Source organism: Streptococcus suis (assembly GCF_046032515.1).
GTDB classification, from domain to species: domain Bacteria; phylum Bacillota; class Bacilli; order Lactobacillales; family Streptococcaceae; genus Streptococcus; species Streptococcus suis_AL.
Genome location: NZ_JARQPJ010000007.1, coordinates 1 through 46,290, shown reverse-complemented (window position 1 = coordinate 46,290; position 46,290 = coordinate 1). Strand labels below are relative to the sequence as shown.

Below are 46,290 nucleotides of genomic sequence, written 5' to 3'. Positions count from 1 at the left end.
CTGGGCGTTCGTTTTCTGGAACACCTGGAATTTCTGGAATCCAGTTCGCAACTTTCTTATACACATAAGTGATTTCTTTTGTTTTACCAGCTTCTACTGTACCAGTCGTAGCATCGATACCTGTTGCTTTACCGTTACCAACTACTGTCAAGTTGTTATCATTTGAAACAGTACCAACTTTGTAATCACCTGCTGGAACTAGGCGGTAAAGTTTGCCATCTACTGAGATGCTAGCCAATTTGTTATCAAGAACAGTGTCGTAGTCAGAACCTGGTTTACCATCAGTCACATCTGCAACTGGAGCTTTAAGTGGGTTACCTTCTGTATCGACATAGTTAACGTTAACGCTACCTGCTTTTTCGTAGATGTAAGTTACTTCAGTCGTACCTTCGACAACCTTACCAGTTTCTTTATCACCTGCTTTAACTTCATCTTTTGGCAAGATGTAGTAAACCTCACCTGTTTGGTCATTTGTGATTTTCTCTGGTTTGTTATCTCTAGTATCGTAGTCTGTACCTGTATCTGTGATCGTTTGGTCTGTCACATCATCTGCAATGGTGTTACCTTCTGTGTCCACATAGTGAACAATAACATCACCTTGTACTAACTCGTAAACATATGTGATTTCTGTTGTACCAACAACAACCTTACCATCTTCTTCACCTTGTGTCGCAGCTGGAACAAGTTTGTAAATCTTACCATCATCTGTTGTGATAGTTTTTGGTTTCAAATCTTTTGTGTCGTATGGTGTACCTGTTGAGCTTTCTGGTGTATCAGTTACAGTGCTTGCGGTTTTCTTACCTTCGTCTGTTGTACCTGAGATTGGGTTACCGTCTTGGTCAACATAATGAACAATAACCTTACCAGTTACTTCCTTATAGACAAAGGTAATTTCTTTGGTAATACCAGAGGCGACTGAGCCAGTTGCTTCGTGGACACCTGTTACCTCAGTCACATTGCTTACTGACAAATGATGATCCGCTTCAACAGTACCGACAGTATATTCAGCAGCCGGAGCCAATTCATATGTCTTACCATCAGCAGTGACAATCTTAGCTGGTCTGTTATCAACGATTGTGTCATATCCTGTACCCGCTTTGGCATTGACAAGATCAGCAACTTTTTCAGTAACTACCTTGCCAGTACCGTCTGTACCAGATAGTTTATTACCATCCACATCAACGTAGTTAACATTGACGCTGCCTGCTTTTTCGTAGACATAAGTCAACTCTTTAAGCGTATCTTGCGCAACTGTACCAACTTCTTCGGTAATTTTTTCAATCTTACGTTTTTCAGTGTCTGTGTTGCTTGAAGCTGGGTTAAGACCTGTTGTATCGATTTCTTTGTAGTAGTAAACCGTACCATCTGCTGTTGTGATTGTCGCATCTTTTACAGACTTGGTATCATATGCTGTGTTGGTGTTAGCATGATCATAGATTGACTTAGAATCTTGTAAAACATTACCTTCTGTGTCAACATAATAGACCTTAACGCCACCTTTTTCTGCGTAATAGTAATGCTGATTGTTCTCACTAAGAGTCAACATGTTGTACATAGCGATGATGTTTGTATGTAGATCTGCATCCACTTCTTTTTCAGCACCATCTTGATTAACGGTAATCTTTACACGTACTGGTTTGCCATCGCTGCCTACCTCCGTCTTACTAAGAAGTTTTACACCTTGTGGAGTTGGAGCAGTTGGTGACCAGTCAACCATTGGGTCTGATAAATACGAACTAATCTTAAGTGCGATTGTTGTAGCAACATTACTACCTGCAATGGCTGTATAGTAATTTTTTACGGTGTGATTCCAAGTTGTTAAGCCAGTAACTGCATCTGGTCCGTCATTGGCAGTAAGTGGTTCTGCTTCTGTAGATACAAATGTAAGCAAGAACTTGTTATCATCTGTGTTGATTTCGGAAGCATAATTTGCACGGATTGCCGCCAAACGACTAGCTTGTACATCACTTGCTAAGCTAGTATCTGCATTAACCGCTTCAATTTCAGCTAGGTATTTATTGACAATCGCGATACGATTTGTAAAATCTAAGGCTTCTGCTCCACCATTCGTAACAAAATCTACCGGTGACATGGTATGGTAGTTTTTAAAGTTCTCAAGAAAATCAGGATGATCAGGGTTTAAAACAAAGTTTAGGAAACGTGAAGTACCATCTTCTTTTGTGATATAGATAACCCTTGCAGTCTTAGAAGCAGGGAAGTATTGGATAAGCGGAGTACCAACTGAGTAGTTCGTTGAAATTGGTGTATCTTTAATTACTGGTGCCTCAATCAATTCATAGTTTGCAAACTCTGCTGCATCAGAAATTGTAAAGGAATCCCCTGAAACCATGCCTACGTGAGCGTAACTTGCAAGAAGTTCTTGTGCACGACGTTCAGTTTCTTTGACAAAATAGCTAGTAACCTGAGTTGGCAGATATCCCGGTGCTATACCAGTATAACTGTTATAAGATGTGTTATCATTTGTTAGAAGTGAATAGGCAACCGAACCCTTACCGTTGGCTCCCACGCCAGAGTTGATATTCACATATCTAACGCTTGTTTGTTGACCTGTTGAATCCGTAAATGGCATCGTAGTTAATGACATTCGGTAAGTAAAAGTTCCTAGATCTTTCGGTCCATTTGCAATTGTTTGGAATTGATGACGAGCAGTATTTTCAGGGATTTCAATCTCTTCTATAAAGCCTTTTTGTTTACTTACCAAACGAGCATAGATATTACCAGTTGATTGAACCCGATCCATAGAGAGGGTAATATAGTAATCTGTACCATAACGGTTATTATATGAACCATCCTTCGTACCAGGTGTAACTGTGGCATCAATATCATCAGCTGACAAACTGTAAATCAAGAAAGTGATTCGTCCATCAGTTGGGTCAACTTCATATCCTGCTGGGATATTTTGTTTTTGAGGCTTAGTTGTGGCTGTTGCAGTTGCTGCAGCCTTATTAAGCACTTCTTCATTCTCAGTCCAGTATCCTGGTCTGTTAGTTGAGTCATCCATATCAGTGACAGTAGTCAAAGCAATCTCAATAACATCCGTACCTAAAAACTTACGCAATTCCAAAACAAGTGCCTCTACACTTGTACGAACAGCTGTGATTTGTGCGTTTACTTCTTCAAGTGTTGCAAACGCATTTTGGAAAGTTACAGTCGCTTTTGTGGCAACCAATTTAGTTGCGGTAGCTGCTGTTTTCAACGCTTCATTTGTGCTATCTGCAGCAACCAAACGATTAGTTTCATTTGCCAATACTTCCGCTTCTGAAGTTACTTGCTCAAGAACTTTTTTTGCTTCTTCTACGGTTGTTGATGTCGTAGGTGTAGTTGATGTCGTAGGTGTAGTTGATGTAGCTGCTCTAGTTGTTGAACTAGCAGTTGCTACAGTTGTTGATGTTGTAGTTGGTGAGCTAACAGTTTCTGTAGCTTCTACTTTTTTGACAACTTTTACAGTTACAATATTTTCTCCATTCTCTGTCACTTCTTGAGAAACTGTAGCTGACTGACCTGATGCTAATTCATACCCTTCTGGTACTACTGCTGTGACAGATACCGTTGCTTTTGCAATTGTTTCTGTGGTAGTAACTGAAACTGTTTCTACTGAAGGGTTCCCAAGTATTCCATCTTCAGTAGCGTACTTAACAATATAGCCGATTTCAACTGTACGTTCAGAACTTGATGAAGTCGCTGCTTTTGTTGAAGTTTCTGATATCTTTGATTCTGTAGCACTTGTGGATGGAGCTACGGACGTAGACTCTGGGGTTGTAACTGTCTCTGCTGCTTGAACAACCTGTGTCCCAGCACCAAGTGCAATCGACATCCCAAGTAAGACACTAGCAGCACCAAAGTGGTATTTACGAATTGAGAAGTGCTGTTTCAATCCGTACCAGTCAAAAGACTTTCTTCTAGAATGATGCATTATTATCCTCCTGTATTCTATGCATTGCTAAAAATAAGTTTAGTAACTAAAAATGCTTTCAGATTACATCTCCATCATTTTACTATTAGTTAACTATTTTTAGCTTCAATAAACATTATAACCTACCCCCCCCCCCCGTTTTTCAAGTAAAATCAATCATTTTTTACGTCAAGTAAATTCCCAAATTAAGTTCTAGCCTAACCCAAAAACTGGAAATTAGACTGAGACAAAGAAATGAGGTAGAACTTAATATGGGACAAGTTGGTGATGACAAATTTGAGATAATTAGAAAAGATAGCCTTTACGACAGCCCCCGTAGCCTGACGAAATGAACTTTCTCGCTTGTTTACATCCTAGGTAAATCTTGATAGTATGCAATTAAATCAGGAAAAGAAATTTAAAATAAAAACCCTGTGTAGCACAGAGTTCTCCTTCTATCATTCTCTTATCCACCTTTGTGTTGGCTCCATTAGCTTCGATATCTATTATTCCGTGGGAGTGGGCGGAGCCATCATGGATGACTTTCCCACTCCCACTCTGTTCTACTAGGAGATCTGTTGAAATAACGAAGCGAGATTTCATGCCATCAGAAAAAAACAGCTTAGTTGCCATGTTCATGACCTTCTTCTGTGACAATATCTTTCCGCAACACCCTCACTTGTTCAATAGGCATTTTCAGAACTAGGGAAATATTCTCATCAGACATGCCAACTTGAAAAAGAGAAATCAAAACTTCTTGCGTTTTTTGTTCTGCACCTTTCTCAATTCCTTTCTCATAACCATCCTCAACACCCTCCTCATAGCCTTCTTCAAAGCGTTCCTGCATGGTTTCGTAATAACTAGCGGCGCGGTGCATGTGGAGTATTTCAAGATTATATGCCATGTTCATGACCTTCTTCTGTGACTGTATCCTTCCGCAACACCCTCACTTGCTCAATAGGGATTTTCAGAACTAGGGAAATATTCTCATCAGACATGCCAACTTGAAAAAGAGAAGTCAAAACTTCTTGCGTTTTTTGCTCTGCACCTTTCTCTATACCTTTCTCATAACGTTCCTGCATAGTTTCGTAATAACTAGCGGCATTTCGGTTCCATGTATCAATCATTGTTCTTTCCTCCTGTGTCCAATTATTCACATCCAAAAGATACTCTGCCTTTTGGATTGCACTGGTTTGTTTGAAGCTAAATTCTTTGTTAGAGAAGAATTCCATCCAAAGCTGTTGTTTCCTATCCATTTCTCCCAATGGCAGTTTCTTCAGTTCTACAATGACCATCTCGAAGGGCTTTCTCGCTTGTTCTTGTTTACCAAATGGAAACTCCAAGACCTGACCTGTTTCTGAATCCGTAATAATAAATGAATGGACTGGTCTTTCATCTTTAAAGTAGTTGGTTGCAACTACGGCGATACCATAGACAGGTTGGATTTTATCGTACATCTTATGGGTTTTGGCAACTTTTTGTCGAACATTGGGCAGGTTTGCGACCAGGTGTTGGCAAATATAGGTCCACAATCTTTTCAAAAAGCCTCTTTGGTAGGCGACTTGGATTTCAATCACTACTTGGGTATCATCTTCCAATGAGGCAAGAACATCAACGGTCGTAGTAAAATAGCCATCTTGTTCTTTCTTTAAATCAGCAAGAGTTCCGTTCATAATTTTGACCATTTTAGGTCTGAAACCGAGAAAGGTTTCAATGAAATCAATGGTCACCTCTGGATCGCTAAAAACTTTTTTAGCTGCAATGTCCATCATTGGATTGATGCGATGTCTTTTTTTGCTCATATTTTTCTCCATATTCTATTGATTGAGATATAACCTCGTATTATATATTCGAAAAACAGAGCACGTTACCTAAATATATTATAGCACATTAACTAACATTTTTAAAATTCAATACCAAAAACCTGCTAGTTATTTGAAAACTAACAGGTCAAGTTTACTCATTTTCCTTCTCTCTTGCTAAACGCTCCCTCTCTAATCGCAATTTCCGATTGGGATTGAGTGTATTGAAGAGTTCTTCTAATTTCTCAGCATTCCATACATCGGCTGCTGAGACAAAATTTCCATCCTTATCCTTGAAGGATATTGGTTTATCACCCATATAAACCTCCAAATTTTTAATAATTGTTTTAGCCCAAGCTCAAGAAGACAGATGAAACAGTTCCAAAAATCTCGGCAGGTTGCGACATGAAGCTCAAGCAGTCGAAACTACTGCCTGTACGGAATAGTCCACCATAGCGGCTACCGTACTACATCAAGTCCTTTAGGACTTAGATGTGATTCCAAAGTTACGACACGGAACGCAAATGGTCGATACTACCATTTGGGTGAAGTTAGTAAGGTAGCTAGCCAAGGTCCCCTAGGACTTGGCGTAGTTTGACTAGAGGCTGGGCAAAAAGCCTAGCACCACTCTTCAGAGTTCGTGTCAACATCTCAGCGCAGTGGTTGATTGGCAGATTTGTTCGTGTTTTACACTCCAAATCTGATCTAATCAACTGTGCGGGGGTGGGAAGACGAATTCTTTTTTAACTAGTCGAGTTCTTTCCCACTCCCAGTCAAACTGCTTACCTCGCTTTCGAATTTTCGGGCTCGGGATTCAATGGTCACTTTCTTATTTCTAGGTGACCAGCTGAAAAACTCCACTGGACAAGTTACGACATGGAGTACAGGCAGTCGATACCACTGCCTGTGCGGAATTAGTAAGGTTGGTAGGTAGTCCGCCATAACGGCTACCGTATCACATCAAGTCCTTTAGGACTTAGATGTGATTCCAACGTTAATCCACAAACTCGAATTCGAACTTGCCGATGCGAACTGTATCGCCGTCTTTGGCTCCGCGGGCACGGAGGGCTTCATCGACACCCATACCACGCAACTGGCGAGCAAATTTCATGACAGATTCGTCACGATCAAAGTTAGTCATGGTGAAGAGTTTTTCTAGTTTGTCACCAGATAGAACCCAGCTTGCATCATCTGCACGGCTGATGTCAAATTCTGGCTCATCTGGGTTAAAGCCATAGTAAGCCTCCTCTTCTTGGAAATCTGATTCCTCGTAGAGCAAGAATTCAGGCGTTTTCTCTAGCAACTCAGCTGTGGCATCCAAAAGATTTTCCAAACCTTGGTGAGCAATCCCTGAGATTGGGAAAATCTGTGGCAGTTCGTCAAATTCATCATAGTTGGCTGCCAATTTTTTCTTAAATTCTTCCAGATTTTCTGCCGCTTCTGGCATATCCATTTTGTTGGCAACGATAATCTGAGGACGCTCCATGAGGCGAAGATTGTAGGTTTCCAATTCATTGTTGATGGCTACGTAATCTTCATAAGGATCACGACCTTCACTTGCTGACATGTCCAAAACATGCAAGATAACACGTGTCCGCTCGATGTGACGAAGGAATTGCGTTCCCAATCCAACACCTTGACTAGCACCCTCAATCAAACCTGGTAGATCTGCCACAGCAAATGACTCGCCAGATTTGGTCCGAACCATTCCCAAATTTGGCACAATGGTTGTAAAATGGTAGGCACCAATTTTAGGTTTAGCAGCTGTAATCACGCTGAGCAGGGTTGATTTTCCAACGGAAGGAAAACCGACCAAACCTACGTCAGCTAGGACTTTCAATTCCAACTCCAGATTGCGTTCCTCACCTGGTTCCCCATTTTCCGAAATCTCTGGTGCAGGATTTTTGGGTGTCGCAAAGCGGATATTTCCACGACCACCACGGCCACCATGAGCAATAATGAACTCTTGTCCATTTTCAACCAAGTCGGTGATGACCTTGCCAGTATCCGCATCACGAACAGTTGTCCCCTGTGGTACTCGAACAATCAGGTCTTCCGCACCACGACCATGCATTCCCTTGGTCATCCCTTTTTCACCATCGTCAGCTTTAAAACGACGGTTGTAACGGAAGTCCATGAGAGTACGCAAGCCTTCATCTACAACAAAAACAACGTCTCCGCCACGGCCACCATCACCGCCCCAAGGACCGCCATTAGGTACATACTTTTCACGGCGGAAGGCGACCATCCCGTCGCCACCTTTCCCTGCCTTGACCTTAATCTTGGCAGTATCTAAAAACATACTCATAATTTACCCTATTCTTTCCTAGAAAAAAACGCTTAAAAGCGTTTTAGACCTGTATTCACAAGCGAAGTGCTCATATATAAGAAATCGTTTTTAGCCAATCAAGGTAGTTTTTTCAAAATACTGACTGTATTTTCTAAAAAACTAATGATGAGTGCTTAAAAACTAGCCTTAGTATAGAAGTGCTGAATAGTGAATACAGATTCTTAATTCATCAATGCATTAATGGCTGGTAAAATCAAGCCAGCTAATGTCACGACAACCATCACGACAACAATTACTAAAGTTACTTTTTCAAATGTTGTTTTCTTGTGTTTTTCTTCGCCGAACGCCATTGCTTTCTCCTTAATCAGTCATTGATAATTCATTTTACCATAAATTAGTAGAGCTTTCAAATCTCATCTCTACCTACCAGAAGACAAGATTTACCAGATTATCTTAAAAGGACTGCTTTCCAGCTTCTGACTAGAAAGACAGTCCTCGTGCTTTTCAGAAATTTTAGGCAATTAAACAGATACCAAACATTTTACTTTTAATCCAACTCCAACCAGCATAAGTAAACCACAAATGTAATAAGCAACAGGCAATTCGATTATACGACTCCAGAATTCTTCTCCTAGAGCCAGAATGGGTAAGCAATAAATATACAATGTAACCATAAAAGTCATGACAAAAATAATCAGTTGGATATTTTTATGACCTTGATAATTGATGAAAAAGAATGCTAAAAAGATTAGAATAGAGGACAAGGAAAACAAGTTTTGGCTGAAATACCGCCAACCTGATACAAGGAATACAGAATAATTTTCACTGTCCATAGTATATGCAAATGGAAATAACATAGACAATAGGAGCAAACAACCAATCAGATGAGTAAGATATTTGTTCATAATCATCAACCTCTTTATTGTTTTTACAAATATAAATATTCACTCAAATATATTAACACATACAAAAAAGAATGTAAACTATTTTATTGTATTTTTTTCCATTTACTTCTGCTTCAAACTTTCCTTGACCTTCTCCGCCACCTTGTACGGCACGCCAGCTTCTGCGATTTCCTTCAAACTTGCTGACTGGATATTGCCAATAGACTTGAAATGTTTCATCAGAGCCTGCTTGCGTTTTGGTCCTAGGCCTTCTATGCCGTCCAATTTGGATGAGAAGGAATTTTTTGACCGAACCTGACGATGAAACTCGATAGCAAAGCGGTGCACTTCATCTTGAATCCGATGTAAGAGGAAAAATTCCTGTGAATTACGGGGCAATTCCACCACTTCTAGCGGATTGCCAAAGAGCAATTCGTGGGTCTGGTGCTTGTCATTCTTCTGCAAACCTGCAATGGGAATGGACATACCCAACTCCTGCTCGATAACCTGCTTGGCGACATTGACTTGACCCTGACCACCGTCAATGATAATCAAATCAGGCGGTGTCAAACCATCCCGCAGCACCCGACTGTACCGTCGCTGCAAAACTTCTCGCATGGAAGCATAGTCATCTGGTCCCTCCACCGTCTTAATCTTGTACTTGCGGTATTCCTTTTTATTAGGCACCCCATTTTCAAAGACCACCATAGCCGACACAGGACTAGTCCCCATGATGTTGGAGTTATCAAAAGCCTCAATCCGCACAGGCGTCGGAATCCCCAAAAGCTGACCGATATTCTCCACCGCACCGTAGGTCTTCTCCAGATTTTTCTCCAAGAGATTAAACTTCTGCTCCAGACTAACACGCGCATTCTTGGTCGCGAGATTGATAAGCTGCTTCTTCTCGCCACGCTGGGGCTTAAGCACCTTGGTAGCTACCAGAGCTTCTACGGCTTCTTGGTCAATATCCTGCGGTATCAAGACCTCTGAGGGAATCAAATGTTGCTGGTCCCTGTAAAACTGACCGATGTAGGTCAAAAAATCTTCGTCCGCATCATTATAGTATGGAAAAAGATTGACATTCCGCTCAATCAATTTCCCCTGCCGAACAAAGAAAACCTGCACACACATCCAGCCCTTGTCCACATAGTAGCCAAAGACATCTCGATTTTGCAAGTCATGAGCCATCACACGTTGCTTGGTCCGCAGGGTGGAAATGGATTGTAGGACATCCCGGTATTCCGCTGCTTTTTCAAACTCCAGATTGCCAGCAGCCGTCTTCATCTTTTCCTGCACTTCCTTGACAATCTTATCATCATGACCTGTCAAGAACTGGGCCACTTCCTTACTCATCTTGTCATAGTCAGACAGGCTAGGTAGTTTTTCCCCATGGGCCAAACATTGCCCCAAATGATAGTAAAGACAATACTTGTTCTCAGGCATTTTGCACTTGCGGAAAGGGTACAAGCGTTCCAGTAATTTGAGGGTCTGATTAGCCGCACCCACATCTGGATAGGGACCAAAATACTGACCACCATCCTTTTTTATCTGCCGTGTAATCATCAGCCGTGGGTGACGTTCCTTGGTAATCTTGATAAAGGGATAGGACTTGTCATCCTTGAGCATAATGTTATAGCGAGGCTTGTTTTCCTGAATCAGATTGATTTCCAGCAAGAGGGCCTCGATATTGGAATCCGTCACGATAAATTCAAAATCGGCAATTTCAGATACCAAGGCCTCCGTCTTGGTATCATGGGCACCACGAAAATAAGACCGCACCCGATTGCGCAGGTTTTTGGCCTTGCCCACATAGATAATCTTTCCGTACTTGTTTTTATGGAGATAGCAACCCGGACTATCCGGCAGCAACTCCAATTTATGCTTAATCAAATCGTTCATAGGTCTATTATAGCAGATTTTTCTGCAATCATTAACTTGTGAAATTCCAAACATTTTCTAAAAAACTATTGCTTTTGTACTAATTCAGCAGTATAATAGATGTAATTAATTGTATATATTATTCGAAGAACATTGGAATAATGCTTGGAATACCTAGCAAGCTCCTACTTTTAGTTCACGAATAACAAGGAGGTTACTATGATACAATTTGACCATATCACAAAAGCATACGGCGAAACAATCGCGCTTGATAACCTAAATTTGACAATTGAAAGCGGCGAGATTTTCGGCCTAATTGGACATAACGGGGCAGGAAAAACAACGACAATCAGTCTATTGACTTCGATAATCGAAGCCAGTTATGGAGCTATCTCTGTTGATGGTTTAAACCTAGAGGAGAACCGCGATGAAGTCAAAAAACGGATAGCCTATGTTCCAGATTCGCCAGACATCTTCCTACACTTAACAGCATTTGAATACTGGCACTTTATGGGCAAGGTCTATGGTGTAGAAAAAGATACAGTTGATGACCGTATCGCTAAACTCTCTAGTCTATTTGATATGACAGCGCGCCAACATGAGCCTATTGACAGTTTTTCACACGGTATGCGTCAGAAAACCATTATTATTGGTGCATTGATCCCTAACCCTGATATTTGGATTTTGGATGAACCCCTAACTGGACTGGATCCTCAGGCTTCTTTCGACCTAAAACAAATGATGAAAGAACATGCTCAATCTGGTCACACCGTTCTATTTTCTACACACGTCCTTTCAGTGGCTGAACAACTCTGTGACCGCATTGCTATTCTCCGAAAAGGGCAACTCATTTTCGTAGGAAGTCTTGATGAACTCAAATCACAGTATCCAGATAAAGATTTGGAGACCATCTATTTGGAATTAGCGGGACGCCAACAAGTGAAAGCAGGTGAGGAAGTATGAGTAAATCCATCATTTGGGAACTAGTAAAGATTAATATTCTTTATTCCAATCCTCAACTTCTAGCTTCCGTCAAGAAAAAACAAAGTAAGCGCAAAGACGCCTCCTTTTCAGCCTATAAAAGTGTCCTCTTGCAACAAGTATTTATGGTTTTGAGTTTCGGACTTCTCTATTCTGTCTTTTTCATGGGAGTAGATTATAGTCAGTCTATCGGTTTCTTTTCTCTGCAACTAGCGCTCTTTACCATTATTGCCATTGTCTACGGTTTTACAGGTTTCTTCTCCGTTTTCTACGATAGTAAGGATACAAAGTTGTATTTAGCACTTCCCCTGAAGCCACAAGAAGTCTTCCTCGCTAAAATCCTCTCTGCACAAGGGATGGTCCTACCCTTCCTCATGCCGTGTCTGTCTTTACTTCTGATCACTTACTGGCAAATTGGCGGTCCGTTCCTCGCCTTAGCTTCCATTCCTTCCTTTTTGATTCTCTGGATTTTAGTTAATTTAGTCAATCTGATTATCATGCACTTTGTTGGGGAAGTTCTGACAAAAAGCCCTCGTAAAACATTGATTTCTACAATCCTGATGACAGGTTCTTCCTTGCTGGCTTTTGCTGCGCTCATGTTCCTGCAATCTCAGCAGACCGTTTCACTCGAATCTGGTGGCTTTGTTGATTTTCCTATCATACCCATATTTGCTGGATTCCATTACTTGGTCAGTCACACTATATCACTAGAGACACTCCTTCATTTTGGACTTCCTCTAATTTTGATGTTTGGACTTATTGTGTTTGCGTTTAAAACTGTCATTCCCAACTACTTTAATCAAGTTTTGGCGATTGAAAATGCTTCGACAAAACGGATCAATAATGCTAAGTCTGGCAAGATTCCTAGCAATCTCAATCAGGCTTTAGTGAAACACCACCTATCTACTCTTAAAGATAGCAACCTCATGGTCCAAACCATGATACAACCAATCATCATGGGAGTGGCGCTTTTTCCAAGTTTTAGCCGTTTCACAGAGAATGGTGGTCTAAGTTCAGTTGGATGGGATTTCTTTGGTATTGCTCTATTAGCTGGATTCTTGCTTGGCAGTCTATTTGCTGGTTCTACAACCTTCATCGGAGTGGCCATGTCATTGGAGAAGGAAAATTATCATTTCATTCGAACACTTCCTATAAGTTTCAAAAAATTTATCATCCAAAAATTCTGGGTATTGGCTGCCGTGCAATTCGCACTACCAACTCTACTTTACTTTGCTTTGGCTCTAGGTTTCATGAAAGTCAAACTCATTCTAGCATTCTTCTTTACAGTCGGCATCATCATTTCAGCCCTGCTAACTGGTCAGATTTATTACTGGCGTGACCAACAACTCCTCATGCTCAACTGGCAAAATAGTAACCAGTTATTTGGTCGCGGAGCGGGGCAATGGTTAATCGCTGGATCGATCATAGGAACAATGTTTCTCGGAGCCATCGTTCTAGTTGTCAGCATCATATTAGCTGGCACTATTGGTGCAACTTATGTAAGCTCAGCCTTGATGACCTTACTATTTGTTCTATCTGCTGCTCTTCAACTTTATATCTACAAAGCTTATTGGCAAAAACTAAAATAGATTGGACGTTGTCCAATCTATTTTAGTTTTCTGCGTAATATTCCTGACCGTATCCTTCTACTTCAGCATTGATTTGCCAAGAAATACCAAACTTGTCTGTTACATTACCATAGGCAGGAGACCAAGGAACTGCTTGAAGTTCCATATTGATAGCAGTTGCATCTACGGATAACTTGCTGTATAGTTCCTGCGCTGTCTCAGCATCGTCCGTGATAAGCGCAACTGTAATATTGTCACCTACTGTATAAGGCATTTCTGGGTTGTTGTCTGATAACATAAACCGTTGACCATTCAAACGAAACTGTGCATTCATCACGTAATTTTCTAGTTCAGCAGGGCAGTCTGGTAAGAAATCTTTAAATAGATTTACTTGCTCAACTGTTGCCCCAAGAGCATTTTTATAAAACTCGATGGCTTCTAAACCATTACCATTAGTAACCAAGTATACTTCCATTGCTTTAAGCATGATGGACCTCCAAAATTATGATGGTTTATTATATCACGAGTTAGTTATACGGACAAATTTTTCGACTTATTTCTGACTAAATGTAAAATTAATAATCTCCACCTGGTACACCAAAATATTCTTCCAAGGTCAAGCCTGAATTGTAAATATCTGTCGCTTCTTGACCAATATATCGTACATGCCAGGATTCTGCCATATAGCCTGTGCTAGACTCTTTTCCTGGAAGATAGCGGACAATAAAGCCATATAGATGTGCATTCGTAGCCAACCACTGAGAAGCATTGGGCTCTTCTAATAAATTACCACTTGTATCCAATAAATCAAAGGCTAATCCTGTCTGATGTTCACTATATCCAGCTCTTGCAGAATACCTATCTGCCGCTGCTTGTCCTTCCTGATTTACATAAGACTGGTAGAGACTTGCCTGAGTTTCATAGGAACGAAATCCACTATAGTTATTGGAGACACCAAATCCTAGCGCCTGCATATCTGCTATTAATCGTTGAAAAGCTACTAAGGCTTCAGGATTTTCGCCCGGTGCATAATCAGCTGCAAGCGGATGCTTTTTATTTGCGATAATCACTTCGCCATATTTTCCTTGTACACTATAATAGGAACCGTTAAAATTTACCTGAGTCTCTGTACTTGTTACTTCTTGATTCGTTTCCGCCGATGTAGAGCTGCTTGTTGACTGCTCCGAAGTTATTGAAGCAGACTGACTTGAAGTAGTCGAAACAACTGTTGACGAATTTTTTGCAGTATTGGCCTGATTTGTATTTTGATGACATGCTGCTAGTAACAGTATTGTCGGCAAGCATAATAGAATAGTACGTTTCATTATCATCACCCCGTTCTCTTATAATTATGTCTATTGTAGCACAATCATAAGACCCCGTCTAATAACGGCTTATGATTTTAACTACTATTGATATTTTTAGTGTTCATTGAATTTCTCTCGATTCTTTTCCTTTAAAATATTGGTATCCACGATAACATACATGTCATAAATAGAAACACCAGCCTTTCGACTGGTGGACATATATGATGTTAAATAGTCGTATTCACAAGCAAAGTAATTTATATACAAAATAGTTTTTTAGGAGATACTGACTATATTTTGAAAAATCCGTCTTAGCTAGAGATACTGAACTGTAAGTACAACTAGATACCTCATCAGTAGTTTCTAAACAAACATTATTGTTGATTTTTAGATGACATACCGTTTTTTATGATGTCTTCTACCTTCACATCCGGTTTATTATTTAGCACTCCTAAAAATACAAGAATACTGAGGATGATACAAATCGTCTGCTCGATTCGGTTTTATGATAAAGCAATCGAAATTTGACTGAACAGATTAAATATATCAGCACAATAAAACGGGTGATGATACCGAGTTGATAGAAACGATGTATCATCATCCGTTTGTCAGCTGTAGGGAGAAAGAAATTTTATCCGATTAGCTTGATGTCCTTTCTTCTCATTGTTTACCCTGCAATAAACAATGAGAAGAAACTTGTACCAACCATATCTGCAAGAGCATGCCCTAAGAAATATGGCAATAAATTATCATTTTTCCTTGTGTACATGTAGTAATAGAAAAGACCAAAGGCTACCCCAATAACAAGAGCAGATACCATTCCTTGATAGGTATGGAAAGATATACGGACAATTGTTGAAAAGAGTAAGACCAGCGAACGCTTTTTATTATCTGTACTCAACAATAAGCCTAAGAAAAAGAACTCTTCATAGAAGCCATTAAACAAGGAATAGATAACTGTGCTGTAGTCAACGGCTAGAAAACGGTTGAGCACTGTCATGATATTCCAGTCATAATAAGGTAAGTATCCAAGGTAATTATATCCACCAGACAGACCTGGAATATATGAAAAAGCTGTAAATGCCAAATCACTAATCAGACCAGCACCGATGAAAATCAGTGGTCCCCAGAGCAAAACTGTCCACCCTAATTTTACTTTTAGCTGCTTGAAATCATAATTCCGAATCAATAAATACACCAGGGCAAACAGGAATAATTTTCCTTGATTGGCTAGAGCCCACCAATTATCGGCTGGACTAAACGACAGAACTCCTGTTTCAACGGTTTCTGTTGCGGAAAGTGATGCTATCCATTGCATGGTTGAGGTATAGATAGCATTACCACATAAAATCGTTGTGATAATAATCAAATCTATCCAAGTGAGTTCTTTTAGGGGCTTGGTTGGACGAATACGTCTCAGTAAGCTTTTCACTTTTTCTCCTTATAGTGTATTTTTTATTACAAATACACGAAAAATCTTATAGAATTTTAAAACATTCTATAGTAAGTCCAATAATTCTTGATAGCTACTAATTGTATAGGTTGGAACTGCCTTACTATTATTTATCATATGAGTCGGATTGTACCAAACAGTATCCATGCCAGCATTATTGCCGCCTTGAATATCTGCTGTCAAACTGTCTCCAATCATTAAGGCTTGGTCAAACTGAAAACCTGCAATCTGCTCTGCTATTTTTTCATAAAAATCAACCGCAGGCTTTTGCGTCCCCATCTGCTCAGAAATAAATACTTCTTTAAAATACGATTGAATCGGTGAGTGAAGCAAGCGATTTTCCTGTATATAGGTCACGCCGTTGGTCGCTGCATAAATCTGGTAGCCTCGGTGTGTCAATTCCTGCAAAAGCTTATCTGCACCTGTAAAAATTTGTCCCTGCCGCCCAATAAATTCTTGGTAGCGCAAGGCCATCTCCCTTCCATCAACTTGCCGACCAAAGTGGGCAAAGGTTCTAGAAAATCGCGTATCAATCAACTCTTTTTTAGTAATAAGACCTTTTTCTAAGTCCTTCCACATGCCTTGATTTAGAGGGCGATAGACATCTTTAAAAGCTTGAATATCTTCAACCTCCATAGCTGTCAAAAACTGGGTTAAGGCTACTTCTTCTCCACGATTAAAGTCAAGAAGAGTATGGTCAAGATCAAAGAGTAAGTGTTTGTATTGCAAGATGATAAGTCCTTTCTAAGCAGAAACTACTGAAACGATGTCAGGCAGTATATCTAAAGTATACCACAGTTTCTAAAAAAATAGCTTCGTTTCCTAGGATATAGTCGAGTGAATTAGAAACAGGACACATCTAAGTTTGTCAATTTGAGAAATCTAAAGTTATTTTAGGAGTGGGTTATTAACACTATAACCTAAAACCGTCCTTTTCCTAATTCAAACCACTATACTCTTGATTTTCGAAGAGTATGAATAAAAAAATACAACACATTTAATGCATTGTATTTTAATCACTATCTATATTTCCAGAAAATTAGCCACCGCTTCTTTTTTTCTAGAAATGGGTAACATACGATCACTAAGTCCACTCTGTAACAAGGGCCTATACTTCTTAATGTACTCCTTTTCTTTTTTTCTTCTGATTCCCATCGCTTCTTCAAGCTCTAGAATTTCAAACATTAAGATAAGGTTTTGATCACGAAGGGTTTCAGTGGTCATCCCTAAATACTCTGGGTATTTTCTCAACTGATATAAATGTTGTGCACATCTTATCAACATAGAAAATGACTCACCGATATACAAGACACACCGTTCACCATCAACTTTCTGAAGTGAGATTTGGTATACCCCTCCCTTGATGGCTTTTATAACATCATTTTGAAAAAATTGTACCTGAAGATTCATCCCTACTCTTCCTTACTTATCGGTGCTAAGCTTGCCAAGACTTTTTTGAGTCCCATTTCTGGGAAATTGATTTTGAGTTCTTGGTTGCTGCCTGAACCTGATACTTCAAGGACTGTCCCGCGTCCCCATTTCTTATGGATAGCGATGTCACCAACTGACCAGTTGGTGCCTGAGCCAGACGATTTGTTACTTGATGCGAAAGGCATACTGCCTCCGAGCTTGGCAGATGGTTGTACGGTTGCTTTTCGGCTTTGCATGGCTTGTTGCAAACTCATACCTTGTCCAAACTGTGTCGCTCTGCCATTGACATAAGAAGCCTTAAAGCTAGTATTAGCTGGACGAGCGAGGCCTTGATAATCAAGCAAGTCACTGGAAATTTCTCGGATAAAGCGGCTTGGTTGGTTATAGTTGGTGCGACCGAAAAGGAGTCGAGAATTGGCATTGGTCAGGTAAAGAGTCTGCTCAGCACGGGTGATGCCTACGTAAGCCAAACGACGTTCTTCTTCCAATTCGTCCTCTTCTTCTGCTGCACGACTAAGTGGGAAGACATTTTCCTCCATACCAATCAAGAAGACAACTGGAAATTCCAGACCTTTGGCTGCGTGGAGTGTCATAAGAGTCACTTCTGAAGATTCTGTATCGCCATCATCTGTGTCAGCAATCAGTGCCAAATCAAGTAGGAAACGTGTCAAGCGATCCAGACCTGTCTCTTCTTCCTCAGTATCCTTTTCATCAAAGTTTTTGGTAACAGACAGGAATTCCTGGATGTTTTCAATGCGGGCATTTGCTTCCAGCGTATTTTGTGCTGCAAGGGCATCGATGTAGCCTGTTTGGTTCAATACTGCCTCGACTACTTGGGTCACGGTCAAGTTGTCTAATTGATTACGAAGATTATAGAGGAGATTGGCTAGGTCAAAGACTGCCTGCGCTGCCTTGCCTTTAATCGGCGACAACATAATATCCTGAGAAGCTTCTAGCAAGGACATGCTGTGGCTGGTCGCAAAATCACGGAGTTTGTCAACCGTACCAGGTCCAACGCCACGTTTTGGCTCATTGACAATGCGTTCATAGGAGATATTATCCGATGGATTTGCAATGATATTCAAATAAGATATCACATCTCGAATTTCCTTACGGCTGTAGAACTTGGTGCCTCCAACCATGGTATAAGGGATATTAGATTTGAGCAGGGCTTCTTCAATGGTACGGGATTGGGCATTGGTCCGATAGAGTACAGCAAAGTCCTTATAAGCCTTGCCTTCTCGGTGCAACTGGTCAATCTGCCCTGCGACAAAAATCGCTTCATCATTCTCATCCCGTGCACGATAGTAGGTTATTAAATCCCCTTGGGCATTCTGAGTCCAAAGTTTCTTAGGACGTCGATTGCGGTTGTTTTCGATGACCTCATTGGCAGCCTGCAAGACGTTCTTGGTCGAACGATAGTTTTCCTCCAAAAGCACAACCTTGCTCTCTGGATAGTCCTTTTCAAAGTCCAGGATATTTTGCATATCCGCTCCACGCCAGCCGTAGATAGACTGGTCTGCATCCCCAACCACACAGATATTCTTGAAACGTGATGCCAAGAGCTTGACCAACTGGTACTGGGCATGGTTGGTATCCTGATACTCATCGACATGGATGTACTGGAATTTCTGCTGGTAATAGGTCAGAACCTCTGGATTTTGGTCAAAAAGGCGGAGCGTCAACATGATCAAATCATCAAAGTCAACGGCTTCTGACTGTCTTAGTTCCTTTTGATAAGCCGTGTAGCATTTAGCAACAATCTGCGTGTATAGGTCGCCTGCCTGGGCTTCAAATGCCTTGTCATCAATCAAGTCATTTTTGGCATTGGAAATGGTTCCTAGAATAGAACGCTCACTCCACTTTTTCGGATCTAAATTAAGATTTTTCAAAATCCGTTTCATAAGGCTACGCTGTTCACCTGGATCGACAATGGTAAAATTGCGATTGTAGCCGATATGGTCAGCATCCCGACGCAAAATCCGCACACACATGGAGTGGAAGGTAGCTATCAAACAATCTTGCGTTGCAGGATTGAGAGCATAGGCCCGCTCTTTCATTTCACGCGCAGCCTTGTTTGTAAAAGTAATAGCTAAAATATTCCAAGGATTGACCATTTTCTCATCAATCAAGTAGGCGATGCGGTGAGTTAAGACTCGTGTCTTACCTGATCCAGCCCCTGCCATAATCAAAAGCGGGCCTTCCGTCGTCTGCACCGCTTCTGCCTGTCTGTCATTCATTCCGTTTAATAATGGGTTCATCTTCTCATACTTTCTTAGAACATGTATTACAAGTGGAGTGCTTTTAAATAAGAGATAGTTTTTCGCTAATCAAGGCAGTTTTTTGAAGGAATACCAACTGTATCGTCATTTAGTTTTTCTTTTATTACTTCGACGTACGAGAAAACTTCGTTTCCCTATTTCCAACTTCAAACACTCCACTGGAGTGTTTGAACTCGCCTTGCCTGATTGAAACAGTCTGGGGGATACGAATAGTCCGGTGGACTATTCGTACCTGAGCCTGATAACAAAAAAGCGAAGTACATCAGCTGGTCACCTAGAAACAAGAAAGCATTGAGTTATGCCTGCGGCTGTTGATGCGAACTTTGTTCGCTTTATTTCCAACCTCCAACTATCTACCAGATAGTTGGAGCGAGTACTAAAAGTAAACTAAAAGACTATATTTTGAAAAAACTAACGATGAGTAGCTGAAAAACTAGCCTTAGATAGAAGTACTACACTGTGAATACAGGTTCGTTATAATCATTCTCTCCATTATACCAAAAAATCACTCGATAAGCAGTTGCAATGTGATAGATGACAAGCAAAAAAGCCCAGAGTTATCTCTGAGCTTTTGTATTCAATTGATTATTCAGCACCCAAGGCAGCTACTGTGATGTAGTTGTATGGTTTGTTGAAGTGTGGCAAGAAGAACAAGTCTGTCAATGCCAATTTTTCGATTGTTACACCTTCTTGGATTGCCAATGAGAAGAGGTGGATACCCAATGAGATGTCTTCACGAGCAGCCATTTGCGCACCAAGGATACGACGTGAATCTTTATCGTAAACAATCTTGATAGTAACAGGGAAGTTACCATGCTCCATGAATTCTGGTTTTTGGTTGTCAGTTACTTCAGTAACCGCAGCGTTCAAACCAAGACGAGTAGCTTTTTCAAGTGTCAAACCTGTTGATACAAGGTTAAGACCATAGATAGAGATACCGTTAGAACCTTGTACACCGATACCTTCAAGGTCAGTGCCACAGATGTTGTGAGCTGCTACGATACCAGTACGTACTGCATTTGAAGCCAAAGCGATGTAGCTTGTGTCGCCAGTAGCGTTGTCATAAATAGTTGCACAGTCACCGATAGCGTAAACGCCTGGGATTGAAGTTTCTTGACGTTTGTTTACAAGGAAGGCACCATTACGGAAGCGCTCGATTCCTTCACCTGCAAATGCAGTGTTTGGACGGAAACCAACAGCCAAGATAACCATGTCAACATCGTATTCGTTCTTGTCAGTGATGATTTTCTCAACTTTACCATTACCAGCAACTTCTTTAACAGTTTCGCCAAAGGCAAGTTGAATACCATGCTCTTCCAAGTTTTTAGCCATAAGGTCTGACAAGTCGCGGTCATAGTAACCAGCCAAACATGTATCTACAACGTCGATAAGGATAACTTCTTTACCTTTACGTTGGAATGCTTCTGCAAGTTCAACACCGATGTAACCAGCACCAACAACTGCTACGCGGTTGATGTCTTTGTTTTTCAATTTTTCAATAACATCAGCTGAGTTTTGGTACAATTTTACGAATTGCAAGTTTTCAAGAGTTGCTTCAAATTCAAGAGAACCTTCTTTGATTTCAGCTCCTTTGATTGGTGGCAAGATAGGTTGTGAACCAGTTGCGAAAAGAAGTTTTTCAAATGATTCAACATGTTCTTGACCATTTACAAGTGCAGTAACTGTTTTTGCATCATAGTCGATATTTGTAACAGGTGACTCCATGTAAACTGTTGCTCCCAAGCTTTCCAACTCTTCTTTGTTTGAGTAGAAAAGTCCTTCAGGACCACCAATTTGCTCACCAATCCACAAAGCCATACCACATCCCAAGAATGAAATATTTGAGTTTTGGTCAAATACAACGATTTCGTTTTCTTGACCATAATTTGTCAACATAGTTTTGATTGCGGCCGTACCAGCATGGTTAGCACCGACAACAACGATTTTAGCCATAATGTGAAATCTCACTTTCGAAAATATATTTTTTTACAAAGTCTATTATACACTAAAAATGATACCGATTACAAAACTTTTGCTCAGAATATCACATTTTTTTCAAAAAGTTTTTGAAATGCTATTTTCTTTAAACAATGTAAAGATATACAAAAGCAAAAAGGGAGTGGGAAAGAACTCGACCAAGATAAAAAGAGTTCGTCAACAAGTCTTTATTTCAAGTTGTTGAGCTGAAACAGTCTATCCCCAGACTGTTTCACTCCCACCCCCGCATAGCTCCAAAGGTTCAGGGAACCTTTGGAGATTGGAAATAGAGCGAACTTTGTTCGCAACAGTCGTAATGGCCAGATTTGGAGTGCAAAACACGAACAAATCTGCCAATCAACCACTGCGCTGAGATGTTGACACGAACTCTGAGTAGTGGTCCTGGGCTTTTTGCCCAGCCTCTTCTCTTAACGCACTTGTTCAAAACTCAGATGTACAATAATCTTATCGCCATAGCCGTTACGTTCCAAATCACGTTGCAAGCGATAGGAAATGTAATGCTCAGCAATAGAAATATACCCTGCATCTAAAAGACGGTGTTCAACTTGCGACTGAACCATGCTAATCGTTGGTCGCTCTGTATGAGCTTCTTCCAAGTCAAGCACTACTTTCTTTGTGACCTGAGCAAGATTTTTCCGCCAAGTTTCATCAATGACATAGACTGTCTGTGCAGCTTTAATGATGGCTTGGTAGATTTTATCTGGGTCAAATTCAACAATTTCTCCACTACGTTTAATGACTTGCATAAAAGCTCCTTTCTGGTTTTCAGTAAACCCTTTCATACTTACATTATCTAGGTTTTTATGCATTTTGTCAAGTATTTCTTTTTCATAAATTTTGCCTTGGCTTATTTTCACTGAAAGCCCTTTAGTATGATATAATGGACCTATTAGAATGAAATAAGGAGAAAATCATGACAAACGCAATGCCTAAACGTCAAGAAATTGATGTGCAATTAACTTGGGATACGGACATTTTATTTCCGACCCCTGACAACTACAAAGAAAATTTAGCAGCCTACGCTAAGCAAGTGACAGCTTTCGAATCGAATTACAAAGGGAAGCTAACTGATAAGGATACCATCGTTTCCGCCTTAACAGAATACGAAAAAATCGTTATTCTTGATAGCAGACTTTCCCACTATGCCTTCCTTCCTTTGGAAGTCGATAAGATGAATACTGAATTGGCGAGCCTGGCCAACGAATACGACCTCGTTTCTGCCAAGGCACGTCCTCAACGAGATTTCCTCTATTCAGAACTTGGGCAATTAGATGAAGCCTTTCTATTTGAATTAAAAGAAGAACAACCACAATGGGCTGCTTTCTTTGATGGTATTCTCCGTGACAAGCCTCATCAACTGCACCCACTTCAAGAAGAACTTTTATCAAATTTTGCACCAACATTTGGTCAGCCCTATAATAATTACGGTGTGACCAAGTTTGAAGATATGACATTTGAAAACTTCGAGGCAAATGGCGAAACGCTCGGCAATAGCTATGTGCTCTTTGAAAATGATTATGAGCTCAGCCATGATACCGAAATCCGTCGTAATTCAGCTGTTGGTTTCTATTCAACCTTGAAAAAATACAAGAATACTACTGCAGCGACTTATTTATCTCATATCAAGAATGAGCAAATCGAAGCTCGCTTGCGTGGATTTGAAAATACCATTGACTTCCTCTTGCATAGTCAAAATGTCTCTCGTGATCTCTTCGACCGTCAGATTGATGTCATTATGAAAGAATTGGCTCCTCACATGCGCCGTTATGTGAAATTGGTTGCCAAGGCTCATGGTTTGGATAAAATCACTCATGCTGACTTGAAAATCAGCTTGCCATCGGAATACAACCAACGCATCACACCTGAAGAATCCAAACAATTCTTGATTGACTGCTTGGGTATTCTTGGTGAGGACTACGTGAAAATGATTGAACAATCATTTGATGAACGTTGGATTGACTTTGCTCAAAACGAAGGTAAAGCTACGGGTGGCTTCTGTGCTACTCTTTATGATGGGCCATCTTACATCCTACTTTCATGGACAGGCTTGATGAACGAGGTCTTGGTATTGGCTCACGAATTGGGACATGCTGGTCATTTCCAATTGGCTAAGAAACAAAGCGTCCTCAGCTACGATCCATCCCTCTACTTCATCGAGGCGCCTTCTACTGCTAATGAAGTCTTGACATGTAACACCCTTTTGAAAAACAACCAAGATCCTGGCTTCCAGGCTTACTTGATTAGCGAGTTGATCAGCCGTACTTACTTCCACAACATGGTCACTCACTTGCTTGAAGCAGCCTTCCAACGTGAAGTCTACACTCGTTTGGACAATGAAGAATACCTCAACGGTGATATTCTCTGCCAAATCAAGTTGGATGTCATCAAGGAATTCTGGGGTGAAGACTTTGAAATCGGTGACGATGCAGGTCTTATCTGGATGCGTCAACCACACTACTACATTGGTTTGTATCCATATACCTACTCAGCTGGTTTGACCATCGGTACGGCTATGGCGAAGCAATTGGAAGAACATCCTGAAGAAGTTGTTGAAAAATGGTTGGAAACCTTGTCACTCGGTGCAAGTCTTTCTGCCCAAGACCTTGCTAAACACGCAGGTGTTGACGTTTCAACTGACCAACCACTCAAAGAAACCATCGCCTACGTTGGTTCATTGGTGGATAAATTGGAAACACTAATCTAAGACACATAAAAGACTTGAACTTATTTGTTCAGGTCTTTTTGTCTATTCTTTCTTGATACCAATTTTTGATATAGGTCAATTCATCCTGACTTAAAAAATGTCCCTTGTCAAAACGAACTAGGTTAGCGTTAGGAAAGGCTGTCGCTTGCCAGTCTACTACAAGATTTTCAAGAGCGACTTGGTCGACGAGTTGGTCATTCTGCCCCAGTGTAAATAAAATCTCTGCTCTGCTATTTTCCATAGGAAAAGCATAATCTAAGGCTGAAAAGTAACATCGACTGTTTTCGAAGTAAATTTTAAGTCGAGTATATGATGATAAAAATGATAGGCGTGATGAATATTTCCTACCAACTAGAGATGTGATGAATACCTATAATGTTCATAAGATAACCTCTCTAAATATGATAGCTTAATTTTATAACTAATTAGTCATTTATTCAAAGTACTATAAACAAAGAAAACACCCGAATTCATTCGAGTGCTTTCAGGAGATTATATGAAAAAGATGTTTTTATTATAAAATAGCTAGCTTAAATAAATCTAAAAGAATAAAAATAATGAAGATACTCTAGACATGTAATAAGTATTTCCTCTTCAAATTCAACTCTCTAGATGACCAGCTGAAACAGTTCCTCGAACTGTTTCACTCCCCCAGATATTGCTCGCTCTCTTGTTTCTTGGCTCGCGTTAAAACAGTCTATCCGTAGACTATCCTTGCTTTCCAGTTTCTAGGCTCGGGTTAAAAATGTCCCCCAGACATTTTTAATAATCCGGTCGTACGACTCCTGTCACGGTTGCTTTGGTTGCTTCATAGTCGCCGTCCACTACGACTTTGATAATCCGTTTTGCATCTTCTTCTGGACAAGGTACCAATGGTAAGCGGAGTGGTCCAACTTCAAATCCCATGTAATTGAGAACTGCCTTGACTGGTGCAGGACTAGGATAGGAGAATAGAGCATTAACTTTTGGTATAAACTTGCGTTGAATGGCAGCTGCTGTTCGGATATCTTGCTGCTCAATAGCAGTAAACATCTCATACATTTCATCACCATTAGTATGTGAAGCAACGGAGATCACACCATCTGCTCCAAGGTTCATAGCATGGAAGGCATCGCCGTCCTCACCAGTATAAATCAAGAAATCCTCTGGCTTATTTTCGATCAAGTAGGCCATATTGGCAAGACTTGTACACTCTTTAACACCGATAATATTTGGATGCTCTGCCAAACGCAACATGGTTTCAGGCGTCATTTCAACGACAACACGACCTGGAATATTGTAGATAATGATTGGTAAATCAGAAGCATCCGCAATAGCCTTGAAGTGCTGATACATTCCCTCTTGAGAGGGTTTGTTGTAATATGGCACAATGGCAAGACCTGCCGCAAAGCCTCCGAATGCCGCTACTTCTTTGGCAAACTCAATAGAGTCACGGGTATCGTTTGTACCAATACCTGCAATCAATGGCACGCGTCCATCGACAATCTTTTGAACTGCTGCAAACAATTCTAACTCTTCCGCGTGTGTCAGGGTTGGACTTTCAGCAGTTGTTCCTGCCAACAGAATTCCTTCCGTATGGTGGGCCAACAAATGCTCAACCAATTCTGGCAACACATCATAGTTAATTGCACCATCTTCTTTAAAGGGCGTAATCATAGCCGTAATAATTTTTACATCACGTAAATCTTGAATAGACATATCTCAACCTTTCTACAACTGAATGCCACAATCAAATTATCAAAAGCCAAGCCCTTAACATCTAAGCTTTTAATTTTTTGAAAATACGATAGCTATTGACAAAGAAAATCATACTCACTGCTAGGAATGCGAGAGCGACTCCAGTAGCACCCACTAAAGAATAAATCCAGTAAATAAAGCGTGGGAGGAGTTTTTCTCCACCTGTTTCTTCCCAAACTAACAAATCTTGCCTGATAATGAATCCATAGACAGCAACTACAAGACCCAAAACGGTACTGAAGAAAATTTGCACCTTTGGGCGTTGCCCCATTTTCTTAGCAATGTTATCATTCATTTTTCAATCTCCTAAACCTAGTCCTTATTTCAACTCAAATTTCAATTCTGCGGTTGGACGAACAAGACCACGTTCATGGAGAGTTTCAGCGATTTGAACTGAGTTCCAAGCTGCACCTTTAAGCAAGTTGTCAGAGACAACCCACATATGAATACCGTTTTCCTTGTCCAAGTCCTTACGGATACGACCGACAAAGGTATCGCGGCTACCAACTGCATTGACAGCTTGTGGATAGACTTGGTTTGCCACATCATCTTCCAAAACTGCGCCTGGGAAAGCTGCAATGGCTGCTTTTACCTCATCAATTGGAGCAATTTCTTTTGTTTCAATGTAAACAGACTCTGAGTGAGCTGACAAGACTGGAATGCGGACACAGGTTGCAGAAACAGCAATACTATCGTCTTCCATGATTTTCTTGGTTTCTTTTGTCATCTTCATCTCTTCATAAGTATAATCATTTTCAGTGAAGAGATCGATTTGAGGAATAGCGTTAAAGCCGATTGGATAGTGTTTCTTATCACCACCAGAAGGAAGAATATTTGCTTCTACCGCTTTTGGCTCCACTCCATCATTCAAGACTGCACGCAATTGAGCTTGGGTTTCCAAGATAGCCCCCATACCTGCACCAGAAACCGCCTGATAGGTCGAAACGATAATCCGCTCCAATCCCCATTTCTGACGAACAGGCTCCAAAGCTACCATCATTTGAATAGTTGAGCAGTTAGGACAAGCAATAATACCATTGTGGGCATCAAGCGCGTGAGCGTTTACCTCTGGAACAACCAAAGGTACATCTGGATTTTGACGGAAGTAAGAGGTATTGTCAACTACTACAGCTCCTGCTTTCACAGCGTAAGGAGCGTACTTGGCAGATGTAGAGCCACCAGCTGAGAAGAGGGCAATATCGACTCCTTCAAAGGCGGTTTCTGTTGTTTCTTCAATGACAATATCCTGCCCCTTAAACTGCAAGGTCTTGCCTGCTGAACGGGCAGAAGCAAGGAAACGTACTTTCTCGATTGGAAGTGTAGATTCTTCCAACATTTTAATCATTTGGGCACCAACTGCACCAGTCGCACCAACAACAGCTACTACATAAGCCATAAAAAATCTCCTTTAGATCAATTCTTCAAAATTTTCTAAAAATTTGTTATTTCATAATTATACCATAATATTTTGAAAAGAAAAGCCCTGAGAAAACTGAATTTCTCAGGACCCATTTGAAATAATTATGCAGAGTAGGCAAGCATCCGCGAACGTTGCTCAATTTCCTCTGGGGTCAAAGCACTATTATAGAGGACAAATTGACGAAGGTTCAACTCATCAACCGTCCAACGAAGTTCCGTTTGACGACGGGTTCCACCAACTTGGACATAGTCCATAGCTGTAGCAGAGGTAAATGGAGCTTGCGACATGGTCGTCTGACCAGACAGTTTTCCATTCACATATAATTTGACTAGAAACTGAGTACTTGTTCCAACTTGTTCATAGGTCATGGCCATAGTATTCCAATTTCCATTTATTAATCGTTGACTGGCATCTGTAATATGGCCGATTGTATGTCCACCACTGCCAACACGGCTTTCAAAAATCAGTTTTCCATCCCGCACTATGAGAGCTGAGTACTCATTTTTTAGACTAGCACTTGATGTTGAGAATAGGCTATAAAAACCTGAAGTTGTACTGGCTTTAAAGTCCATGAAAATTGTTCCACTATTGATAGCTAAAAGGTTATCCTTGACACTGCTATCTAATTCAAGGCGTTTCCCATTTTGGGCATTTGTCTGAAGAGGATCCAAACTCAATACCTGATGATTAGCAAAGGCAGGTTCGGCTTGACTTGAAACGTATTCAAATAATTCCACCTCTTTCAAGGTCATCATGCGATTATTGATCTGATTTGGTCGCACACGCGCCTCCAGAATAATCAACTCCACTCTATCCGCTCGAATCTCTCGTGTAAATTGATAAGTTTCAATCTCTCTTTCATACGGCACCGAAATTTCAGTTGATTGATGAACCAGATTCACACCATTATAAGCCTTTATTCGATATTTAGTGACCGTTCCGTTGTTATTGATACGCTTGGTCATGACCAGACTATGCAATCTAGTTGCTTGGCCATTTCTAGTCTGGATAGTAATTGTCTGTGGCAGAGTGATTCGATTAGTTAAATTCCATCGAAGCTCTGTCAAACTTTCCTTATTGCCGTCCATCAGGTTAGATAAACCACGCCCAAAGGTATCCTCGTAGACATTTTCACCACGAACAGATAAGCGTGAACTGTCAATCTTTTCTACCCGAAAGGCTGGCTGCTCTTCAACTGCATCTCCAACCTCATACAATTCAACTTCTTTGATTGTCATTGTACGGTTATTGATAATATCTGGTCGGAATTTAGCTTCTAAAATTATCAACTCAACCTTATTAGCAAAAACACGACTGGTAAATTTGTAGCTATCCTCCGTCTGAGCATAAGGAACTTCTATAATGCCAGAATCGTGAGTTAAGGTAGCTCCGTCATACGTCTTAATGCGGTACTTTGTTACCGTACCGTAATTATTGATACGCTTGAAAAGAGCTAACTTATCAAGTTGAATGGCTTGTTGATTACGTGTCTGAATGGAAATAGTCTGCGGTAGGGTAATTTTATCTGTCAAATTCCAACGCAATTCGGTTAGACTTTCTAAATCACCATCCATCAAATTTCCTAATCCACGTCTGAAACTATCCTCAAAGACATCCTCACCTGTCACAAGCAAGCGGTCACTCGACACTTTCTTCGAATGATCAGCCAAAATCTTCTCGAAAACAGCTCTTACAAGGGCATCTTTATTAGACAAAGTGACAATTGCACCTCTAGACAAACCTTCTATGGATAAACTTGTATCTTGCTGATTCCAACGATAAACCAATGTATGACTATCTAATTGACCAAGAAAATTTAATACTTGACCTGTACTTGTTCTAAGGTTTGGTTGATTTAATGCGATTATCGGTTTAGTAAAAGAAAGGTATAGTTGATTATCACGACCTAGACTGACAGACTGAATAGAACTTGTTGCATTTGCAGTAGCAGGCCGTGTCAAATAATCCCATGTCACTTGTTTATAATAGAGACTGTAGGCATTCTGGTTACCTGTTGTATGCTCATAAAGAATACCAAAGGTATCATTTCCTAGATATTGCAAGGAATTATAAGCGAAATTACCATCTTGAATCAGGCTGTGGTGTAACCAGTTTAAGCGACCATTTGCATCTACTTCCGCTACATGAATAGTGCCGTTAACACGATTACGGCCAGGTCCACCAGCATTGGCTAAAAGAACATATTCTTTCCCATTACGAACATGGCGAATAGCGGACAATTGAACATAGGAATCATGAACATCTTCCAAAACTTCCAAATCATTTAACCAGGTTTGACCACCATCTAGACTTGTTGCTACACGTACCTTACCAACTAAACCACGCATAAACATTTTCAACTGACCATTACCAAGTTGAACTAGTGTTGCTTCCGTTCCCTGTTCTTTTGATAAGTTCATAGTACTAGAATGTAGAACTGTCCCATTCTCTAAGCGCCGATTGTCATTGAAAGTCTGTCCTGCTTTCCATGTTCTACCGTGGTCATCAGAATAGAAAACAAGAGCTGATTGAGAACCATATAAGCCAGTTTGCCAATTAGCTGAGTAGGCAGGCACTACTAAACGCCCCTTATTTGGACCTGTATGCAAGGTAATACCAGTACCTGGTCCCAAGCCTAGAAATTTCATATAGTCTTTCTTAACACTCGGTGTGATATCCTCTGGTCGCGACCAGGTCAAACCATCATCATCACTATAAGATATCCAAATATAGTTTGCTTTTGCTATACGGAACAAACCTGGGTCATCCGTCTGATTATAGATATTACCAATTAATTGTTGATTATAATATAGATCCCCCATATTAGCATAAGCCGAACTACTATCGCCTGTATTAACCCGATAGCGAGTTATCTGACCGTCAGGAGTATAGATGTAGCCATTTTCTCGCAAGGTAAATGGACGATCATTCTTATTAGAATAGAGGTTTAGATAAGATTTTCCATTAACAACAGTATACTCTACCTCTCTTTGAGACGGCATTCCAAACAATGCCTGTCCTTCTGGATACATATCATAAATCGCAAAAATTCGTTTCGTTGTAGGATCTTGAACAAGAGCTGTATCAATTGTTAAAGGTGCCCCAATGGAACGGTTGACTGCTTTTTCATTATTCTTCAAATCAACGATTTTAATAGTTGAACCCCAAGTCTGACCATTATCCGAACTACGTTTCACAACTTGAGCAATATCACCCCAGTCACCCGAATGATCATGTCGCATATCTGTCGCTGCAATCAAGGTTCCCTTATCAGTCTTCAAAAGAGCTGGAATTCGGAAACTAGCAGCTCCTTCTGGACCTTTCTGACCAGCTCGTCCACCTTCAAAAACCACAACTTTTTCAGAAATTCCAGTCCTTTCCAAACTATCTACTGGGAAAGTTTCACGAACAAACAAAGCAGAACGACGAGCAATCTCTTCAGCTGTCAAAACTTTATTATAAAATGTAAAATTGCGAACGTCCATCTGTTCAATACCCCAACGCAAGTCATTACCACGTTTGGTTGCACCAAGTTGAGCATGGCTCATTGCTGTCGCACTGGTAAAAATTCCTTGACTGGCTCTGGTTATACCAGACAATTGACCATTAATGTAGAGTTTGATATCCATTTCTTGGCTATTCAAGACTTTTTCATATGTCATGGCAACAGCATTCCATTCACCATTGACCATATTGGCATCCATCTGAGTAACATTTGCAATGGTCCGTCCGCCATCTACACGACTTTCAAGAATAATACTGCTATCCTTTGCAATCAGAGCTGTATATTCATTTGCTTTTGTATCGCTTGATGTAGAAAATAAACTATGGAAACCTGCATTTTGACTAGCCTTATATTCCATATAAATAGTGCCATTCTCGGATTGTCTAATCAGATGTTCAGTCCCCTCATCTAGGACATGGCGTTTATCGTTACTACTATCTAATTGGACACCTTCGACCTTGGTAACTTCATTAGCTTCAAATTCCTTGGCTGGACTATCTTCATTTACTGGTGGTTGCTGGATATGAGGGTCTGTAAATACTGGAACCTCTACCCCAACAGCAGCTGAGTCTACCACCTCTTCAACATCTAACTCCGTATTTTCGACTACTGGTTGGAGGACAGCAGTTGCTTGCTGGTTCTCAACAGTCGTCACAATCTCTTGCCCCTGAACTTGCTTAACAAAGAGGAAAGCCGGTAGTACCATGCTTGAAAATAAAGAAACTTTGTAAATGGATGATTTTGTTATCTTTTTCATATAAACTCCACGATTATTATCTCCCAGTCAAGTCTGACCAAGAATAAGCAAATAACTAATCACAAACCTCAGAAAGAGGAGTGAAAATATTCATCATTAGAGTATCATTAATTATTGATTATAGGAAATATTCAACTCAATATATACTCAATATATAAAAAAAGCCCACCTAAAAGGTGGGCAAGGGCATCGTTTCCGATGAGGTTAGAAGGTTCACAGCATCTAACCAAGGTCCGCTCCTGCGTTTCAATCTAATGAAGACCTCCCTAGCGTCGAAGGGAGTGGGAAAGAACTCAACCAATCAACTTAGAGTTCGTCTTCCCACCCCCGCACAGTTGATTAGGTCAGATTTGGAGTATAAAATACGAACAAATCTGCCAATCAACCACTGCGCTGAGATGTTGACACGAACTCTGAGAAGTGTGCTGAACCTTAATCCCACCACTACTCGGCTCATCGCATGAATCTATTCTACCATAATCTCAAGGATTTGCAAGCCTGATTACTCCAGTCGTTCTTGAATACTCACTTGTACTCTATCACCAGCCTGTTTTCCAATAGCCGCTCGAATAGCCTTTTGAACGCCAATAATGTAACAGATATTACCTGTTTCATCCTTGATTCCCATATTGACAATGGAGCCATCATAGGGATGACCATCAAATCTGGCATGTACCTTTACCCTCCCCTTGCCAAACTCTTCTCGTATATCATAGGGAAATATGACATAGGCTCCGCCCTTATCTGGAACAGGGTGGATAGTTGCTACAAATTCATATACTTTAGACAAGATTCCTCCTAAATGTACTTACTAGCTTCACGAATGGATAAGCCTGCCATTTGGGAACTGTACTTTTTTAGAAAAGCCCGTACCCAGTCAGGATTGGTCTTGGAATAATCTCGCAAACTCCAGCCAATCGCCTTGTTAATGAAAAATTCAATCTGATTGAGATTGTTGACCAAAATCTTCTCAAGAAGTTCCGTATCCGTCTTTTCTTTTTGGAGAAGCTGGTGGTCAATGGCAATCCGTCTCAACCAGAAATCATCATCCAAACTCCATTCCAAGATTGTCTGCTTGGCCTCTGGATTGTCCAAAACAATCTTACCTACTAATTTATCCAGACCATCAATACTATCCCACCAAGACTTTGTTTGAGCTAACTTTTTTAAGCGGGGCAGGTCGGCTAAAACCAAGTCTTTTTTCTTGGTAACCAGGTAATCAATAGCGATATACTGAAACTCGCGGTAGGGTTTGGCCCAACAAGCCTCTACAAAGTCCCAGTCAATTCCCTGAGCCTTAGATTCTTTGAAAAATTGCCTAGCAACTTTTCGGCGGTCAGGTGATCGAACACCTAAGAAATCAAAGTGATTCTTCATATAGGCCTTCATAGGCTGGGCCTGACTGGTATCTGCTACAGCCAAGAGTCGTTTTTCTAATTCTTCAATCTTCATTATTCTCACCTACCAAAGATTTTTGGAGCCAGACAATATCATGCCAGCTATCGAATTTGTACCCAACTTTTTTGAAATGTGCTACCTGTTCATAGCCCCTCTTCTCATGGAGTGCTATAGAGGCTGCGTTTGGTAGGGCGATACAGGCTAAGAAATTTTTAAAACCACGCGCTGTCAGTTCCTTTTCCAAAGCATTGTAGAGAAGAGTTCCAATTCCTTTTCCACGTACTTCTTGCTTGATATATACGGATAATTCCACCGTCCAATCGTAAGCAGCACGGGCATAGTAGGTCGATGCGTAAGCATACCCCACAACCCGCCCTTCTTCTTCTGCGACCAGATAGGGAAACTTCTCCAAGGTCTTTTCAATTCGACTTGCAAAGGCTTCCACAGTCGGTACTTCTGTTTCAAAGGTAATAGCGGTCTTTTCTACATAAGGAGCATAAATTGCCACAAGGTCTGCCGCATCCTCTATCCTTGCGGAACGAATGTCTATCATTTAGTTCTCCAATAATTCTCTATCATAAATCGTATAGTCACAACGGTAGATAATCAAGCGTTTCCCATCTATCAATAGTTCAGAAGTCTTAGGTGCGTCAGATGCATAAAGAGACACTTTATCACCTACATAAGTAGCAAGCGGGGTTCCGTTTTGCGAACGAATCAAAACCACCTTAGCCTTACCAGTAAAATCATTTTTCAAACTAGAAACCATCCGATTAACCAAGGGAATTGCACGATCGTAATTTGCAATATCTACAGTCGATTGATACTTGGCAAATAAATCCTCTAAGCCCTCTTCGGCAGCAATCAAGGAAGAACCGACATGGTCAATCTCATAATCACCAAGTGTCACCTTTAAAACAGACGAATCCGCATTAGAATTGCCTTCGGCATCCACTGAGTCGAATTCTTTATTCCGCGAAATCGATAAGGATTTACCAGACATTTCATCTATTAACTGAGAATTTTCATCAAATGTCCGAACTGTCATTTCCAAACCAATCCATTCTTCCTTGGTATTTTTCCACCAATTTGAAATCGACTGACAGGCTGACAAAGTAAACAAACTTGCGACTAAGACAGCACTAAGTGCTAGTTTTTTATTCCATTTCATATAAAACCTCCAATGGTTGATACCTTATTGTACCACGTATATAAAAAATACCAAAATGACCAGCAGATTGCAGTTTAGAACCCCCAAAATAGCATGGTAATCTTATATAACCTATTCTGTAAAAGAAATAGGAAAAATAAAATAAATATCAATAAATTCATTTCAAAATTACTATATAATCATTTGACTTTTTGTTTGAAAAGGGTTACATTTTATTTGATATATTAACAAGGAGGAACGCTTATGAAATTACTTGGAAAAGTTGCGCTGATTACTGGTGCTGCATTTGGTCTTGGTAAAGGAATTGCTGAAGTCTACGTAAAAAATGGGGCTCAAATCTGCATGATAGATAGAGATGAAGCCGTTGAGACAACGGCACAAGAATTGCGAGAAAAGTATCATGCAGACATCATTACACATATAGCTGATGTTCGTGAAATAACACAATTACAAGAGGCTGTAAATAAAACGATTGCTGCATTTGGTTCTCTACATATAGCCTGTTGCAATGCTGGAGTCTGTCGATTGGCTCCATTTGAAGAATTTACAGAAGAAATGAGAGATTTCCATATCGATGTAAATATCAAGGGTGTCTGGAATACTTGCCAAGTCGCCATTAAGGAAATGCTAAAAGGAAACGGAGGTAGTATTGTCATTGCTTCTTCTGTCACAGGAGATATTGTGGCAGACCCTGGAGAAGCTGCATATGCAATGACCAAAGCAGCAACAGTAGGTTTAACTAAATGCTTAGCGGTTGAATATGCTCAAAAAAATATTCGTGTAAACTGTACACAATTAGGATACGCACGTACACCAATGGTAGAACAAATGGCTTTAGAGTCTAATCCTGAAAACCCTGAGCAAATCATCGAGGGGATTGCAAAAGCAGTCCCAATGAAACGACTAGCAGATCCTAAAGAAGTTGGAGAATTATTTGCTTTTCTTGGAAGCGATGAAAGTAGTTATATAACAGGGGCTCAAATTGTCATTGATGGAGGAGCTACTCTGCCAGAGACTGTCGATATGGGAGTCTAACGCACAATGTAATTAAAAGGAGAATAACAAGATGAAACATCATCAAGGTATTCTCCTTTTATGCTATAAAAAACCGCCCTATTGGACGGTTATTACACTATTAAAAATTGAAGACATCGTTCAAATTCTCAGCCATAGTCGGATGGGTGAAGATTTGTGTTTTGAAGTAGGTATAAGGAATCTTATTGTCAATCGCCATAGCAATCAAGTTAATCAACTCTTCTGAGTTTCGACCAAAGAGAGTTGCTCCAAGAACCAGTTTGCTTTCCTTATCCACAATAACCTTGAAGATACCTTTGAGGTCGTTATTGACATGGGCACGTGGCATATTGGCAACAAGCAATTCATTGGCAATATAGTCGTAACCTGCTTCCTTGGCTTCCTTCTCGGTCAGACCGACACGAGAAAGCACAGGCGTGATAAAGACACTGGTTGGAATAGACTTACGTTGGCTCAAGCTGTAGGTTCCAGTCCCAGTCAATTTACCGAAGACGATGCGGAAGTCGTCTAGGGATGTATAAGTAAATTGTGGACCGCCATTGACATCGCCCACTGCGTAGACACCTGGAACAGTGGTTTCACAGTAGTCATCCACCTTAACAGCACCATTTCCCAAAAGCTCAATCGCCGTATTTTCCAAGCCCAAGTCAGCAGTGTTCGGCACCCGACCTGTCGCATAGAGGACAGCGTCGAAAATTGCTGTTTGACCATTGACTGTCACAGCAACTTGATCACCTGTTGCTGCCACTTGTTCGATGTTTGCTCCGAGCACGAAAGTCACGCCAGCTTCTTCCATGTACTCCTTGGCTAGCTTGGCAACCACTTCCTCTTCTCTTGGTAAAATAGCAGAGCTGGCTTCATATACCGTCACCTGGCTGCCGAGTTTGCTGTAAAGTCCAGCAAATTCCAATCCAATGTTACCACCACCGATAATTGCCAACTTGTTAGGACGAGTTTCCAAGTTCTGAATGCCTGTACTATCATAAACGTGAGCTGTATCCAACAAACCTGGAATTGGAAGCACGCGCGACTTAGCACCTGTATTGATGACGATGGTTTCCGCAGTTAGTTGAATGGATTCCTCACCAGCCGATACTTCCACAATCTTGTCGGCTACAAAACGTGCGTGTCCTTGATACAAACTAGCACCGCTGCCTTTCAAGACTGCCTCGTTTTTGTTTCGCAGACGAGTGGTGACTGCTTCCTTTTGCTCCATTACCTGCTCAAAAGTCCAGTTTTTATCTGCTGCTACCAAGAGAGTCTTGGTTGGAATACAGCCAATATTGATACAAGTCCCGCCAAACATAGCAGGATTTTCCTCAACCAAGGCAACCTTTTTTCCAGCTGCTGAAAGCTTACCTGCCAAGGTCTTTCCAGCCTTACCAAAACCAATGACTACTAAATCATATTGCTCCATAAAATACTCCTTATATTTTTTCAACATTAGTCTATCAAAAAAGAAAATTTTTGGCACAATTCTGCTACGGCCTATTATGGAGTCCTAGTTGCAGGAAAAAACATTACAATAACTGAGAAGGTTTTGATAAAAATATGTTAATAATAGACGAAATGTACTTATTTTTGATACAATGTATCCATACACTAGTTTATTAATACAGAGAGGTAAAACTATGAAAGAAAAATTTCAAATGTGTAAAACCTATCTTCCAGTCGTCTTAGCAACGATTGGATTTGTCAACGGTTGCAAAATTATCTTTGGAGAATTAGGTAAGCCAAATGGCATGGAAGCTAAATATCCTCTCTTTCTCCTAACCATTTCCTTGGTTGCTATTTACATCATCCCTCTACTAATACTGACATATTCCTTAGCTAAACGCTATAACATCTCCAAACAAGTTATAGGGCTTAGCTGGCTTTTAGGCTTAACAAGTAGCATCTCTTTTTCTGAACTGGGACATACAGCTATTGGATATTTCCTGCTCGAAATCGTTAAAGCTAGTAATAATTTCCTAAATGACTGGGGCGCAGCTATTTCAGGTCCATTGGCAGAAGAAACCGGGAAAGGGCTAACTGTTCTACTTGTACTGCTTATTTGTAGAAAAATGACACTAAAAAATGCATTGGTAAGCGGAGTGATTGTTGGATTAGGTTTCCAAATCATGGAAGACATCACCTTTGTTTTTAGAGACATGTTCATGAATAAATTAGACGGCTTTGAAACTATTCTTGAACGCGTTGGTCAAGCTGGTTGGGCCCATTGGGTTTTCACGCTTCTCTTTGCCATTGGCTTAGTAGCCCTTCTCACGAAAAATACAGGTATGTCAAAAGCACAGGGAGTATTTTGGATTGGTGCAAGCTTTGGAATCCATTTTCTCTTTAATTCACCATTCAACACAGGTATCTTCCAGACGGTGTTTCCTATCTTGAGTATTTTACTTGGCTTACTTGCCTATCAAACGGTTGAGAAACTATCTGACTAGACAAAAAATCCGCCTTTGAGCGGATTTCAGATTGCAGACAAACATCGTTTTGGTGTTTGTCTTTTTTACTGTTTTTAGAGAAAAATGGCTGTTTTAATGCTGAAACCACCCCATCTGGACAAAATAAAAAGGCCTTCTTGCCATCCTTTTAACTAGTTTTTTGAGATTTAAGCACGCCAAAGTCAGTCCAATCTTATCCTCCATTTTGGACTTGCCTTTTTCCCTCGTGTAGCGCAGATTATGGTATTCCTTGGCTGTGCCAAATAGCCGTTCAATCGTCCCTTTCCGATGTTGATAGAGCTCCTTCATCCCTCTTTGATGACGAATATCCTCGCACTGTTCCAAATACTCCTTCCAAATATGCCGCGTGACAACTTTTTGATGGTTCTTACTGGTCGTACATACTGATAATAGGGGACAGTTGGCACAAATTGCTGGGTCACTTTTGTATTCTCGGTAGCCTTCTCGGGTGGTCGTGCGATAGGTCAACACCTGATGTTCAGGACACAGGACACAATCGAAGTGTTCGTCATAGACAAAATCTTTAGGACGAAGTTGACCCTTCTTCCCACGGGGACGGGTGTAGGGAAGGACAGGAGTGATTTCCTTATCAATTAGAAACTTGGCAATACTGGGAGTTTTATAGCCCGAATCTGCAATGATATACTCTGGTTTCAAGGGTTCAAGCTTGGCGAAAAGTGCAGGAAAAGCCTGACTGTCATGGATATTACCAGCCTCAACACTATAAGCAAGTGCCCAGCCATACTTATCACAGGCAACTTGGGCAGAATAAGCGAAAACTTCCTTATGATCACCTTTGTGGAACCAGCCACTTTCTGGGTCGGTTGTGGAGATTTTCTTAGCGATGGGCTCTGGCTCTTTGGCGGGCCCGAGCGGCTTTTTTCCGTGCTTTACCCGATCTTGATTAATTTCGATTTCCAGCTGTTCACTCATGAATTTAGCCTGCTTTTCCACCTCTTGGTTGATAAACTTACGATTATTAGCCGCAGCCTTAATATGAGTTCCGTCTATGAAAATCTCCGTCGGGTCAATCAGGCCTGCATTGATACACAGCCCAAGAATATGCGTGAAAATGGACTCAATCAACCCTTTCTCTTGAAAGCGACGCGAATAATTTTTGCCGTATGTCGTGAAGTGAGGCACCTTGTCATCTAGGGTTAAACCAAGAAACCAGTGATAGGCAGTATTCACTTCAATATCCTTGATGGTCTGACGCATGGAACGAATACCATAAAAGCACTGAATCAGAGGAATTTTAACTAACATGACAGGGTCAAGACTAGGACGACCATTATCAGATGAATAGGTATCTTCTACTAGGTCATAAATGAAGTCGAAGTCAATCACAGCTTCCACTTGGCGCAGGAAATGATCCTCAGGCACTAGCTGGTCAAGGGTATAGAAACTGTACTGATTGCGGTTATAGTCAGGTTTTTCTTTGTGTAACATAGGAGAACCTCACAAGTCCTTTTTCTTATATTATACTCCTAAATACGAAGAAAAGCCCTTAGAAAATCAATTCTAAGGACTTTGTCTTCAGTCTGAAATCCGCCTTTGAGCGGATTTTTCATATTCTTGTTAGAACAAGCCGATAGCTGTCCCATCTTCTGCCACATCCATATTGAGGGCAGCAGGTGCTTTTGGAAGACCTGGCATAGTCATGACATCACCGGTCAATGCCACGATAAAGCCTGCTCCTAATTTTGGAACAAATTCACGGACTGTAATGTCAAAGTCTGTCGGCGCTCCAAGGGCAAACTGATTATCTGAGAAGCTGTATTGGGTCTTGGCCATGCAGACTGGCAACTTGTCCCAACCATTCTTAGCAAATTCAGTCAGCTGGTTACGAGCCTTCTTCTCAAAGACAACGCCTGTACCACCGTAGATTTGCGTAACAATCTTGGTCACTTTCTCTTCTAAGCTATCCTCAACCTTGTAAAGACGTTGGTAGCTGGCTGCTTGGTTATCAATAGTAGCAACAACTGTCTCAGCCAATTCAACACCACCGTCAGCACCATTTGCCCATACGCTAGCCAATTCCACGGGTACGCCAATCTCAGCGCAAAGTTCTTTCAATGCAGCGATTTCATCAGCTGTGTCAGATACAAATTCATTGATAGCAACGACTGCTGGAATACCGTATTTCTGAATATTTTCAACGTGACGCTTCAAGTTAGAAAAACCAGCTTTCACTGCATCTACATTTTCAGCAGAAAGTTCTGTCTTGGCTACACCACCGTGCATTTTAAGCGCACGCAGGGTCGCTACAATCACCACAGCATCAGGAGCCTTAGGCAAGTTCGGCACCTTAATGTCGAGGAACTTCTCTGCTCCAAGGTCAGCCCCGAAGCCTGCTTCTGTGACGGTATAGTCGGCCAAACGCAGAGCTGTTGTCGTAGCGAGGACTGAGTTGCAGCCGTGGGCGATGTTAGCAAATGGACCGCCATGGACAAAGGCTGGCGTGCCATAGATGGTTTGGACAAGGTTTGGTTTAATAGCGTCCTTCAAAATAAGGGTCAAAGCACCTTCCACCGCCAAATCACGCACGTAGACAGGACTGCGATCGAAACGATAACCGATAACAATATTTGCCAAACGTTCTTTCAAGTCATTGATGTCCGTCGCCAAGCACAAAATCGCCATGATTTCAGAAGCTACGGTAATATCGAATCCATCTTCACGCGGAATACCATTGAGCGGACCACCCAAGCCAACTGTTACCTTACGAAGGGCACGGTCGTTGAGGTCCACAACACGTTTCCAGATAATACGGCGTTGATCAATCCCAATCACATTCCCCTGATGGATATGGTTATCAATCAAGGCTGAAAGGGCATTATTTGCTGTGGTAATGGCATGCATGTCGCCTGTAAAATGCAAATTGATGTCTTCCATTGGCAAGACCTGAGCAAAACCTCCACCAGCAGCTCCACCTTTGATCCCCATGACAGGGCCTAAAGAAGGCTCACGAAGGGCAATCATGGTTTTCTTGCCGATTTTAGAAAGAGCATCAGCTAAACCGATGGTAATGGTTGACTTACCTTCACCAGCAGGTGTTGGGTTGATAGCTGTTACTAAAATCAACTTACCTGGTTCATTGTCTTTCACCGCATCAATCTTATCAAAAGACAGTTTTGCCTTGTATTTTCCATAAAGTTCAATATCATCAAAGCCGATACCGACTTTTTCAACGATTTCTGTAATAGGTTTCAAGGTCACACTTTGTGCAATTTCAATATCTGTTTTCATGAGAGCTCCACCTTCCTTAATTTTCACAAACATTATACCATATAAAAATCAATTTTCGCATCATTTCCATCTATTTACTGAAAACGTACGGTTTTTACAGATATTTCCGTCATTTTCTTGGAATGTGTTCGAAAACAGGCTGTAATGCCTACTAGTCATCGTGTTGAGTAAAACTTTGTGAAAATCCCTTCTCAGAAACTTTACGAAAAATGGAAATTCTAGTAAAATATGAACATGAAACTATTGATTACATCAGGCGGAACAAGCGAAGCTATCGATCAAGTCCGCGCTATTACAAACCATGCTTCTGGAAATCTTGGAAAAATCATTGCCGAACAAGCCTTGAAACGTGGTCATGAAGTTACTCTTGTGACTACAAGACAGGCTGTTAAACCAAATTCTCAGAAGAATTTAACCATTATCGAAATCACAAATGTTGATAGTTTGAAAGAAACATTAGAACCTTTAGTCAAAACCCATCAGGCCCTGATTCATAGCATGGCTGTATCCGATTATACACCTGTTTATATGACTGGTTTAGATGAACTAAGAGCAACTGAAGATATCTCTAGTCTACTAAAAAAACAGAATACAGAAAGTAAGATTTCATCCAAGGATGACTACCAAGTTCTTTTCTTGAAAAAAACTCCCAAGGTCATTTCCTATGTAAAAAAATGGAATCCAGCTATCACACTCTTTGGCTTCAAACTATTGGTTAATGTTCCTAAGGAGGAATTATTTGCCGTAGCTCGCCAAAGCATTGAACGAAATGGCTCTGATTATATACTTGCTAATGACTTGAAGGATATTGGAGAAAATCAACACATTGCCTATTTAGTTGATAAAACAAGGGAAATTCAAGCACAGACAAAAGATGAAATTGCTCAGCTCATTTTAAATACCCTAGAAAAAGGAGAAAAAAATGGCTAATATCACACTTGCCGTTACTGGCTCTATTTCAGCCTATAAAGCAGCTGACCTAACCAGTCAATTGACCAAGCTCGGTCATCAGGTTACAGTCCTCATGAGTCGCTCTGCTATGGACTTCATCACACCTTTGACTCTCCAATCCTTGTCAAAAAATCTGGTTCACACAGATGTCATGATTGAAGAAAATCCTACTCTTATCAAGCATATCGATATTGCCAAAGAAACAGACTTATTTTTACTTGCCCCTGCTTCTGCCAATACGATAGCTAAATTAGCTAATGGTATGGCTGACAACATTATTACTGCAATAGCCCTGGCTCTGCCAATTGGTACTAAAAAACTGCTGGCACCTGCTATGAATACTAACATGTACCTCAATCCTGCTACCCAGAAAAATATCAAAACCCTCATAGAGTATGGTTTTGAGGAAATCAAACCGCGTGAAGCCCTGCTTGCTTGCGGCGACTTTGGTACAGGCGCTCTGGCCGAGGTTGATGTGATTCTTAACAAAGTAATGGAGGTTCTAAATGAAAACAAATAAATCCAGGGACGTTGCGACTCTTGCAATATTTCTAACAATCATGATTGTCATTGAAGTGGTCAGTCAGATGATTTTTGCTAATTTTATCTTGCCAATAAAACCGACTATTACACATATTCCCATCATCATCGCTTCCATTCTTTACGGTCCACGCTTAGGGGCACAACTGGGTGGTTTTATGGGAATAATGAGTATCATCCGCAATAGCATAATCCTTTCACCGATGAGTTATGTTTTCTCTCCTTTCGTAGAACATGGAAACTTCAATTCTATCCTGATTGCCTTAGTTCCACGTATTTTAATCGGAGTTACACCATGTTTTGTTTACAAATTGATGAAAAACAAAAAGGGGCTCCTACTAGCAGGTCTTACTGGTACCTTGACAAATACAATTTTTGTCTTGACTGGTATCTTCTTCCTATTTTCTAATGTATATGCGGGGGATATAAAATTGTTACTAGCTAGTATCGTCTCATTCAATTCTATTGCAGAATTAACCATCTCCGGTCTCTTAACCATAGCTATCGTTCCAGTTTTACAGAAAGTTAAAAAATAAATATCAGAAAATCACGTGAAAGCGTGATTTTTTTTTTTGAAAATGGTATAATGAAAGCGTTTAATAGAAAAATTTTAAGGAGATATGCGATGACTTATCAAGAAAACTATCAGACATGGCTCGACTTTGCGGACCTTCCAGATTACTTGCGTGAAGAATTAGTCGCAATGGATGAAAAAACCAAAGAAGATGCCTTCTATACAAACCTTGAATTTGGTACAGCGGGTATGCGTGGTTATATTGGTGCTGGTACTAACCGTATCAACGTATTCGTCGTTCGTCAAGCCACAGAAGGTTTGGCAAAATTGGTAGAATCAAAAGGTGAAGAAGCTAAAAAACGTGGTGTTGCCATCGCTTACGACTCACGGCACTTCTCTCCAGAATTTGCCTTTGAATCAGCTCAAGTTTTGGCAGCGCATGGTATCAAATCTTATGTATTTGAAAGCCTTCGTCCAACTCCTGAGTTGTCATTTGCTGTTCGTCATTACAATGCCATCGCAGGTATCATGGTGACTGCCAGCCACAACCCGAAAGAATTTAACGGCTACAAGGTTTACGGTGAAGACGGCGGACAAATGCCACCAGCTGATGCAGATGCATTGACCAATTTCATCCGTGCCATCGACAATCCATTTGCAGTTGAATTGGCTGACCTTGAAGCCAGCAAGGAAAATGGCTTGATTACAGTTCTTGGCGAAGAAACTGACGTTAAATATCTTGAAGAACTAAAAGACCTCAGCATCAACCCTGAATTGATTGCTGAATACGGTAAAGACATGAAGATTGTCTACACTCCGCTTCATGGTACGGGTGAAATGTTGGCTCGTCGTGCCCTTGCACAAGCTGGTTTTGAATCTGTTCAAGTTGTGGAAGCACAAGCTACTGCTGACCCTGACTTCTCTACTGTCGCTTCACCAAACCCAGAAAGCCAAGCTGCTTTTGCCCTTGCGGAAGAATTGGGCCGTGAAGTCGGTGCAGATGTCCTTCTTGCAACTGACCCTGACGCTGACCGTGTTGGTGTTGAAGTTCGTCAAGCTGACGGTTCATACTGGAACCTTTCTGGTAACCAAATCGGCGCTATCATTGCTAAGTACATCCTTGAAGCCCACAAGCAAGCAGGCACACTTCCTGCAAATGCTGCCCTTGCTAAGTCAATCGTTTCAACTGAGTTGGTAACTAAGATTGCTGAAAGCTACGGTGCTACCATGTTCAACGTCTTGACTGGTTTCAAATTCATCGCTGAGAAAATCCAAGAGTTCGAAGAAAAACACAACCATACTTACATGTTTGGTTTTGAAGAAAGCTTTGGTTATCTCATCAAACCATTCGTGCGTGACAAGGATGCTATCCAGGCTGTGCTTATGGTTGCTGAAATTGCTGCCTACTACCGTTCACGTGGTATGACCTTGGCCGATGGTATCGATGAAATCTTCAAAGAATATGGCTACTTTGCTGAGAAAACAATCTCTGTTACCCTTTCTGGTAAAGACGGTGCAGAGCAAATCAAGGCAATCATGGCTAAATTCCGTGATAACTCACCAGCACAATTCAACGCTACTGATATCGCAGTCTTTGAAGACTTTGCCCTTCAAACTAAGACAGACAAAGATGGAAACGTTGAAAAGCTCACTACTCCTCCATCAGATGTCTTGAAATACACCTTGGCAGATGATTCTTGGTTTGCAGTTCGTCCGTCAGGAACAGAACCAAAAATCAAATTCTACATCGCAACAGTCGGTGAAACACTTGCTGAAGCGGAAGAAAAAATCGCCAATATCGAAAAAGAAATCAACGAATTTGTTAGATAATCATTTAAAACCAAAAAGAGTCGCTTTCGCGGCTCTTTTCTTTCTTAACTATGCGTATAGATTTTCTCGAACATAAACATACAAATATATAAATGATGCAGATAATACCAATTTTTCAAAACTTGTAAAGTAGTTATACAAGAATAACAGAGGTTACATTTTATCTAGTTAGAGAAAATGAGTAATTCTCTATGGAATCCCTTTCGTTCAAAGGTTTCTAGGCTTTTACGAGCAGTCCAACACACTCGATGTGGGTTGTCAGTGTCTACCTATACTATCAAACGAAATAAGGTTGGTCAAATTTAGAATCATACTTTGGAACGAAATTATTTATCTTTATTTAGTGCTTTTAGGATCAATCTCTCCGTCCTTGAAGAATAAAGATATTTTCTCAATGAATCACTTGCTCTCTTAAACCTGTACAGCAACTCTAAGTTATCATAAATAGACCAAGATAATAGAGAAAACTCCTCTTTCCTCCTTATCAATTTGATCTTGAGTAAAGTTATACGAATAAGTGTGGCGATTATCCAATTTAGAAGTCATCCCTTTTTTAGTATAGAAAGACTTTTCTATTTTCTCTCCTTCATCCAATGAATGAAAATCCCCACAATAAAGAGACCAGATATCAAATTGTTTAGCCGAGAATATTCGTGTAAATTTCATTAATCTATCACTAGATAATTCAGTGATAATTTCCCGTAACTTAGTCAAATCAGCTATCTCAACAAATCTAAATCTCTCACCCCTTCCGTGTATGTAATATTGTTTACCAGCTAACGATATATAGTTTGGGACTTCCTTTTTCAAAAATGTCTCAACAATTGAGTCTTGACAATTAATTACATAATCAAAATTCTCAGATATTTCATAAATGTGACGATCAAGCCAAATTAATAATTGTTCGTATACTCTTCAAAATATTGGCTATTTTCTTTATCAATTATTTTTCGAACATCACGTTTTTGACTGTAGAAATAAAAGAAAAAAATCACTGGTACTATTGTTATTAGAGCTACTAGAGCAGGCAATCTTGAAAAGATATCACCAATGTTTACTTTTATTTGTAAAACAACTCTTATATCACTTTGAGAAAAAATCTCGAAAATTGTCATAATATGACAACGTCACTTTAAATTATTTATTGCGAACCAATGACTGATATGTAAAGCCCTTTGTCAAGTAAAAACAATCGAACTGATTAAAAAATGAAAAGTATCTAGAAAGAGC

General features: G+C 40.6%; 38 protein-coding genes and 1 pseudogene. 9 read left to right on the top strand and 30 right to left on the bottom strand.

Going from position 1 to position 46,290, the window contains the following annotated elements:
* The 9 genes from P7J49_RS04565 to uvrC all read right to left on the bottom strand — a co-directional run.
* The coding region (locus tag P7J49_RS04565; protein WP_408569657.1) for a MucBP domain-containing protein at window positions 1-3,934 on the bottom strand (3,934 nt) is incomplete at its 3' end.
* Window positions 3,935-4,312: 378 nt separating this feature from the next.
* On the bottom strand, window positions 4,313-4,546 hold the full coding sequence (locus tag P7J49_RS04560; RefSeq protein ID WP_029186608.1) for a hypothetical protein: 234 nt from the start codon (window positions 4,544-4,546) through the stop codon (window positions 4,313-4,315).
* Window positions 4,536-4,817 (bottom strand): hypothetical protein, encoded by a 282-nt coding sequence (locus P7J49_RS04555; RefSeq protein WP_398582602.1) that lies wholly within the window; start codon window positions 4,815-4,817, stop codon window positions 4,536-4,538. Before P7J49_RS04555 ends, P7J49_RS04560 begins: the two co-directional genes overlap by 11 nt.
* Complete coding sequence (locus tag P7J49_RS04550) at window positions 4,807-5,715, bottom strand: Rpn family recombination-promoting nuclease/putative transposase (RefSeq protein ID WP_398582603.1); 909 nt, start codon at window positions 5,713-5,715, stop codon at window positions 4,807-4,809. The genes P7J49_RS04555 and P7J49_RS04550 overlap by 11 nt, the downstream gene beginning before the upstream one ends.
* Before the next feature lie 154 nt (window positions 5,716-5,869).
* A complete protein-coding gene (locus P7J49_RS04545; protein ID WP_024409594.1) occupies window positions 5,870-6,034 on the bottom strand; it encodes a hypothetical protein in 165 nt (54 codons plus the stop codon).
* A gap of 675 nt (window positions 6,035-6,709) precedes the next feature.
* Window positions 6,710-8,023, bottom strand: coding sequence for a GTPase ObgE (gene obgE / locus P7J49_RS04540; RefSeq protein WP_408569655.1), 1,314 nt, complete (start codon window positions 8,021-8,023; stop codon window positions 6,710-6,712).
* A gap of 203 nt (window positions 8,024-8,226) precedes the next feature.
* A complete protein-coding gene (locus P7J49_RS04535) occupies window positions 8,227-8,355 on the bottom strand; it encodes a DUF4044 domain-containing protein (RefSeq protein WP_002943675.1) in 129 nt (42 codons plus the stop codon).
* A gap of 171 nt (window positions 8,356-8,526) precedes the next feature.
* Window positions 8,527-8,910 carry a hypothetical protein gene (locus P7J49_RS04530; RefSeq protein ID WP_408569653.1) on the bottom strand — a complete coding sequence of 128 codons (384 nt, stop codon included), beginning with the start codon at window positions 8,908-8,910 and terminating at the stop codon, window positions 8,527-8,529.
* Between the two features lie 102 nt (window positions 8,911-9,012).
* On the bottom strand, window positions 9,013-10,788 hold the full coding sequence (gene uvrC, locus P7J49_RS04525) for an excinuclease ABC subunit UvrC (RefSeq protein ID WP_408569651.1): 1,776 nt from the start codon (window positions 10,786-10,788) through the stop codon (window positions 9,013-9,015).
* A 198-nt stretch (window positions 10,789-10,986) separates the two neighbouring features.
* On the opposite strand from uvrC, the gene P7J49_RS04520 reads away from it, so the two are divergent.
* Together P7J49_RS04520 and P7J49_RS04515 are read left to right on the top strand one after the other, a co-directional pair.
* Window positions 10,987-11,730, top strand: a complete 744-nt coding sequence (locus tag P7J49_RS04520; protein ID WP_408569650.1) for an ABC transporter ATP-binding protein — start codon at window positions 10,987-10,989, stop codon at window positions 11,728-11,730.
* A complete protein-coding gene (locus tag P7J49_RS04515) occupies window positions 11,727-13,337 on the top strand; it encodes a permease (protein ID WP_408569648.1) in 1,611 nt (536 codons plus the stop codon). The genes P7J49_RS04520 and P7J49_RS04515 overlap by 4 nt, the downstream gene beginning before the upstream one ends.
* Window positions 13,338-13,359: 22 nt before the next feature.
* Here the strand turns inward: P7J49_RS04515 and P7J49_RS04510 are convergent, their stop codons facing one another.
* The 8 genes from P7J49_RS04510 to P7J49_RS04475 all read right to left on the bottom strand — a co-directional run bounded on the left by P7J49_RS04510 (window position 13,360) and on the right by P7J49_RS04475 (window position 22,533).
* Entirely contained in the window at window positions 13,360-13,803 is a 444-nt protein-coding gene (locus P7J49_RS04510) for a VOC family protein (RefSeq protein ID WP_002935466.1), read from the bottom strand.
* Window positions 13,804-13,891: 88 nt separating this feature from the next.
* Window positions 13,892-14,647 carry an LD-carboxypeptidase LdcB/DacB gene (ldcB, locus tag P7J49_RS04505; protein WP_408569646.1) on the bottom strand — a complete coding sequence of 252 codons (756 nt, stop codon included), beginning with the start codon at window positions 14,645-14,647 and terminating at the stop codon, window positions 13,892-13,894.
* A gap of 643 nt (window positions 14,648-15,290) precedes the next feature.
* Window positions 15,291-16,055, bottom strand: a complete 765-nt coding sequence (locus P7J49_RS04500) for a CPBP family intramembrane glutamic endopeptidase (RefSeq protein ID WP_408569644.1) — start codon at window positions 16,053-16,055, stop codon at window positions 15,291-15,293.
* Window positions 16,056-16,121: 66 nt separating this feature from the next.
* Window positions 16,122-16,805 carry a YjjG family noncanonical pyrimidine nucleotidase gene (locus P7J49_RS04495; RefSeq protein ID WP_408569642.1) on the bottom strand — a complete coding sequence of 228 codons (684 nt, stop codon included), beginning with the start codon at window positions 16,803-16,805 and terminating at the stop codon, window positions 16,122-16,124.
* 294 nt (window positions 16,806-17,099) lie between these two features.
* The gene (locus P7J49_RS04490) at window positions 17,100-17,486 is read right to left on the bottom strand and encodes a hypothetical protein (protein ID WP_024380750.1); all 387 of its coding nucleotides are present in this window, start codon (window positions 17,484-17,486) and stop codon (window positions 17,100-17,102) included.
* A gap of 2 nt (window positions 17,487-17,488) precedes the next feature.
* The gene (pcrA, locus tag P7J49_RS04485) at window positions 17,489-19,768 is read right to left on the bottom strand and encodes a DNA helicase PcrA (RefSeq protein WP_408569640.1); all 2,280 of its coding nucleotides are present in this window, start codon (window positions 19,766-19,768) and stop codon (window positions 17,489-17,491) included.
* Between the two features lie 606 nt (window positions 19,769-20,374).
* On the bottom strand, window positions 20,375-21,742 hold the full coding sequence (gene nox / locus P7J49_RS04480) for a H2O-forming NADH oxidase (protein ID WP_002943642.1): 1,368 nt from the start codon (window positions 21,740-21,742) through the stop codon (window positions 20,375-20,377).
* Between the two features lie 452 nt (window positions 21,743-22,194).
* Entirely contained in the window at window positions 22,195-22,533 is a 339-nt protein-coding gene (locus P7J49_RS04475) for an ATP cone domain-containing protein (RefSeq protein ID WP_408569638.1), read from the bottom strand.
* A gap of 167 nt (window positions 22,534-22,700) precedes the next feature.
* Between P7J49_RS04475 and pepF the strand changes: the two genes are divergently transcribed.
* Window positions 22,701-24,491 (top strand): oligoendopeptidase F, encoded by a 1,791-nt coding sequence (pepF, locus tag P7J49_RS04470; protein ID WP_408569636.1) that lies wholly within the window; start codon window positions 22,701-22,703, stop codon window positions 24,489-24,491.
* A 28-nt stretch (window positions 24,492-24,519) separates the two neighbouring features.
* Here the strand turns inward: pepF and P7J49_RS04465 are convergent, their stop codons facing one another.
* The 9 genes from P7J49_RS04465 to P7J49_RS04425 all read right to left on the bottom strand — a co-directional run bounded on the left by P7J49_RS04465 (window position 24,520) and on the right by P7J49_RS04425 (window position 34,479).
* The gene (locus P7J49_RS04465) at window positions 24,520-24,732 is read right to left on the bottom strand and encodes a hypothetical protein (RefSeq protein ID WP_408569634.1); all 213 of its coding nucleotides are present in this window, start codon (window positions 24,730-24,732) and stop codon (window positions 24,520-24,522) included.
* A 521-nt stretch (window positions 24,733-25,253) separates the two neighbouring features.
* A complete protein-coding gene (gene dapA / locus P7J49_RS04460) occupies window positions 25,254-26,189 on the bottom strand; it encodes a 4-hydroxy-tetrahydrodipicolinate synthase (protein WP_408569633.1) in 936 nt (311 codons plus the stop codon).
* A 61-nt stretch (window positions 26,190-26,250) separates the two neighbouring features.
* The gene (locus tag P7J49_RS04455) at window positions 26,251-26,523 is read right to left on the bottom strand and encodes a hypothetical protein (protein WP_024398888.1); all 273 of its coding nucleotides are present in this window, start codon (window positions 26,521-26,523) and stop codon (window positions 26,251-26,253) included.
* Between the two features lie 24 nt (window positions 26,524-26,547).
* Window positions 26,548-27,624, bottom strand: a complete 1,077-nt coding sequence (locus tag P7J49_RS04450) for an aspartate-semialdehyde dehydrogenase (RefSeq protein ID WP_029188745.1) — start codon at window positions 27,622-27,624, stop codon at window positions 26,548-26,550.
* A 125-nt stretch (window positions 27,625-27,749) separates the two neighbouring features.
* Window positions 27,750-31,910, bottom strand: a complete 4,161-nt coding sequence (locus P7J49_RS04445) for a sialidase domain-containing protein (protein ID WP_408569630.1) — start codon at window positions 31,908-31,910, stop codon at window positions 27,750-27,752.
* 502 nt (window positions 31,911-32,412) lie between these two features.
* Window positions 32,413-32,700 (bottom strand): DUF1905 domain-containing protein, encoded by a 288-nt coding sequence (locus tag P7J49_RS04440; RefSeq protein ID WP_099810455.1) that lies wholly within the window; start codon window positions 32,698-32,700, stop codon window positions 32,413-32,415.
* Window positions 32,701-32,708: 8 nt separating this feature from the next.
* Window positions 32,709-33,362: a DNA alkylation repair protein gene (locus P7J49_RS04435; protein ID WP_408569628.1), complete on the bottom strand. Its 654-nt coding sequence runs from the start codon at window positions 33,360-33,362 to the stop codon at window positions 32,709-32,711.
* Complete coding sequence (locus P7J49_RS04430) at window positions 33,352-33,861, bottom strand: N-acetyltransferase family protein (protein WP_408569626.1); 510 nt, start codon at window positions 33,859-33,861, stop codon at window positions 33,352-33,354. Before P7J49_RS04430 ends, P7J49_RS04435 begins: the two co-directional genes overlap by 11 nt.
* Window positions 33,862-34,479, bottom strand: coding sequence for a DUF5052 family protein (locus tag P7J49_RS04425; protein WP_408569624.1), 618 nt, complete (start codon window positions 34,477-34,479; stop codon window positions 33,862-33,864).
* Between the two features lie 243 nt (window positions 34,480-34,722).
* Here P7J49_RS04425 and ucpA point away from each other — a divergent pair, with 243 nt between their 5' ends.
* Entirely contained in the window at window positions 34,723-35,514 is a 792-nt protein-coding gene (gene ucpA, locus P7J49_RS04420; protein ID WP_408569622.1) for an SDR family oxidoreductase UcpA, read from the top strand.
* A gap of 100 nt (window positions 35,515-35,614) precedes the next feature.
* Here ucpA and P7J49_RS04415 read toward each other — a convergent pair whose 3' ends face one another.
* Window positions 35,615-36,931, bottom strand: coding sequence for an FAD-containing oxidoreductase (locus P7J49_RS04415; RefSeq protein WP_408569620.1), 1,317 nt, complete (start codon window positions 36,929-36,931; stop codon window positions 35,615-35,617).
* 214 nt (window positions 36,932-37,145) lie between these two features.
* Here P7J49_RS04415 and P7J49_RS04410 point away from each other — a divergent pair, with 214 nt between their 5' ends.
* Complete coding sequence (locus P7J49_RS04410) at window positions 37,146-37,955, top strand: PrsW family glutamic-type intramembrane protease (protein ID WP_408569618.1); 810 nt, start codon at window positions 37,146-37,148, stop codon at window positions 37,953-37,955.
* Here the strand turns inward: P7J49_RS04410 and P7J49_RS04405 are convergent.
* A pseudogene (locus P7J49_RS04405) lies at window positions 37,894-39,425 on the bottom strand (IS1182 family transposase). The gene P7J49_RS04410 and the pseudogene P7J49_RS04405 overlap by 62 nt on opposite strands.
* A 129-nt stretch (window positions 39,426-39,554) precedes the next feature.
* The gene (locus P7J49_RS04400) at window positions 39,555-41,225 is read right to left on the bottom strand and encodes a formate--tetrahydrofolate ligase (protein WP_408569616.1); all 1,671 of its coding nucleotides are present in this window, start codon (window positions 41,223-41,225) and stop codon (window positions 39,555-39,557) included.
* Window positions 41,226-41,459: 234 nt separating this feature from the next.
* Here P7J49_RS04400 and P7J49_RS04395 point away from each other — a divergent pair, with 234 nt between their 5' ends.
* The 4 genes from P7J49_RS04395 to P7J49_RS04380 all read left to right on the top strand — a co-directional run bounded on the left by P7J49_RS04395 (window position 41,460) and on the right by P7J49_RS04380 (window position 45,060).
* A complete protein-coding gene (locus P7J49_RS04395; protein WP_029185962.1) occupies window positions 41,460-42,155 on the top strand; it encodes a phosphopantothenate--cysteine ligase in 696 nt (231 codons plus the stop codon).
* Window positions 42,148-42,696, top strand: a complete 549-nt coding sequence (coaC, locus tag P7J49_RS04390) for a phosphopantothenoylcysteine decarboxylase (protein ID WP_029185963.1) — start codon at window positions 42,148-42,150, stop codon at window positions 42,694-42,696. Before P7J49_RS04395 ends, coaC begins: the two co-directional genes overlap by 8 nt.
* The gene (locus tag P7J49_RS04385) at window positions 42,683-43,252 is read left to right on the top strand and encodes an ECF transporter S component (RefSeq protein ID WP_029185964.1); all 570 of its coding nucleotides are present in this window, start codon (window positions 42,683-42,685) and stop codon (window positions 43,250-43,252) included. The genes coaC and P7J49_RS04385 overlap by 14 nt, the downstream gene beginning before the upstream one ends.
* 89 nt (window positions 43,253-43,341) lie before the next feature.
* Window positions 43,342-45,060: a phospho-sugar mutase gene (locus P7J49_RS04380; protein WP_408569613.1), complete on the top strand. Its 1,719-nt coding sequence runs from the start codon at window positions 43,342-43,344 to the stop codon at window positions 45,058-45,060.
* Window positions 45,061-45,498: 438 nt separating this feature from the next.
* On the opposite strand, the gene P7J49_RS04375 is transcribed toward P7J49_RS04380, so the two are convergent.
* Window positions 45,499-45,870 carry a hypothetical protein gene (locus P7J49_RS04375; protein ID WP_408569611.1) on the bottom strand — a complete coding sequence of 124 codons (372 nt, stop codon included), beginning with the start codon at window positions 45,868-45,870 and terminating at the stop codon, window positions 45,499-45,501.
* Window positions 45,871-46,290 lie beyond the last annotated feature (420 nt).

What these genes read in the sequence shown, in the direction of transcription:
- uvrC (WP_408569651.1), bottom strand. Translation starts at nt 10,788, where the DNA reads ATGAACGATTTGATTAAGCATAAATTGGAGTTGCTGCCGGATAGTCCG.
- dapA (WP_408569633.1), bottom strand. Translation starts at nt 26,189, where the DNA reads ATGTCTATTCAAGATTTACGTGATGTAAAAATTATTACGGCTATGATT.
- P7J49_RS04410 (WP_408569618.1), top strand. Translation starts at nt 37,146, where the DNA reads ATGAAAGAAAAATTTCAAATGTGTAAAACCTATCTTCCAGTCGTCTTA.
- P7J49_RS04415 (WP_408569620.1), bottom strand. Translation starts at nt 36,931, where the DNA reads ATGGAGCAATATGATTTAGTAGTCATTGGTTTTGGTAAGGCTGGAAAG.
- P7J49_RS04555 (WP_398582602.1), bottom strand. Translation starts at nt 4,817, where the DNA reads ATGGCATATAATCTTGAAATACTCCACATGCACCGCGCCGCTAGTTAT.
- P7J49_RS04545 (WP_024409594.1), bottom strand. Translation starts at nt 6,034, where the DNA reads ATGGGTGATAAACCAATATCCTTCAAGGATAAGGATGGAAATTTTGTC.
- P7J49_RS04550 (WP_398582603.1), bottom strand. Translation starts at nt 5,715, where the DNA reads ATGAGCAAAAAAAGACATCGCATCAATCCAATGATGGACATTGCAGCT.
- pepF (WP_408569636.1), top strand. Translation starts at nt 22,701, where the DNA reads ATGACAAACGCAATGCCTAAACGTCAAGAAATTGATGTGCAATTAACT.
- P7J49_RS04425 (WP_408569624.1), bottom strand. Translation starts at nt 34,479, where the DNA reads ATGAAATGGAATAAAAAACTAGCACTTAGTGCTGTCTTAGTCGCAAGT.
- P7J49_RS04535 (WP_002943675.1), bottom strand. Translation starts at nt 8,355, where the DNA reads ATGGCGTTCGGCGAAGAAAAACACAAGAAAACAACATTTGAAAAAGTA.
- P7J49_RS04455 (WP_024398888.1), bottom strand. Translation starts at nt 26,523, where the DNA reads ATGAATGATAACATTGCTAAGAAAATGGGGCAACGCCCAAAGGTGCAA.
- P7J49_RS04395 (WP_029185962.1), top strand. Translation starts at nt 41,460, where the DNA reads ATGAAACTATTGATTACATCAGGCGGAACAAGCGAAGCTATCGATCAA.
- obgE (WP_408569655.1), bottom strand. Translation starts at nt 8,023, where the DNA reads ATGAGTATGTTTTTAGATACTGCCAAGATTAAGGTCAAGGCAGGGAAA.
- P7J49_RS04445 (WP_408569630.1), bottom strand. Translation starts at nt 31,910, where the DNA reads ATGAAAAAGATAACAAAATCATCCATTTACAAAGTTTCTTTATTTTCA.
- P7J49_RS04380 (WP_408569613.1), top strand. Translation starts at nt 43,342, where the DNA reads ATGACTTATCAAGAAAACTATCAGACATGGCTCGACTTTGCGGACCTT.
- P7J49_RS04515 (WP_408569648.1), top strand. Translation starts at nt 11,727, where the DNA reads ATGAGTAAATCCATCATTTGGGAACTAGTAAAGATTAATATTCTTTAT.
- P7J49_RS04435 (WP_408569628.1), bottom strand. Translation starts at nt 33,362, where the DNA reads ATGAAGATTGAAGAATTAGAAAAACGACTCTTGGCTGTAGCAGATACC.
- P7J49_RS04385 (WP_029185964.1), top strand. Translation starts at nt 42,683, where the DNA reads ATGAAAACAAATAAATCCAGGGACGTTGCGACTCTTGCAATATTTCTA.
- P7J49_RS04475 (WP_408569638.1), bottom strand. Translation starts at nt 22,533, where the DNA reads ATGCAAGTCATTAAACGTAGTGGAGAAATTGTTGAATTTGACCCAGAT.
- P7J49_RS04510 (WP_002935466.1), bottom strand. Translation starts at nt 13,803, where the DNA reads ATGCTTAAAGCAATGGAAGTATACTTGGTTACTAATGGTAATGGTTTA.
- P7J49_RS04520 (WP_408569650.1), top strand. Translation starts at nt 10,987, where the DNA reads ATGATACAATTTGACCATATCACAAAAGCATACGGCGAAACAATCGCG.
- P7J49_RS04430 (WP_408569626.1), bottom strand. Translation starts at nt 33,861, where the DNA reads ATGATAGACATTCGTTCCGCAAGGATAGAGGATGCGGCAGACCTTGTG.
- nox (WP_002943642.1), bottom strand. Translation starts at nt 21,742, where the DNA reads ATGGCTAAAATCGTTGTTGTCGGTGCTAACCATGCTGGTACGGCCGCA.
- pcrA (WP_408569640.1), bottom strand. Translation starts at nt 19,768, where the DNA reads ATGAACCCATTATTAAACGGAATGAATGACAGACAGGCAGAAGCGGTG.
- P7J49_RS04490 (WP_024380750.1), bottom strand. Translation starts at nt 17,486, where the DNA reads ATGAATCTTCAGGTACAATTTTTTCAAAATGATGTTATAAAAGCCATC.
- coaC (WP_029185963.1), top strand. Translation starts at nt 42,148, where the DNA reads ATGGCTAATATCACACTTGCCGTTACTGGCTCTATTTCAGCCTATAAA.
- ldcB (WP_408569646.1), bottom strand. Translation starts at nt 14,647, where the DNA reads ATGATAATGAAACGTACTATTCTATTATGCTTGCCGACAATACTGTTA.
- P7J49_RS04465 (WP_408569634.1), bottom strand. Translation starts at nt 24,732, where the DNA reads ATGGAAAATAGCAGAGCAGAGATTTTATTTACACTGGGGCAGAATGAC.
- ucpA (WP_408569622.1), top strand. Translation starts at nt 34,723, where the DNA reads ATGAAATTACTTGGAAAAGTTGCGCTGATTACTGGTGCTGCATTTGGT.
- P7J49_RS04400 (WP_408569616.1), bottom strand. Translation starts at nt 41,225, where the DNA reads ATGAAAACAGATATTGAAATTGCACAAAGTGTGACCTTGAAACCTATT.
- P7J49_RS04560 (WP_029186608.1), bottom strand. Translation starts at nt 4,546, where the DNA reads ATGGCAACTAAGCTGTTTTTTTCTGATGGCATGAAATCTCGCTTCGTT.
- P7J49_RS04450 (WP_029188745.1), bottom strand. Translation starts at nt 27,624, where the DNA reads ATGGCTTATGTAGTAGCTGTTGTTGGTGCGACTGGTGCAGTTGGTGCC.
- P7J49_RS04530 (WP_408569653.1), bottom strand. Translation starts at nt 8,910, where the DNA reads ATGAACAAATATCTTACTCATCTGATTGGTTGTTTGCTCCTATTGTCT.